At 63.4% G+C, this 57,671-nt stretch carries 48 protein-coding genes and 2 pseudogenes (1 of these 50 only partly in view); 18 read left to right on the forward strand and 32 right to left on the reverse strand.

What is annotated here, in order from left to right; translation table 11 throughout:
* Positions 1-49, forward strand: partial view of a hypothetical protein gene (locus PPGU16_RS10310; protein WP_180719902.1) — the end only. Its footprint begins 413 nt before the window's first position; 49 of the gene's 462 nt are visible here — the last part of the coding sequence; the start codon falls outside the window, past its left edge; its stop codon occupies positions 47-49.
* A gap of 528 nt (positions 50-577) precedes the next feature.
* Entirely contained in the window at positions 578-1,732 is a 1,155-nt protein-coding gene (locus PPGU16_RS10315) for a branched-chain amino acid ABC transporter substrate-binding protein (RefSeq protein WP_180719903.1), read from the forward strand.
* Positions 1,733-2,654: 922 nt separating this feature from the next.
* On the opposite strand, the pseudogene PPGU16_RS10320 reads toward PPGU16_RS10315, so the two are convergent.
* Together PPGU16_RS10320 and PPGU16_RS10325 are read right to left on the reverse strand one after the other, a co-directional pair.
* Positions 2,655-4,548 (reverse strand): annotated as a pseudogene (locus PPGU16_RS10320) (DUF3857 domain-containing transglutaminase family protein).
* Positions 4,545-5,483: a helix-turn-helix transcriptional regulator gene (locus PPGU16_RS10325; protein ID WP_180719904.1), complete on the reverse strand. Its 939-nt coding sequence runs from the start codon at positions 5,481-5,483 to the stop codon at positions 4,545-4,547. The pseudogene PPGU16_RS10320 and the gene PPGU16_RS10325 overlap by 4 nt, the downstream one beginning before the upstream one ends.
* Positions 5,484-5,592: 109 nt before the next feature.
* On the opposite strand from PPGU16_RS10325, the gene PPGU16_RS10330 reads away from it, so the two are divergent.
* A complete protein-coding gene (locus tag PPGU16_RS10330) occupies positions 5,593-6,141 on the forward strand; it encodes a hypothetical protein (protein WP_180719905.1) in 549 nt (182 codons plus the stop codon).
* A gap of 28 nt (positions 6,142-6,169) precedes the next feature.
* Here PPGU16_RS10330 and PPGU16_RS10335 read toward each other — a convergent pair whose 3' ends face one another.
* Positions 6,170-7,558 (reverse strand): DHA2 family efflux MFS transporter permease subunit, encoded by a 1,389-nt coding sequence (locus tag PPGU16_RS10335; protein ID WP_180719906.1) that lies wholly within the window; start codon positions 7,556-7,558, stop codon positions 6,170-6,172.
* Positions 7,559-7,673: 115 nt separating this feature from the next.
* A complete protein-coding gene (locus PPGU16_RS10340; RefSeq protein WP_180719907.1) occupies positions 7,674-8,897 on the reverse strand; it encodes an aspartate aminotransferase type Ic in 1,224 nt (407 codons plus the stop codon).
* 145 nt (positions 8,898-9,042) lie between these two features.
* Here PPGU16_RS10340 and PPGU16_RS10345 point away from each other — a divergent pair, with 145 nt between their 5' ends.
* A complete protein-coding gene (locus PPGU16_RS10345) occupies positions 9,043-9,897 on the forward strand; it encodes a LysR substrate-binding domain-containing protein (protein ID WP_180719908.1) in 855 nt (284 codons plus the stop codon).
* A gap of 24 nt (positions 9,898-9,921) precedes the next feature.
* Here PPGU16_RS10345 and PPGU16_RS10350 read toward each other — a convergent pair whose 3' ends face one another.
* The 3 genes from PPGU16_RS10350 to PPGU16_RS10360 form a co-directional block, all read right to left on the reverse strand.
* Positions 9,922-10,950: an EAL domain-containing protein gene (locus PPGU16_RS10350; RefSeq protein ID WP_243460530.1), complete on the reverse strand. Its 1,029-nt coding sequence runs from the start codon at positions 10,948-10,950 to the stop codon at positions 9,922-9,924.
* A 262-nt stretch (positions 10,951-11,212) separates the two neighbouring features.
* A complete protein-coding gene (locus PPGU16_RS10355) occupies positions 11,213-11,503 on the reverse strand; it encodes a hypothetical protein (protein ID WP_224028005.1) in 291 nt (96 codons plus the stop codon).
* Positions 11,504-11,520: 17 nt separating this feature from the next.
* Positions 11,521-13,215, reverse strand: a complete 1,695-nt coding sequence (locus PPGU16_RS10360; RefSeq protein WP_243460531.1) for a methyl-accepting chemotaxis protein — start codon at positions 13,213-13,215, stop codon at positions 11,521-11,523.
* Positions 13,216-13,797: 582 nt separating this feature from the next.
* Between PPGU16_RS10360 and flhD the strand changes: the two genes are divergently transcribed.
* The 6 genes from flhD to fnr all read left to right on the forward strand — a co-directional run bounded on the left by flhD (position 13,798) and on the right by fnr (position 18,374).
* The gene (gene flhD, locus PPGU16_RS10365; RefSeq protein ID WP_180719911.1) at positions 13,798-14,112 is read left to right on the forward strand and encodes a flagellar transcriptional regulator FlhD; all 315 of its coding nucleotides are present in this window, start codon (positions 13,798-13,800) and stop codon (positions 14,110-14,112) included.
* Positions 14,112-14,687, forward strand: coding sequence for a flagellar transcriptional regulator FlhC (gene flhC / locus PPGU16_RS10370; RefSeq protein WP_180719912.1), 576 nt, complete (start codon positions 14,112-14,114; stop codon positions 14,685-14,687). The genes flhD and flhC overlap by 1 nt, the downstream gene beginning before the upstream one ends.
* 70 nt (positions 14,688-14,757) lie before the next feature.
* Positions 14,758-15,063: a flagellar transcriptional regulator FlhD gene (locus tag PPGU16_RS10375; protein WP_243460532.1), complete on the forward strand. Its 306-nt coding sequence runs from the start codon at positions 14,758-14,760 to the stop codon at positions 15,061-15,063.
* Between the two features lie 332 nt (positions 15,064-15,395).
* On the forward strand, positions 15,396-16,742 hold the full coding sequence (locus PPGU16_RS10380) for a PAS domain-containing sensor histidine kinase (RefSeq protein WP_180719914.1): 1,347 nt from the start codon (positions 15,396-15,398) through the stop codon (positions 16,740-16,742).
* Positions 16,739-17,386, forward strand: coding sequence for a response regulator (locus PPGU16_RS10385; RefSeq protein WP_180719915.1), 648 nt, complete (start codon positions 16,739-16,741; stop codon positions 17,384-17,386). Before PPGU16_RS10380 ends, PPGU16_RS10385 begins: the two co-directional genes overlap by 4 nt.
* Positions 17,387-17,561: 175 nt before the next feature.
* On the forward strand, positions 17,562-18,374 hold the full coding sequence (gene fnr, locus PPGU16_RS10390; RefSeq protein WP_180719916.1) for a fumarate/nitrate reduction transcriptional regulator Fnr: 813 nt from the start codon (positions 17,562-17,564) through the stop codon (positions 18,372-18,374).
* Between the two features lie 52 nt (positions 18,375-18,426).
* Here fnr and PPGU16_RS10395 read toward each other — a convergent pair whose 3' ends face one another.
* From PPGU16_RS10395 to hutH, 8 genes are all read right to left on the reverse strand, one after another.
* Complete coding sequence (locus tag PPGU16_RS10395) at positions 18,427-19,089, reverse strand: hypothetical protein (protein ID WP_180719917.1); 663 nt, start codon at positions 19,087-19,089, stop codon at positions 18,427-18,429.
* 361 nt (positions 19,090-19,450) lie between these two features.
* A complete protein-coding gene (gene hutG / locus PPGU16_RS10400) occupies positions 19,451-20,263 on the reverse strand; it encodes an N-formylglutamate deformylase (RefSeq protein WP_180722599.1) in 813 nt (270 codons plus the stop codon).
* A 31-nt stretch (positions 20,264-20,294) separates the two neighbouring features.
* Complete coding sequence (locus PPGU16_RS10405) at positions 20,295-21,698, reverse strand: formimidoylglutamate deiminase (protein WP_180719918.1); 1,404 nt, start codon at positions 21,696-21,698, stop codon at positions 20,295-20,297.
* Positions 21,699-21,723: 25 nt separating this feature from the next.
* The gene (hutI, locus tag PPGU16_RS10410; RefSeq protein WP_180719919.1) at positions 21,724-22,944 is read right to left on the reverse strand and encodes an imidazolonepropionase; all 1,221 of its coding nucleotides are present in this window, start codon (positions 22,942-22,944) and stop codon (positions 21,724-21,726) included.
* A gap of 30 nt (positions 22,945-22,974) precedes the next feature.
* Positions 22,975-23,592, reverse strand: coding sequence for a HutD/Ves family protein (locus PPGU16_RS10415; protein ID WP_180719920.1), 618 nt, complete (start codon positions 23,590-23,592; stop codon positions 22,975-22,977).
* Positions 23,593-23,594: 2 nt separating this feature from the next.
* Positions 23,595-25,283 carry a urocanate hydratase gene (gene hutU / locus PPGU16_RS10420; RefSeq protein WP_180719921.1) on the reverse strand — a complete coding sequence of 563 codons (1,689 nt, stop codon included), beginning with the start codon at positions 25,281-25,283 and terminating at the stop codon, positions 23,595-23,597.
* A 61-nt stretch (positions 25,284-25,344) separates the two neighbouring features.
* Entirely contained in the window at positions 25,345-26,040 is a 696-nt protein-coding gene (hutC, locus tag PPGU16_RS10425) for a histidine utilization transcriptional repressor HutC (protein WP_054930175.1), read from the reverse strand.
* A gap of 26 nt (positions 26,041-26,066) precedes the next feature.
* Positions 26,067-27,590 carry a histidine ammonia-lyase gene (hutH, locus tag PPGU16_RS10430; protein WP_180719922.1) on the reverse strand — a complete coding sequence of 508 codons (1,524 nt, stop codon included), beginning with the start codon at positions 27,588-27,590 and terminating at the stop codon, positions 26,067-26,069.
* 415 nt (positions 27,591-28,005) lie between these two features.
* Here hutH and PPGU16_RS10435 point away from each other — a divergent pair, with 415 nt between their 5' ends.
* Together PPGU16_RS10435 and PPGU16_RS10440 are read left to right on the forward strand one after the other, a co-directional pair.
* Positions 28,006-28,911, forward strand: a complete 906-nt coding sequence (locus tag PPGU16_RS10435; RefSeq protein WP_180719923.1) for an NAD-dependent epimerase/dehydratase family protein — start codon at positions 28,006-28,008, stop codon at positions 28,909-28,911.
* Between the two features lie 151 nt (positions 28,912-29,062).
* Complete coding sequence (locus PPGU16_RS10440; RefSeq protein WP_180719924.1) at positions 29,063-29,245, forward strand: hypothetical protein; 183 nt, start codon at positions 29,063-29,065, stop codon at positions 29,243-29,245.
* 51 nt (positions 29,246-29,296) lie between these two features.
* Here the strand turns inward: PPGU16_RS10440 and PPGU16_RS10445 are convergent, their stop codons facing one another.
* The 4 genes and pseudogenes from PPGU16_RS10445 to PPGU16_RS10460 all read right to left on the reverse strand — a co-directional run.
* On the reverse strand, positions 29,297-30,076 hold the full coding sequence (locus PPGU16_RS10445; RefSeq protein ID WP_180719925.1) for a DUF899 domain-containing protein: 780 nt from the start codon (positions 30,074-30,076) through the stop codon (positions 29,297-29,299).
* A gap of 52 nt (positions 30,077-30,128) precedes the next feature.
* On the reverse strand, positions 30,129-30,557 hold the full coding sequence (locus tag PPGU16_RS10450) for an SRPBCC family protein (protein ID WP_180719926.1): 429 nt from the start codon (positions 30,555-30,557) through the stop codon (positions 30,129-30,131).
* Complete coding sequence (locus PPGU16_RS10455; protein WP_345961136.1) at positions 30,464-30,970, reverse strand: ArsR/SmtB family transcription factor; 507 nt, start codon at positions 30,968-30,970, stop codon at positions 30,464-30,466. Before PPGU16_RS10455 ends, PPGU16_RS10450 begins: the two co-directional genes overlap by 94 nt.
* A gap of 696 nt (positions 30,971-31,666) precedes the next feature.
* Positions 31,667-32,983 (reverse strand): annotated as a pseudogene (locus PPGU16_RS10460) (NCS2 family permease); the annotation flags it as partial.
* Positions 32,984-33,660: 677 nt separating this feature from the next.
* Here PPGU16_RS10460 and PPGU16_RS10465 point away from each other — a divergent pair.
* Both PPGU16_RS10465 and PPGU16_RS10470 read left to right on the forward strand, forming a co-directional pair.
* Positions 33,661-34,701, forward strand: coding sequence for a PRC-barrel domain containing protein (locus PPGU16_RS10465; protein ID WP_180719928.1), 1,041 nt, complete (start codon positions 33,661-33,663; stop codon positions 34,699-34,701).
* Positions 34,698-35,969, forward strand: a complete 1,272-nt coding sequence (locus PPGU16_RS10470; RefSeq protein WP_180719929.1) for an MFS transporter — start codon at positions 34,698-34,700, stop codon at positions 35,967-35,969. The genes PPGU16_RS10465 and PPGU16_RS10470 overlap by 4 nt, the downstream gene beginning before the upstream one ends.
* A gap of 781 nt (positions 35,970-36,750) precedes the next feature.
* Here PPGU16_RS10470 and PPGU16_RS10475 read toward each other — a convergent pair.
* Together PPGU16_RS10475 and PPGU16_RS10480 are read right to left on the reverse strand one after the other, a co-directional pair.
* Positions 36,751-38,100 carry an MFS transporter gene (locus PPGU16_RS10475; protein WP_180719930.1) on the reverse strand — a complete coding sequence of 450 codons (1,350 nt, stop codon included), beginning with the start codon at positions 38,098-38,100 and terminating at the stop codon, positions 36,751-36,753.
* 18 nt (positions 38,101-38,118) lie between these two features.
* On the reverse strand, positions 38,119-39,291 hold the full coding sequence (locus PPGU16_RS10480; protein ID WP_180719931.1) for a M20 aminoacylase family protein: 1,173 nt from the start codon (positions 39,289-39,291) through the stop codon (positions 38,119-38,121).
* Positions 39,292-39,417: 126 nt separating this feature from the next.
* Between PPGU16_RS10480 and PPGU16_RS10485 the strand changes: the two genes are divergently transcribed.
* Positions 39,418-40,368, forward strand: a complete 951-nt coding sequence (locus tag PPGU16_RS10485; protein WP_180722601.1) for a LysR substrate-binding domain-containing protein — start codon at positions 39,418-39,420, stop codon at positions 40,366-40,368.
* Positions 40,369-40,381: 13 nt separating this feature from the next.
* Here PPGU16_RS10485 and PPGU16_RS10490 read toward each other — a convergent pair whose 3' ends face one another.
* Positions 40,382-41,809: an aldehyde dehydrogenase family protein gene (locus PPGU16_RS10490; RefSeq protein WP_180719932.1), complete on the reverse strand. Its 1,428-nt coding sequence runs from the start codon at positions 41,807-41,809 to the stop codon at positions 40,382-40,384.
* A gap of 150 nt (positions 41,810-41,959) precedes the next feature.
* Here PPGU16_RS10490 and PPGU16_RS10495 point away from each other — a divergent pair, with 150 nt between their 5' ends.
* Positions 41,960-42,331, forward strand: a complete 372-nt coding sequence (locus PPGU16_RS10495; protein ID WP_180719933.1) for a cupin domain-containing protein — start codon at positions 41,960-41,962, stop codon at positions 42,329-42,331.
* A gap of 791 nt (positions 42,332-43,122) precedes the next feature.
* On the opposite strand, the gene PPGU16_RS10500 is transcribed toward PPGU16_RS10495, so the two are convergent.
* The 3 genes from PPGU16_RS10500 to PPGU16_RS10510 form a co-directional block, all read right to left on the reverse strand.
* Positions 43,123-44,514: an NAD(P)/FAD-dependent oxidoreductase gene (locus PPGU16_RS10500; protein WP_180719934.1), complete on the reverse strand. Its 1,392-nt coding sequence runs from the start codon at positions 44,512-44,514 to the stop codon at positions 43,123-43,125.
* A gap of 61 nt (positions 44,515-44,575) precedes the next feature.
* Positions 44,576-46,174, reverse strand: a complete 1,599-nt coding sequence (locus tag PPGU16_RS10505; protein WP_180719935.1) for a purine-cytosine permease family protein — start codon at positions 46,172-46,174, stop codon at positions 44,576-44,578.
* A 259-nt stretch (positions 46,175-46,433) separates the two neighbouring features.
* Positions 46,434-47,387: a LysR family transcriptional regulator gene (locus PPGU16_RS10510; RefSeq protein ID WP_180719936.1), complete on the reverse strand. Its 954-nt coding sequence runs from the start codon at positions 47,385-47,387 to the stop codon at positions 46,434-46,436.
* Between the two features lie 129 nt (positions 47,388-47,516).
* Here PPGU16_RS10510 and PPGU16_RS10515 point away from each other — a divergent pair, with 129 nt between their 5' ends.
* Positions 47,517-48,869 (forward strand): NAD(P)/FAD-dependent oxidoreductase, encoded by a 1,353-nt coding sequence (locus PPGU16_RS10515; protein WP_180719937.1) that lies wholly within the window; start codon positions 47,517-47,519, stop codon positions 48,867-48,869.
* Between the two features lie 38 nt (positions 48,870-48,907).
* Here the strand turns inward: PPGU16_RS10515 and PPGU16_RS10520 are convergent, their stop codons facing one another.
* Positions 48,908-49,801: a LysR family transcriptional regulator ArgP gene (locus PPGU16_RS10520; protein WP_180719938.1), complete on the reverse strand. Its 894-nt coding sequence runs from the start codon at positions 49,799-49,801 to the stop codon at positions 48,908-48,910.
* Positions 49,802-49,897: 96 nt separating this feature from the next.
* On the opposite strand from PPGU16_RS10520, the gene PPGU16_RS10525 reads away from it, so the two are divergent.
* The gene (locus tag PPGU16_RS10525; protein WP_180719939.1) at positions 49,898-50,521 is read left to right on the forward strand and encodes a LysE/ArgO family amino acid transporter; all 624 of its coding nucleotides are present in this window, start codon (positions 49,898-49,900) and stop codon (positions 50,519-50,521) included.
* A 40-nt stretch (positions 50,522-50,561) separates the two neighbouring features.
* Here PPGU16_RS10525 and PPGU16_RS10530 read toward each other — a convergent pair whose 3' ends face one another.
* The 6 genes from PPGU16_RS10530 to PPGU16_RS10555 form a co-directional block, all read right to left on the reverse strand.
* Positions 50,562-51,497, reverse strand: coding sequence for an endo alpha-1,4 polygalactosaminidase (locus PPGU16_RS10530; RefSeq protein ID WP_180719940.1), 936 nt, complete (start codon positions 51,495-51,497; stop codon positions 50,562-50,564).
* A 7-nt stretch (positions 51,498-51,504) separates the two neighbouring features.
* A complete protein-coding gene (pelG, locus tag PPGU16_RS10535) occupies positions 51,505-52,878 on the reverse strand; it encodes an exopolysaccharide Pel transporter PelG (RefSeq protein WP_180719941.1) in 1,374 nt (457 codons plus the stop codon).
* Positions 52,878-54,524, reverse strand: a complete 1,647-nt coding sequence (pelF, locus tag PPGU16_RS10540; RefSeq protein WP_180719942.1) for a GT4 family glycosyltransferase PelF — start codon at positions 54,522-54,524, stop codon at positions 52,878-52,880. Before pelF ends, pelG begins: the two co-directional genes overlap by 1 nt.
* On the reverse strand, positions 54,521-55,573 hold the full coding sequence (locus PPGU16_RS10545) for a tetratricopeptide repeat protein (protein ID WP_180719943.1): 1,053 nt from the start codon (positions 55,571-55,573) through the stop codon (positions 54,521-54,523). Before PPGU16_RS10545 ends, pelF begins: the two co-directional genes overlap by 4 nt.
* Positions 55,566-56,993, reverse strand: coding sequence for a PelD GGDEF domain-containing protein (locus PPGU16_RS10550; RefSeq protein WP_180719944.1), 1,428 nt, complete (start codon positions 56,991-56,993; stop codon positions 55,566-55,568). Before PPGU16_RS10550 ends, PPGU16_RS10545 begins: the two co-directional genes overlap by 8 nt.
* An 88-nt stretch (positions 56,994-57,081) precedes the next feature.
* On the reverse strand, positions 57,082-57,633 hold the full coding sequence (locus tag PPGU16_RS10555) for a penicillin-binding protein activator LpoB (protein WP_180719945.1): 552 nt from the start codon (positions 57,631-57,633) through the stop codon (positions 57,082-57,084).
* Between the last annotated feature and the right edge of the window lie 38 nt (positions 57,634-57,671).

The raw sequence follows: 57,671 nt of genomic DNA on the forward strand, positions 1-57,671 counted from the left end.
GCTGCTGCGTCTGCGCGAAGAACTGTTGCGCCTGCAGGGCGAGCAGTAAGCACGTCGCATTGAACAGCTGCGCGCAGCGCTTCCGGCATCGGGCGCTGCGCGATTCACACGTGCCCGATCGAGCGGCACGGCAAGCACATCACGCGCCCCTCCTCCGCGCGCTCCTGCGCGACATCCCTCTTCCTCTTCGCAGCCGACGCTTAAAAACGCGCGGCGGCGCTGTGCTGAAATGCGCATCCAACATGCCGCGAACTGCCAAGACGCACGCATATTGGCTTTCTATATTCGCGCCACGGATCGGCTGCAGCACGCGGGTTGCGCGACATTCCCGGTCCGTCGGCAGACGGCACGCAGCGGTTTTGGCTTTGGTGTTTTCCAGCATTGCCTTGCACGCTGCATCGTCCGTAATCTCGTCCGTGTTTTGAGTCCGTGCATGTTTGCATACGCATAGAAGGAGACCTGTCGACACACTGCATCGCGCAATCCGACCGGCAGCGCCGCGCTTTCGAATCACACGCGGCGCGCACTGCAAGCCGGCTGTTTTTCCCATCCCTGTCTGCCGATGTAAGGAGAAACCATGAGCTTTTGCAAGACGCTGAACCCGTTTGCCGTGATGTTGGGCGCTGTGCTGTCCATCGCACCGCTCGCCAGTTTCGCCGCCGACGAACTGCCCGTGAAAATCGGCTTTGCCGCGCCGATGACGGGCGCCAACGCGGGCTACGGCAAAGACCTGCAGAACGGCGTGCGGCTTGCCCTCGAGGAAGCCAACGCGCAGAAGATCAAGATTGGCGACAAGGTCGCTCACTTCGAACTCGTGTCCGAGGACGATCAGGCCGACCCGCGCATCGGCGTGCAGGCTGCGCAGAAACTGGTGGACCAGAACGTGTCGGGCATCGTGGGCCATTTCAATTCGGGCACGACGATCCCTGCTTCTCAGATTTATGAGCAGGCTGGCATTCCGATGATCGACCCGGCCGCGACGAACCCGACCATCACGAATCGCGGCTTTGCGAACACCTTCATGGTGATCTCGACCGACGCGCAAAACGCCGGCAACGCGGGCACGTACGCGGTGAAGACCACCAAGGCCAAGCGCATTGCGATCATCGACGACCGCACGGCGTTCGGCCAGGGCGAAGCGGACGAGTTCGAGAAAGCGGTGAAGGCGGCGGGCGGCAACATCGTCGCGCGCGAGTTCACGAGCAACACGGCCGTCGACTTCAGCACGCAGCTCACGAAGATCAAGTCGACCAACGCCGATCTGATTTTCTTCGGCGGGCTCGATACGCAGGCGGCTGCGATTGCGAAGAAGATGAAGCAGCTGGGGATGACGGCGCAATTGCTGGGTGGCGGCGGTGTCGAGGACCCGGAGTTCATCAAGCTTGCGGGCGACGCGGCCGAAGGCGCGATGGCATGGGAATATGGCCGTCCGCTCGCGCAGCTGCCGGGTGGCAAGGACTTCTCGGCGAAGTTCAAGAAGCGGTTTGGCGATGACATTCTGTCGTATGCGCCGTTCGGGTATGACGCGGCGTGGGCCGTGATCAAGGCGATGGAGACGGCGAAGTCGACGGACCCGAAGGTGTATCGCTCCGCGCTGAAGTCGATCAGTTTTGATGGGGTGACGGGGACGATTTCGTTCGATAGCACGGGGGCGTTGAAGAGCGCGGCTTCTACCCTGTATCAGGTTAAGAATGGGGTTTGGGTGCCCGTTGTTACCAAGAGTGGGGTTTAGGGTTTAGGTTGCTTTGCTGGCGGCGCCTGGGGGTGGGTTGCCTGGCGTGCCGCTGGCAGGTGCTTTCTTTTCGCCTGCGCGGCGTGGGTGTTTGTTGGTGGGTGTTTTGGCCTTTGCGCTGGCATCCGCGTTGTCTCTTTGGTCTGCTAGCGTTGCCCCTGTGCGGGGCGGCACCTACTTGTGGGTTGTCTGCGACGCCGGGGTTGTTTGCCTGTGTTTTCGCTGGCATCCGCGCATTGTTAGCGTGCTTCAGGCGTCGCCCCTGTGCGGGGCGGCACCTACTTTTCTTTGCCGCCGCAAAGAAAAGTAGGCAAAAGAAAGCGGCTAACACCGCCAGTTCTTGTTCCTGCCTGAGGGCCCCCACAGGGTCTTACGCTTCACACGGCAACCACGTGACCCACGTTCGTTGCCAGCGCTCTTGCAGTGCGCCTCACCCGCCTCACGCTTCCGCACTACAGCACGCCGTGACAGAAAGTCCACGGCCGCCCAGGTGGCAAACTGTGTGTCGGCCCAGGTACTCCACCCGCCTCACTTCGGACCGATAGCGCACGCGTTCCACGCTGTAAGAGCGCCACGCTATACGACGCGACAACCTACACACCGTTTGCCACCTGGGCGGCACATACCATTCGCTGTCGCTGGTCCGAGTACGGGTATTCGAAGCGGGTGTGGCGCTCATTCGAAGCGCTGGCAACGGGCAACGAACAACGCGTTACCGTGTGACGTGTGGGGACGTTGGGAGCCCGTGGATAAACACACGGGCCGGCGGTGTGAGCCGCTTTCTTTTGCCTACTTTTCTTTGCGGCGGCAAAGAAAAGTAGGTGCCGCCCCGCACAGGGGCGACGCTTGAAGCACGCTAACAAAACGCGGATGCCAGTGCAAAAACAAGCAAACCACCCCGCATCGCAAGACAACAAAAAAACTACCTCGCCTTCACAACAATCTGCGCCAACGCATCCCTCTCAATCCTGACAAGCGAAGCCCGAGCCAGGGCAAACTCCTCGGCACTACACACCTGACGCCCAAACCCGGCATGCAACCGCCGCGAAATCTGCAAAACCCGCGTAGCGGAATCAAACACATACCGAGACTCATAATCAAAAAACCGATCCCGCACAACGACATCCTGCGGCATGTCAGTGACGCGCACACTATCGGGCAACGCAATCTGCGCAACCTCATCGAAATCCCCGCCAAAACAGACCCACGGCTGCGTCCGCTCCGGCTCCGCGAGCCACACCTGCACCTGCGTCGCGATCCCCCCCCGACAAACTCGTCAACGCAGGCAAAGCCGTCGTGCCATCAGGCCACGTGAAATGCTCCAGCGTTCCTTGCATGAAAGTCGTGAACGGCCCCATGGTCGGCGTCACGTCGCCTGGCTGCATCCGCGCAATGCCATGCAACCCCGTCTGCCGCAAGCGATCAGCGGCAATCAGCTGCCAGCGCTGCCGCGTCGCGCGTCGAAACACGTTGCGCTCCAGTTCCGCCGACACCCCCACGTCCTCGACGCGATACGTGAAGGCCGCCGTGCCCGTCCGGTCGATATCGATCTCCAGCCGCACGTTGCGCCCGCGCTCCTGCGTCGCGGGCGTGCGCGCGAGCACGCCATCGTCGACCAGCAGCACCGGCCGGTCCATCGCGCCCGGCGGCAGATAGCCGAAGCCGACACCGCCCGCCGTCGTATCCGCATACAGGCTCAGCGAAGGTATCCACGTGATCGCATGATTGATCGCGCTCGCGCCATAGCCCGGCACATCGGGCAGCGTGTAGACCGGCCCGAGGTTCAGCAGCACAGCCTGACTGTCGATGCCGACGGCCGCGAGCATCGCGCCATACAACGCGACGTGGTCCTTGCAGTCGCCATAGCGGTTGCGCAGGACATCGCTCGCCTTGTGCGGCACGGCCGCCGTCTCGCCAAGAAAAAGCGCGACGTAGCGAATGTTCAGACGCACCCAGTCGTACAGAATCTGCGCCTTCACGCGCGGATCGTCCGTGTGCGCCGTCAGTGCCTGCGCAAGCTGCGCGATGGCAGGATCGCGCCACGTCGGGTCCAGCGCCGCCGTCCGATAGCGTTCGGCAAACGATGCGAAGTCCCGTGTCGTCGAGACCATCAGGCGGTCGCCCCACGTCGCATAGCCGACGGCACCCGACTCGATGGGCGCATACGGCCCATGCCGATACTCGAACGTGTAACGCGTGCGGCCGTTCTCCGTCACGGGCGGCAACGCCACGTAGCCGCGCGCGTCGGCGTACAGCGGGACGTCGGCGGGCAGGTCGAAAATCAGTTGCTGCATGTCGACGGGGCCCCGCGTCGGCTCGACGAAGTAGGCGAACGTGCCGCCTTGCAACGGCAACGCCCGCGTTTTGCGAAACGCCAGATGCACGCGCGAGCCCGGCTCGACGCCCGGAAAGATCACCGTGCGCAATACGCCGTCCTGGAAGGTCGGTGCGCCCGCCGAGCGCGGCTCCTGCACGTCGCGAATGCCGTCAGGGCCAACGGGATGCGTGACGCCATTAGGATCGATCGTCTCCGCCGCGAGCAACTGCACCTGCTCGATATCCTTGTTGAACCACACGTAGCGCTGCGCGATATCGTCGACGCCGCTCGTCGTGTTCGCGCGCAAGACCGTGTCGTCATGTTCCTCGATCGATCCATCCTTTTGCACGACGAACAGATGCACGTCGCGCTCGATCGTCGATGGCGGAATGTCGTCGGCTGCAACGCGCTCCTGTCCGTACACGGCGCCCGCGCCGTACGCGCAGACGATCAGCGGCAATGCGGCCGCCGCGCGCAAGCGGTGCACGCGGCGGCTCATGCCTCGCGCACCATGTGGCGAGGCGCAACAGGAATCGCAGCTGCGCCGCGCTGCATCCGCCACACGCGCGGGCTCATGCCGAATTCGACGCGAAACGCGTGATTGAAATTGGACACGTCGTTGAAGCCGCTATCGAGCGCGATATCGACGATCTTCGTGCTCTCGTCGGCAAGACGCAGTGCCGCATGGCGCAGGCGCGCGCGCAGCACGTATTGATGCGGCGTCACGCCCGTGACGCGCTGGAACGTGCGCAGAAAATAGAAGTCGGATAGTCCGCACATCTGCGCGAGACTCGCGAGCGTATGCGGCGCATCGGGCGTTTCGTCGATCAGGCGCACGGCCTGCGTGACGCGCGACCATGCGGACGCGCTCGTCGTAATAGCACGCCGCTTTGCGTCCGCTTGTGTCGCGCGCAGCGTGGCCCCGGCCAGTTCGACAGCGAGTTCGTTCCATACCGTGCATGACGCGCGTTCCGTCGCCCCGGCACACGCCCGCGCGATCAGGCCGGAAAACGCGCGGAATGGCGGCATCCGTCCATGCCGGAACAATGTATCGGTGCGAGCAAAGCCCGCGTCGGCGGCGAGTTGCTCGAAGTACGCAGGCTGATAGTGAAACGATACGCAGCGGTCGCCGGGCGCATGCCGATGCCCGCATTCGAAGCACTCGCCCGCATTGCCGAGCAGCAGCGAGCCCGGCGTGAGCAGTTCCCGCCCCGCGGCCGACCGGTAGCCGAATGCGCCCGCCGCCACGATCGCGATGCAGACGCCCGCGTGCCGCTCCTCGAACGGCCTGTCACGCGGGCCGAAGGTGCACAGCACGTCCATCACCGACCAGCCGTCGCCCGCGGCCAGCGCGCGCATCTGCGTGCTGCCGGACACGCCGAGCCTGTCGCGGCGTGCGAGCACGGCTTCGAGATCGACGGCAATTTTTCCCAAGATGTCACCTCGGCGGGTCCGTATGCTCGTTTTATCACAACGGCGGCAAGCGAGGCGCCACGCGTTCACCGCCCTTTTCAACCAGGTTCAGCATACGGAGCAACCCGCAATGAATGCATTGGATCACGGTCCCGCTGCCGGGTTTCATGCAGCACTTGCCGCGCCCGGCCGCGCGGCTGACATCGACGACGCCGACGACCTCTACGGCTGGCTCATCGGCAGTTGGGACATGGACGTGCTGCACTATCGCGTCGACGTGCGCGAGCGGCATCTGACGGGCGAGATTCACTTCGGCTGGGCGCTCGAAGGGCGCGCCGTCCAGGATGTCTGGATCATGCCGCGCCGCGCGGATCGCGGCGCGCGAAGCGACGACGGTTTCGACATGTACGGCACGACGCTGCGCGTATGGGACCCCTCGATCGAAGCGTGGCGCGTCACCTACATCAACCCGGGCAAGAACCAGCGCGACGAACTGATCGGCCGCAAGATCGGCCGCGATATCGTGCAGATCGGCACGCATGCGAACGGCACGCCGATCCGCTGGAACTTCACCGACATCACCGACGATTCGTTCCGCTGGACAGGCGTCGCGCTCGCCGCCGATGGTGTGACGTGGAATCTCGAAGGCGAATTCGTCGCGCGACGCAGGCGCGACTAGCGCATTTGCGGCGCCCCGCTCGCGCGAACTAGGCCTGCCGCAGTTCCGCGCCCTCGTCCTTCGACAGCTTCACGAAGAAGAACAACGAGCACAGGACGGCCGCGCCGACGACGAAGAACGCGGGCGAGAAATCGCGCGCGGTGAGATGCGCGGCGCTGCCGCCGTGCAGATGCGCGGTCAGCGCGAGTAATGACGCGCCGAACGCGACGCCGAGGCTCACGGAGAGCTGCTGCGCCATGCCGGAGAGCGCTGTGGCGCGGCTCATTTTCGGCTTCGGCATGTCGGAGTAGCCGAGCGTGTTGAGCGTCACCATCGCGAGCGAATTGAACAGCCCGCCCGCCAGCAGCGTGCAGAAGATCAGCAGATGCGGCGTGCTCGGCTTGAAAAGCCCATAGCACGCATAGAAACAACCCGTCATGCAGGTCGCGACGATCAGCAGCGTGCGAAAGCCGATGCGCTGAATCGCCTTGGTCATCACGCCGCGCACGGCGAGCGAGCCGACCGCCGTCGCGACGCTCAGCGACCCCGACGTGAGCGGCGACAGGCCGAAGCCCAGTTGCAGCATCAATGGCATCAGGAAAGGAGATGCGCCTATGCCGATGCGCAAAGGCATGCCGCCGAGCACGGCCGTCCGGTACGCCTTGTAGCGCAGCAGCAAGGGATCGATGATCGCATCGACGTGACGGCGGCTATATAGCCAGTACAGCAGCATCGACAGCGCGCCCGTACCCGTGAACGCGAAGGTCACCCATTGCGGCACGAGCCCGCGCCCGGCCGTATCCAGCCCGCCGACAAGACCCACGAGGCCCGTCGACAGCAGCACGAAACCGGGCAGATCGAAACGCTCGTCGATGCGCTCATGCGTGTCGTCGATGAACGCGAGCGCGCACAGCACGCCGATCACGCCGAACGGCACGTTCAGCAGGAAGATCCAGCGCCACGACGTGATCGTCACCACCACGCCGCCGAGCAGCGGGCCGGCAAGCCGCCCCACCGCACCCGGCACCGTGAACCACACCATCGCCGCGACCATCCGCGCAGGCGGCACGCTGCGCAGCAGGATCAACCGGCCGACGGGCACCATCATCGCGCCGCCCATGCCCTGCAGCACCCGGAACACGACGAGTTGCGGGAGAGAGGTTGCGATCCCGCACAGCGCCGATGCGACAGAAAACAGCCCGATGGCCGAGCAGAACACGCGGCGCGCGCCGAAGCGGTCGGCGAGCCAGCCGCTCGCCGGCAGAAACACGGCGAGACTGAGCAGATAGGAAGTGATCGCGAGATTCAGATGCAGCGCCTCGACGCCGAGCGAACGCGCGATGGAAGGCAGCGCGGTCGCCATGATCGACGTATCGAGGTTTTGCAGGAACAGCGGACAGGCAACGATCAGCGGAATGATGCGGGCGCGGTCGGTCATCCTGTTCTTTTACCGCAAAACGGCCGCCCATGGCGAGTCCGGCTGCACGCCCGGTGTTACGGTTTGTTGCGCTCGCTACGGCCTGACGAGGCACGTCTTGTGCGCACGGTGCCCTTCAGCGCGCGTCTTCTTCCAGCGCACGCCGCAACGACAGCGCGATGCCGCGCGCGGCGAGCGTCACTTCATCGAGCGAAGGGAACGACGGCGCGATGCGCAGGTGCCGGTCTTCGTCGTCGCGTCCGTAGGGATACGCGGCACCCGCCGGCGTCAGCACCAGACCGGCTTCGGCCGCGAGCGCGACGGTGCGTTTCGCATAACCCTTTGGCACGTACAGGCTGATGAAATAGCCGCCTTCCGGCCGGTTCCACGACACCCCGGGGACATCGGCGAGCAGCGCTTCGAAAGTCGAGACTACGGCGTCGAACTTCGGCCGCAGCAACGCGCGATGCTTCGCCATCAGGCGTTCGAGCCCTGCGCGGTCACGCAGGAAGCGCACGTGCCGCAACTGGTTCAGCTTGTCCGGGCCGATCGTGCGCACGCTCATATGCTTTTGCCACCAGCCGATATTGCGCTGCGACGCCGCAAGAAACGCAATGCCGCCGCCCGCCACTGTGACCTTCGACAGCGATGCGAATACCAGCGCGCGGTCCGCATGCCCCGCCCGCTCGCACAATTCGGCGATGTTGGGCGTGCTATGGGGCGTGTCCGTCAGATGATGGAAACGGTACGCGTCGTCCCAGAAGAGCCGGAAGTCGCTTGCGGCAGCAGGCAGCGCGGCGAGGCGTTCGACCGTTTCGCGCGACCAGATCGCGCCGCTCGGGTTGCTGTAGAGCGGCATGCACCAGATGCCCTTGATCGACGCATCGCCTTTGACGTGCGCTTCCACGGCGTCCATGTCGGGGCCGTCCTGCGTCATCGGCACGGGGATCATGCGGATGCCGAGCGCCTCGCAGATCGCGAAATGACGGTCGTAGCCGGGCACGGGGCACAGGAACGCCACCTCGCCCTGCCTGCTCCACGGCGCCTGCCCCGGCATGCCGTGCAGCATCGCGAAGGCGAGCGCGTCGTGCATCAGTTCCAGGCTCGAATTGCCCGCTGCCACCACCTGTGCCACATCGACATCGAGCAGTTGTGCGCCGAACTCACGCGCCTCGGGCAAGCCCAGCAAGTGCCCGTAGTTGCGGCAGTCGATGCCGTCGCGCGACACATAACCGGCCGTGCCCGCTTCGTCGAGCAGCGCGCGCGACAGGTCGAGTTGCTCGGGCGACGGCTTGCCGCGCGACATGTCGAGCCGCATCGCAAGCTGTCGGAATTCGTCGTAAGTGGAAGGCGTCGCCATGATGTCCCCGGATGAGCACGCTCGCGTCAGGTATCGAGCGCAGTGTATGAAGCGAGTATGCCGCCGTGCCTGAGTTCAGACAAACGCGTTATATTGAACATTTCGATCAATATTTCTGATACGTACTTCAAAGGGGTGCAAGCGGATGAAAGCCCTCGATCTCGATGTGCTCGCGATGTTCGTCGCCATCGCCGACACCGGCAGCTTCGTGCGCGGCGCGGCGCTCGTGCATCGCTCGCAGTCCGCGCTGAGCATGCAGATCCGTTCGCTCGAAACCGCGCTCGGCAAGCCGCTGTTCGTGCGCGGCCCGCGCAGCGTGACGCTCACGCAGGACGGCCAGGTCATGCTCAGCTACGCGCGCCGCATGCTTGCGCTGCGCGACGAAGCATGGGCATCCGTCGTGCATCCTGAGGTGAAAGGCCGCGTGGCGATCGGCGTACCGGACGACTACGCGTCGTCGCTGCTGCCGTCGGTGCTGCGCAACTTCTCGGCGACCTATCCGAAGGTCGAGATCCAGGTGGTCGGCCTGCCGAGCAACGCGCTCGCGCCGCTGCTGAAGGACAACAAGATCGACCTCGCCTGCGTGACCCGCGTGAAGGGCTTCGCGGGCGAGTTCATCCGGCTCGAGCCGATGGTGTGGGCGGGCACGTCCACGGCGGGACGCGAAGTGTGGAAGGAACGCCCGCTGCCTGTCGCGCTGTTCGGCGTGGGCAGCGTCGCGCGCGCGAACGCGATTCAGGCGCTGGAACGCGCGAAGATCACGTATCGCACCTCGTATGAAAGCCCGAGCCTGATGGGCCTGTTCAGCATGGTCGACGCGGGCCTCGCGGTCGCGCCGCTGGCGCGCTGCGCGGTGCCCGAACGCTTCGTCACGCTCGGCCGTCAGCACGGGCTGCCGAAGCTGCCGGAACTGGAGATCATCCTCGCGCGCAGCGCGCGCTCGAACCGGCCGCCGTGCGACTATCTGGCCGAGCAGATCCTCAGCGAACTGCGCGACTGAGCCGCTGCGCGGCGCGCGAGCGCTTTACATCGCCGCGATCAACCGTTGCCGCGCCGCACGATACGCGCCGCTATGCACGCCCGAATGCCGCGCCGCGTCGAGCAAGCTATCGCGAGCCCGTGCGCTGGGGCCAGCGTCGGGATGACGTGAATCGTTGACGATCTGCAAATCAGGCGCTTCCGTGGCGCGCACCGTGCGTAGATGCGCGTCGGCGAGCATGCACTCTTCCCACACCATCAGGTCCGCGAGCCGCGCGTAGCGGTTCGCTCGCGCTGCGCACTGCGGTTCGAAATGCGTCTGCGCGATCCAGTCGGGCAGATCGTCGCCCGGCATCGGACGCGCAATGCCGTAGCCCTGCGCGAGATCGACGCCGAAGATCCGCAGTGCATCGAGCAGCGCCGGATCCTCGACGCCCTCGACCACCACCGCCTTGCCGAGCGCCTGCCCGAGCCGCGTCAGATGATGGATGAACGGCAGCACGTCGGCGGCGTCGTGATCCTGCAGATCCGCGATGCTGCGATCGATCTTCACGCAGTCGAACGGTAGCTCGCGCAGCCGGCTCAGGCTGCTGTGCCCCGTGCCGAGGTCGTCCTGCGCGAGGTCGACGCCGAGCGTCTTGTAGCCCGCGATCCGCTCGTCGAGCTCGACGCCGTACGGCAGCGCGCCGGACTCCAGGATTTCGAGCATCAGTTCGCCCGCCTCGCAGCCGAATTCATCGAACGCAGCGCGCGTCGCGTCGAAGTAGCGCGGATCGCCGAGCGCGGCGGGCGGCAGATTGACGGACACGACGATATCGATGCCGACACGCCGCCACGCGTTGCGCTGCGCCAGCACCTGCGCGAGGCCGCGCATATACAGATCGAGATGGCCGTTGCTGCACAGCGACGGCAGAAACTGGCATGGCGCGATCAGCGCGTCGCCGTCGCGCAGACGGGCGAGCGCTTCGACCTTCGTCACGCGACCGGCGCGCAGGTCGAGCAGCGGCTGATAGTGCATGCACAACGCGCCCGCGCGCAGCATGTCGACCCATCGCCCATGCACTGGGCGGGGCACCGCACTGGAGCCGGTTGACGTTGATCTGCTCATAATGGTCTGGCCGAAATATTGGAGAAGCATGTGTGCACGTCAGCTCGTGCGTGGTGTGGGCCGGCGAGGCGAGTACATCGATATGGAATGCCATGCAATCACGTCTGCCTGTCGACCAATGATTGCGCTAGCTCGCAGACGCTGACCAATATCAATGCCCTCGGCAGACACAGTGCCGACAATCCGTTTATCGGCTAGCTCATAGTCGACGGGGCGAGCGCGCAACATCTCACAGTGCGCCACGTCTCTTCGGGCTCCGCGGTTCCCCGGCTGCGGAGTCCGTTTTTTCCCGCCCTCGAAAGGCGATGCGTGTGCCGAACGCTGTCCTGACGTCGGCACGCATCTCCGGACGCAGACTGACGAGAATCGCCTCCAGCAACTCGCCAACCACGATCAGCCGCGCCCCATACTCGATCAGCCCATCGCTTTGCAGCGACGAAAGCTGCGTGAGCAGATCGACCGACGAGTCTGAGTCTGCGCAATGCCCGTCGCCGCCGCATGCGGCACGGTGAGTTTGCATCGATGGGTCCATGGCGCTCAAAACGACTCCCAGTCGCTATCGGCAGACACGCTCCCTTTTGCCGCCACGGTCTTCGCAGCGGGCTCGACGCGGCGCGCAGCCCGTGCGTGCTTCGCGGCAGCCACGGGTGCGCGCACGGCGCGCGGCAACATCAACGCAGGCGCGGCGCCGGGTGCATCGGCGAGCCTGAAGACGGCGATCGCGCCCGTCATCTGCATGGCCTGCTCTTCGAGCGCCTGCGCCGCTGCCGCCGACTGCTCGACGAGCGCCGCGTTCTGCTGCGTGACCGTGTCGATCTGGCTGATGGCCTGGCTCATCTGCCCGATGCCCTGACTCTGCTCTTCCGACGCCGCCGAAATTTCACCGACGATATCCGACACCTGCTTGATCGCGCGCATCACCTGGCCCATCGTCGCGCCGACTTCGTCGGCCTGGCGCGAGCCGTCCTCGACGAGCGCCGTCGACGATTCGATCAGGTCCTTGATTTCCTTCGCAGCCGACGACGACCGTTGCGCGAGCGAGCGCACCTCGCCCGCGACGACGGCGAAGCCGCGCCCCTGCTCCCCCGCGCGCGCCGCTTCGACGGCCGCGTTCAGCGCGAGGATGTTGGTCTGGAACGCAATGCCTTCTATCAGCGTCGTAATATCGGCGATCTTCGCGGAGCGCTCGCTGATGTTGCCGATCGTGCGCACCATCGCCTGCACGGCATCGTTGCTTGCATCGGCCATCGAGCGTGCGTTCGACGACAGCGAATTGGCCTGGCGTGCGTTGTCGGCGTTCTGCTTCACCGTTTCGGCCAGCTCCGTCATCGTCGCGGCCGTCTCTTCGACGGACGCCGCCTGCTCTTCCGTACGCGACGACAGCTCCATGTTGCCCGCCGCGATCTCGCGCGAGGCCACCGTCACCGAATCGCTCGACGTCTTGATGCGGCACACGGTATCCGCCAGCTGGCCGCTCATGCGCTTCATCGCGTCGAGCAGCGAGCCGAACTCGCCTTTCGCGTCGACGGTGATCGGACGGTCAAGACGGCCGTCCGCGATGTCGTTGGCGATATCGACGGAGCGCTTCAACGGGCGCGTGATCGCCTTCGACAGATATACCGTCGCGCCGAGACACACGAGCGCGCTGGCCGCGAGCATGCCGAGCGCGATCCAGAACATCTGCTTCGACGAGCGCTCGCTATCGCTCGTGAAGTCTCTGGCCTGAGCCTGGTTCAGGTCCATGTCCTGCTGAATCAGCGAATTGAGCGCCTCGGCCACGCGCACCACGCTATTGCGCTGGAACTCGATCGCGCCCGCCACCTCGCCCTTTTCGATCTGCGCGACCTCCTGATCGATCATCGACTTGAAGGTGCTGGCCTCAGCGTGAATCCTGTCGGCGATCGCCTGCTCATCGACGCTGCTGATACCGGCCGAATAATATTGCGCCCAGCATGACTCCATTGCTGCCAGCAGTTCGCGCACCCGCCGCAGGTTGTCCTTGTCCTGCGTCACGAGCGTCTGCCACAGCAGACGGCGGATCTCGATCTCGTGGATGCGAAACAGCGCGAGTTGCGTGACGGGAATCAGATTGCCCGTGTAGGCGGTCTGCATGTTCTCGCTCATCGTTTTGACAGCACGCATGCCGTACAGCGCATTGCCAACCAGTGCCAGAGTAACCACGGCAAACGCCGCGATGATCCTGAAGCGGATCGTTTGAAGAAACTGAGTCATTCCATTTTGCCGGAGGATGGCGCTCGGGCGGCTCACCTGCCACGCCTCGCGATTCAAGAGGAAGACGGCGCGCGCGTATCGCGCTGCCATCGCGGAACGCGTCTTCTCAGGTCGCGTTCTCGTATCGATCGAGCCGCAACGAACGACATGCGTCACTCGGGGCTACAAGTTCACTGCGATCCTAAGGTTCGCCTGGTATGCGGGGCAATGATGGATGTCAACGTCAAGATACGCATAAGAACATCCTTATTCTTAGGATGCCTTCATATTATTATTTAGCATAAACCACCCATCAATCTTAGGACAAGCGATCGGTAGATCGATGAAGTGGTTCAGATCAATGACCACACGCGCAACACGCCGCCCGGAAACCGATCTGTCATCCATTCCCTACACGAGGCTCCCCCGCCCTACGCGCGATTCAACCGAACACCCATTTTATTTTGAGACAGCACCGGCAATACTCTCGATCGGGAAATTGCCGTCAGCGCTACGGTCGCCTCACGCGGGTCGCATTGCGATGCCATCCCGTCCGGATGAACCGGCCGATCGTAGCCACGGCGCCTTGCCTGCGAGGAAATCATGGACGCTGATGATGTTTTTTCGGAGATACGCGACGTCAATCTGGCGTATCTGATGCTGGCTCAAAGCCTCGCACGCAGGAACCCCGTCGAGGCACCCGTGCGCCTCGGGATGTCGACGCAACTGACGGCGATCATCGCCGGCCTGTCCGCCGCGCAGATCGTGCGGCTCGCGGAGTCGGACATGCTGCTGTGCGGTGTCGGTCTGCAGGAGCGATCGGCGCTGAGCGCGCTCAGCGACAGCTTCGGCCGGCACGACATGCAGTCGATGCACGCCGCCATGCTGCTCGCGCAAGTGCCAGCGGGGACTCTGTAATGACCGCGCTTGCTGCGTTGAAGGCCGTCGTCGCGCGTGCAGACCCGGGGCAACGGCGGCTTCTCGACGACGTGAGCGAAACGCTGCTCGCTATCGAACTGTTCGAACTCGGCGCGCGGCTGCAGGTTACGCAAGCCGAAACGACGCTGTCGCGTGATCGCCTGATTCGCCTTTACAAGGAGTTGCACCGCGAGTCGCCGCCGAAAGGCATGTTGCCCTTCTCTGCGGACTGGTACGTGACGTGGTTGCCGAACATCCACGCGTCGCTGTTCCATGCGTTGTACCGATCCATTTCCGCGCAACGCGACATCAGGCGGATCACGGCGATCATCGCGGCGTACCGGCTCTATCTCGAGCACGTGCCGCGAGGCACGGAGCCCGTGTTGAGCTTTACCCGAGCGTGGACACTCGTGAGGTTCGTCGAGCACGACATGCTGCATCTCGGAACGTGCAGTTGCTGCAAGGGAAATTTCCTAGTGCTCGCCTACGAACTGGAACCCGGCTACGTCTGCGGCCTGTGCAAGCCGCCGTCGCGAGCGGGGAAAACAGGCCGCCCGGCCAAAGCCGAACAATAGACTGGCCCCGCACGACGGGACGAGACTCCGCGCGCAAACACACACCGCGCTCGGGGCCTGCTTCTAGTGAATGGAGATTCAAGCGTTGGACCGCATCGAAACACTCAAGGAAATACGGGAAGTCAATCTGTCCTTCCTCTCTCTTGCGCAGCGGCTTGCACGCATCGACAGGACGAGGGCCATGCGTCTGCTCAGAGTCGGCGAGGAATCGGTGGATGAGCTTGCAAGCTTGCCGTCCGAACAGATCGTGAGGCTTGCCGCGACCAACATGCTGTTCTGCCGCTTCGCGCTCGACGACTGCGCGCTGCTGGCGTCCCTCGTTCACAGCGTTCCGCGCGGTGTCGAGCGGCAAACGGACGAGCCGCTCGCGGCGTGAGCAGTTATCCGGATCGCGGCCTGCTCCGCGCATCTAGGCTGCATGAACACAATGCGAATCTGCCGTAGCACGACCCAACATTCTTAGGGCTTTCCAATTTTGAGAACATCGTTTCCAGTCGCGTGCGTTGATAGTTATCCTATTCGACATATGATTGTCACCGAGCATTCGTGAGGATCGTCCGACGCGGCGCAACGGAAACATGCAGCACCCACCACGGCACGTCCCGGAGCGCGTTTCGCCCTCACGGACGCGCCCGCTGACAGCAGCGCCACAAGAGAACATCGCAACATCGAGCCCGCCCGCTGCAACCTGACGATTTAAACCAGCACATGAACACTGTTGCATCGCCATCCGGCCTGAGCCTGCGCACGGCATTGACGACGCTCGCCGTCTTCATGGCGGGCGTGTTCGTGGCCTCCTTCACAGCCTGCCTCACGTTGCGATGGACGACGATCGTCGCGGGCGCGACGGTGCTAGCCTGCGTGGTCGCCTGCATCGTATGGTCGCACCGTCGCGAGCGGCCCGGCCGACTCACCCGCGAGCAACCGTTCGACACCGACGCGCCGGGCGCAGCACCCGTTCAAACGTTCGACGAAGCGCGCCTCACGGCGATCGTCCGCTCGTCACGCGAAGCCATCGTGACGATCGATGCGATGCAGCGCATCGTCCTGATGAACCCGATGGCGGAGGAACTGCTCGGCTGCGATGCCGCAACGGTCATAGGCGGCCCGCTCTCGCGCTTCATCCCCGAACGGTTCCGCGTGGCGCATGCGAAGCATGTCGAGCATTTCGGCGCGACGGGCGGGTCTGACCGGCGCATGGGCAGCCAGCGCGTGCTGTATGCAGTGCGCGCCGACGGTCGCGAGTTCCCGATCGAAGCCTCCATTTCGCAAAGCCAGTACGGCAACGAGAAGCTCTATACCGTGATGCTGCGCGACATCACCGAGCGCATGCGCGCCGAAGAAGCGCTCAGACAGTCGCGCGAGGACCTGCGCGAGCTGTCCGCCAACCTGCAGCGTGTGCGCGAAGAGGAGAAGGCGCACATCGCGCGAGAGCTGCACGACGATCTCGGACAATCGCTGACCGCGCTGAAGATGGATCTCTCCGTGATCGAGCATGCGCTGCACAGCGAGGGCATCGACGACGCCTACGTGCATGAACGGCTCGATGCCATGGCGCGCGTGATCGACGCGACGGTTGCGTCCGTGCGGCGGATCGCGGCCAACCAGCGGCCCGCGATGCTCGACGATCTCGGCCTCGTCGCGGCGATCGACTGGCTCGCCGACGATTTCTCCCAACGCTATGGCATACGCGTCGCCCGCCGGCTCGACGTGGGATCGGCCGCGTTCTCGCATGGCGCGGCGACGGCGATCTTCCGCATCGTCCAGGAAGCGCTGACGAATGTCGCAAAGCATGCGCAAGCGACGCTCGTCACGCTCGAAATACGGGTGAATGGCGAGCACTGCACGCTCGACATCGTCGACGACGGCCGCGGCCTGCCCGCTGTCGAGCGCACGCACGATCCGCGCACCGGCAGAAACTTCGGTCTGCTCGGCATTCGCGAGAGGGTCCATATGCTCGGCGGCACGCTATCGACAGGCGAGCCCGGGCACGGCTTCAACCTGTCCATCACGTTTGCGCTGGACGCATTGCAATCTGAAGAGACCCAGCCATGATCCGCATTCTCATCGCCGACGACCACGCGCTGATACGCGAAGGTCTGCGCCATATCCTGAAGGGCTCACCCGAGTTCGAAGTGGCGGGCGAAGCCGCGGACGCGGCCAGCACGATCGCACTGGTGCGCTCGACGCACGCGCACATCCTGATCCTCGATCTGTCGATGCCGGGGCGCAACGGCGTCGAAATGATCCCGCAGATCAAGGCCAACAACCCTGCCCTCCACATCCTCGTGCTGACGATGCACGGCGAGCATCAGTACGCGGTGCGCGCATTCAAGGCCGGTGCATCCGGCTATCTGACGAAGGAAAGCGCGAGCAGCGAGCTGGTGAGCGCGTTGACGAAGATCGCGGGGGGCGGCGTCTATATGAGCCTTTCGATGGCCGAGCGTTTCGCGCGCAACCTGCACGAGCCGCTCGAGATGCTGCCGCATCAACGGCTGAGCGACCGCGAATTCGACGTGTTCCGACGCATCACGGCGGGCCAGACGATCGGCGAGATCGCCACGCAGTTGTGCGTCAGCACCAAGACGATCAGCACCTACAAGGCACGCATTCTCGACAAGATGGAGATGCCGCACGGCGCGGCGCTGGTGCGCTATGCGATGCGCCACAAGCTGTTCGATGACAGCGAGGAGCCGTGAACGGGCCTCGTGTAGGCGACACCCTACACGCACTCCGATTGGCTGACCGCAGATTCATTCGCCGCTGATTCAATTTTGAGACAGCACCCAACATACTTTCGGCACTGACATTGCGTGCCGTGCTGTCCACCTGCAGCGGGGACGCCGTACGACACCATTTCATTGCGCGTGCACCATGGCCCGCACGCGCGTTCCCGAAAAGGAGGCCACCTTGCTACTCGCCGATGCACCGACGCTCACGCCCTCGCCGTTCACACAGGCAACCGACCTGGTGCGCAAGTTCCAGCCAGGCGGCACGCAGCATGCCGCGCCGCGCTGTTCGCAATGCGCGATCAACCCGATTTGCAATCCGGGCGACCTGAACGCCGAGGAACTCGCGCAAGTCGATTCGCTGGTTCAGGAAGTGCGCACCGTGCAGCGCGGCGCAAGTCTGTATCGCGCGAACGATCCGTTTCACAACGTCTACATTCTGCGCAGTGGCTCGTTCAAGACGGTCGTCATGCATCGCGAAGGACGCGAACAGGTGACGGGCTTCCAGATCGCGGGGGAAATGCTGGGGCTCGACGGGATAGTCGGCGCGCAGCATCTGTGCGGCGCCATTGCGCTCGAACGCAGCACCGTCTGCGTGATTCCATTCGAGCCGCTCGAAGACCTGTGCCGCGCAATCAAGCCGATGCAGCGGCATCTGCACAAGGTGATGAGCCGCGAGATCGTCCGCGAATCGAACATGATCATGCTGCTCGGCACGATGCGCGCCGAGCAGCGCGTCGCGGCGTTCCTGCTGAATCTCGCCGACCGCTACGGCACGCGCGGCTACTCGGCGACGGAATTCAACATGCGCATGACGCGCAGCGAGATCGGCAGCTATCTGGGCATCACGCTCGAAACGGCGAGCCGCATGTTCTCGAGGCTCCACCAGGAAAGACTCGTGCAGGCGCGCGGCAAGCAGATCCGCATTCTGGACAGCGGCGCGCTCGCGCGGCTCTGACACGTCATGCAAGCGATGCTCGCGACGCAATAGCGGCCGCGACGCTGCGCCTTCAACCCTCTTCGCCCAATTGCACTAGCAATGCATGCAACCGTTCGGTGTGACGCAGCAGCATGTGCCGATGCTTGTCGATCTGTTCGAGGCGGCCGGCAAGATCGGCGTGTATGGGGTCGTCGAGCTCGGCGGCCGACAGCACGTCTTCGACTTTGGCGCGCACCGATGCGAACTCGACGGTCGGATGCGTCAGCGAGCGCTCGAAGCGCCGCACTTCCTGCACGGCGAGATCGCGCACCTTGCGAAAATACGCCTGGCGCCGGTGCTGTTCGGCTTCGTGGACTTCGTCTTCCGGACGGCGCTGCGCCTGCTGTCCGAAAATCGGCTCCGGCGGACGCAGCACCGATTTCTTGCGTACCGGATGCGCCGTGCCGCGAAAACGCGCGAGCGGTGTTTCGTTGTCGATCGCTTCGCGCGCATTGTCCGGCACGTCGGCGGGTTCGTGGGGCGCATCCATCCAGCCGGCGGGCAGCCCTGTCACCGATTCGACGCCGCGCACGAATTCCTCGCTGAAGTCGCGCTGGCCGGCGAGCATCAGCTTCAGATACGACGCGGAAAAGGTCATCATCCGCGCAAGACGCGTCACTGCACCAACCTCCCGCGTCAGCAACGCCAGATTGGCCCGCCAGATGGGAAGCAGGGATTCGTCGGAATATTCCATCGCTGGGTCTTCCTTCATCAGTCTTGCTGCTAGGCCTGCGTTGATCGGGCCATACGCACCGCAACGCGCATGCCCATGCGCCGCGTCCGACAACGATAGTCGCATCGCCATGCGGCGCGCAACCGGATTCGCACGGCGGTTGCGGCGCAACGACAACACGGGCGCGCGCCACGGTGCATGGGCGTTTCACTGAGGATTGACCCCGGCGAGCGGGCGGCGTTCCGCACCGAGGCGCGAGGACGGATGAATTTCGCCATGTGGACTTCGCCACGCGGCAAATCAAGGGAGAGCAACGAGGCGTCCGGACGCACGCCTGCGAGGTCGCGGCGCGCGAGGCCCGAAGCCCGCGCGCACGCGTCGTTCAGACTGCCGCGACGTGCGCGAGCGCCGTCTTCACGAGCTTTTCGAGCAGCGGCTCGATTTTGCCGGCGAGCGCTTCGTCGTACGCATACGGCATCTGTTCCTGCATATAGGTGATCTGCGACAGCTCGAGCTGTACCGCATGCACGTTCTGCGCAGGCTGGCCATAGTGGCGCGTGATATAGCCGCCCTTGAAGCGGCCGTTCGCGACGGCCGTATAGCCGCCATGCCCGTCGACGATCTTCGCGAGCGCTTCGGCAAGCCCCGGCGCCGCGCTCGCGCCATTCGACGAGCCGAAGTTGAAGTCAGGCAGCCGGCCGTCGAAGAAACGCGGCACATGCGAGCGGATCGAATGCGCCTCCCACAGCAGCACCTTGCCGTGCTGCGCCTTCAACGCCGCCAGTTCGCCCTGCAAGGCTTCGTGATACGGCTTCCAGTACAGGTCGCGGCGTCGCGCGACTTCGGCGTCGTCGGGCAGGTGGCCGTCGCGATAGAGCGGCTCCTTGTCGAACGTATCGACGGGCAGCAGGCCTGTCGTGTCCTGCCCCGGATAGAGGTTCGCGCCATCGGGCGGACGGTTCAGATCGATCACGTAGCGCGCATACGTCGGCGTCAGGATCGACGCGCCCATGCGTTTTGCGAACGCGTACAGGCGGTCGAGATGCCAGTCGCAATCGTCGGTGCGGGCGGCAACGGGCGTCATCTGCGCGGCGATATCGGCGGGAAGGCGCGTGCCCAGATGCGGAATCGAGATCAGGAACGGCAGGCTTCCCCGATGCAGCGAGAAGACGGGCAAGGTATCGGTGGCGGTCATGTCGTCGGTGCTTCTCAAGGTTGACTCGGGTTCACTTCAGCAGTTCGGCGAGCGCCGCGCGATATTGCGCATACGCGTGTTCTTCATCGCGATGCCGGCGGTTGTCGACGACTTTCGCACCGCCCGCGTACACATCGCGAATGGGTGTCTCGCCATGCTCACAGAATACGACACCCGAAAGCCATGCGTCGTTCGCATGTTCGGCGATGCTCGCGTGGTCTGCATCGAGCACGATGAAGTCGGCGCGCGCGCCCTCGCGCAGCGCGCCCACAACACGGCCCGTCGCGAGCGCGCCGCCTTCCAGCGACGCCGCGTACAGACGGTCCGCGACGCGCGGCATGTCAGCCGACGCGAGCACGTTGCGCTGCCGTCTCGACAGACGTTGACCGTATTCGAGCAGCCGTAGTTCCGAACGCCAGTCGACGCCGATATGGCTGTCGCTGCCGACGCCGATGCGCCCCTTTTGCTCCAGATAATCGTGCGCGGGGAAAATGCCGTCGCCGAGATTCGCTTCCGTTGTCAGGCACAGGCCAGCGATGGCGCCGCTCTTCGCGAGCGCAGCCGTTTCAGTGGCGTCGACATGCGTTGCGTGCACGAGGCACCAGCGCGCGTCGACATCGAAGCGATCGAGCAGCCATTGAACGGGCCGCGCGCCTTCCGTCTCGACGCAGGCGTCCACTTCCGCCGTTTGCTCGGCGATATGGATGTGCACAGGCGCACCGGGCGACATGGCATCGAGTCCGTTCAGCAACTCGCGCAGCGAATCGTTCGACACCGCGCGCAACGAATGCGGCGCGACGCCGTAACGCAGCGCGCCATGTTCGGGACGCGCGCGGCGCAGCGTGTCGAGCAATCCGAGCAGGCTCTCCGGCGTGTTGATGAAGCGGCGCTGGTCATCGCGCGGCGGCTGCGCGCCGAAGCCCGCGTACTGATACAGCACAGGCAGCATCGTCATGCCGATGCCGCTCGTGCCCGCCGCATCGACCACGCGTTGCGCGAGTTCTGCATCGTTCGCGTAGCGCTTGCCGTCCTGCATGTGATGCACGTAATGGAATTCGCAGACGGACGTGTAGCCCGCCTTCAGCATCTCGATGTAAAGCCATTGCGCGATCGATGCGAGCCCTTCCGGCGTGATGCGCGCGGCAAAGCGATACATCAGGTCGCGCCAGCTCCAGAAGTTGTCCGTCGCCGCTGTGCCAAATGAAGCGCGATATTCGGTGAGGCCCGCCATCGCGCGCTGGAACGCGTGCGAATGCAGGTTCGGCATGCCGGGCAACACGGGACCGCTGGCTTTGGCGACGCCTGCGGGTGCTTGCGCATCGGGTGTCACCGAGATCAGCGCGCCTTGCGCGTCCCATTGCAGCAGCACGTTGCGCCGCCAGCCTTCGGGCAGATACGCGTGATCGGCAAAAAGCGATTGAGTGGCTTGAGTCATGTTCGATCCCATTCTCGCATCGGGCTCAAAGAGGGCGACGCGTATAGACGGTGTCGCCACCGCGCACGACGCGCTCGCAAAGCGGTCGTCCAATCCAGTAAGCGAGTTCCGCGAGCGACTGCACCGACCACACCGCGAAATCGGCCACGCGGCCAACTGCCAGCACGCCATGCGTGTCCGCCTTGCCGAGCGCCTGCGCCGCGTGGTGCGTCACGCCTTGCAGCACCTCGGGGACGGTCATGCGGAACAGCGTCGTCGCCATGTTCATCATCAGCGGCAACGAAGTCGTAGGCGATGTGCCCGGATTGCTGTCCGTCGAAATTGCAATCGGCACGTCATAGCGGCGCAACAGTTCGAGCGGCGGCAACTGCGTTTCGCGGATGAAGTAGAACGCGCCAGGCAGCAGCACGGCGACCGTGCCCGCTTCCTTCATCGCGGCGACGCCTGCCTCATCGAGAAACTCCAGGTGATCCGCCGACAATGCGCGATGCCGCGCGGCGAGCGCCGTGCCGCCGCCGTTCGACAACTGCTCCGCATGCATCTTGACGGGCAGCCCGCGACGCGCAGCCGCATTGAACACGCGCTCGCTCTGTTCAAGCGAAAAGCCGATGCGCTCGCAGAACACATCGACGGCATCGACGAGACCTTCGTCGGCCAGCGCGGGCAGCATGCGTTCGCAGACTTCGTCGATGTAATCGTCGGCGCGGCCCGCGAATTCCGGCGGCAACGCATGCGCGCCGAGAAACGTCGTGTAAACCGTCACGGGATAACGCTCGCCGAGTTGACGCGCGACGCGCAACATCTTGCGCTCGCTTGGCAGATCGAGCCCGTAGCCGGATTTGATTTCGACGGCGGTGAGGCCTTCGGCAATCATCGGCTCGAGACGCGCGGCCGACTGCGCGAACAGCGACGCTTCATCGGCGGCACGCGTGGCGCGCACTGTCGACACGATGCCGCCGCCCTGCTTCGCGATGGCTTCGTAGCTGACGCCCGCGAGCCGCTGCGCAAATTCGTCGGCGCGCTGGCCGCCGTACACGAGATGCGTATGGCAATCGACAAGGCCTGGCGTGACCCATGCGCCGCCCAGGTCTTCGCGCGGCCACGCGGTATATTGCGCGGGCAACTCGTGCGCAACGCCGAGCCACACGATGCGGCCGTTCTCGACGGCGATCGCGGCATCGTCGATCGTTTGATTGGGATCGCCCTGCGGACAGAGCTTCAGATGGTTCCAGACGGTTTGCTTCATGGCAGGGCTGTCTGTGAGGTGTGCAAGCGCTCAGGCTTGTGATGTGTCGGTGTAACGGATGCTGACGGCGAGCAGCGCGCCCTTCCCTTTGACGTCGCAGGACAGCGCGCGGGCGTTGTCGATGCGCAAGGTGTCGTTAGCGACGAGCGTCGTCGTATTCGCAGCGCTTTCGGTCGTGACGTGCAACTCGCCTTGTGCGCAGAACAGCAGCACGACGTCGGCATCGAGTTGCGCGCGCGTCTCATCGCGCCACACGGCAACGTCGCCCGTTGCTGCGCCACGCCGCACCATCAGGTTGAAGTCGCGCGTCGCGCCGTTGACGAGACGCGCGTCGATGGCCGTTTCGCCTTCGAAGCGCGCGATGTCGAGCGGTTCGCGCAGCGCGTGCGTCACCCCGCCAGCTTCGTCGAGCAACATGCCCGCGCCAGACAACAGCGCAAGCGTCCGGTCGATTCCCGCGAAACGCGAGAACGGACCGGCTTGCGCAACGTCGGCAACGCTCACGCGCCATACGAACGAATCGAGCGCCGCGCCCTCGGGGAACGCGGCGACTTCGCGCGTGACGCCGCCGCCGTTCTTCCACGGCGACGCCACGAGGTCCGCGCCGCGAATCAGCGACACGCTTGCAGACGATCGCGTCGCGGACACGATCAGCGGCCCAGCATCGGCAGCTTGAGACCGGCTTCGCGCGCCGTTTCCTGCGCGAGTTCGTAGCCGGCGTCCGCGTGACGCATCACGCCCGTTGCCGGATCGTTGAACAACACGCGGCCGAGACGTTCACGCGCTTCATCTGTGCCATCGGCGACGATCACGACGCCCGAGTGCTGGCTGAAGCCCATGCCGACACCGCCGCCATGATGCAGCGAGACCCACGATGCGCCGCCTGCCGTGTTCAGCAGTGCGTTGAGCAGCGGCCAGTCGCTGACGGCATCCGAGCCGTCCTTCATCGATTCCGTTTCGCGGTTCGGGCTCGCGACGGAACCCGTATCCAGGTGATCGCGGCCGATGACGATCGGCGCCTTCAGTTCGCCGTTCTTGACCATTTCGTTGAACGCCTGGCCCAGACGATAGCGATCCTTCACGCCCACCCAGCAGATACGCGCCGGCAAGCCCTGGAACGCGATACGTTCACGCGCCATGTCGAGCCAGTTGTGCAGATGCGGATCATCGGGGATCAGTTCCTTGACCTTCTGGTCCGTCTTGTAGATATCTTCCGGATCACCCGACAGCGCAACCCAGCGGAACGGGCCCTTGCCTTCGCAGAACAGCGGACGGATATACGCGGGCACGAAGCCGGGGAAATCGAACGCGTTCTGCACGCCCATTTCCAGCGCCATCTGACGGATGTTGTTGCCGTAGTCGAGCGTCGCCGCGCCGCGTTCCTGCAGCGTCAGCATGGCTTGCACCTGCTTGGCCATCGACTGTTTGGCGGGCGTCACGATGCTCTGCGGGTCCGTCTTCATGCGCTCGCGCCAGTCTTCGATCTTCCAGCCTTGCGGCAGATAGCCGTGAATCGGGTCGTGCGCGCTGGTCTGGTCGGTCACGCAGTCCGGCGTGATGTTGCGCTTCACGAGTTCGGCGAACACGTCGGCGGCGTTGCCGAGCAAGCCGATCGATACGGGCGTACCCGTCTTCTTCGCTTCTTCGATCATTGCGAGCGCTTCGTCGAGCGTCATCGCCTTCTTGTCGACGTAACGCGTCTTCAGACGGAAGTCGATGCGCGACTCATCGCATTCGACGGCGATCATCGAGAAGCCTGCCATCGTCGCTGCGAGCGGCTGCGCGCCGCCCATGCCGCCGAGGCCGCCCGTCAGGATCCAGCGGCCCTTCGGGTCGCCGTTGAAGTGCTGGTTCGCCACCGAGAAGAACGTCTCGTACGTGCCCTGCACGATGCCCTGGCTACCGATATAGATCCAGCTGCCCGCCGTCATCTGGCCGTACATCATCAGGCCCTTGCGGTCGAGTTCGTGGAAGTGATCCCAGTTCGCCCAGTGCGGCACGAGGTTCGAGTTCGCGAGCAGCACGCGCGGCGCGTCGGCATGCGTGCGGAACACGCCAACAGGCTTGCCCGATTGAATCAGCAGCGTCTCGTTCTCTTCGAGGTCCTTCAGCGACGTGAGGATCTGATCGAAGCAATCCCAGTTGCGCGCAGCACGGCCGATACCGCCATACACGACGAGCGCATGCGGATGCTCGGCCACTTCCGGGTCCAGATTGTTCTGGATCATCCGGTACGCGGCTTCCGCGATCCAGGTCTTGCAGGTTTTCTCGCTGCCGCGCGGCGCGCGGATCGTGCGGGTCGGGTCGAGACGCGGGTCGATGTGTTTCGGGTTGTTCATGATGCCCTCGGAAGCGCTGATAACTCGGTAACGGAGTCGAAGATTGAACGGAAACTGGAATCTAAAAGTGGCCGGTGAACCGATAGCGGTTGCCGGGGTGCCACAGGTTGGCCACCGAAGCGACCACACCCTGCGACCACGTGCGCCTGTGCAGCACGAGGCAAGGTTCGGCGTCGTCCATCGTCAGATGCCGGCGGGTGTCGGCATCCGGCGCGGCGGCTTCGATGCGGTACTCGACGCGCTGCAGCGGCGCGACGCGCACGAGATACTGGTTAGGCGTCGTGTTCGTGAAGTCCTGCAACGCGTATTCGGGCGCGACAGCCGGATTCACCCAACGCTCTTCGAGCTGGACGGGCTCGTCGTTCTCGAAGTGCAGCACACGCGAATGAAAAATCGGGTTGCCCGCGCTCACCTGCATTTCGGCGGCGAGTTCTTCGTCGGCGATCGCGGCGCCCACGTGCAGCACCTTCGCGTGATAACGATGACCGCGCGCGACGATCTCGTCGGAGATGCTGCGGATCGCCACCAGCGTCGATTCATACTTCGGCCGCGCGACGAACGTACCCGAGCCCTGAACGCGCGTGAGCACCTGATCGGCCGTCAGCTCGCGCAGCGCGCGGTTGACTGTCATGCGCGCGACGTTGAATTCGCGCGCAAGCTCGTTCTCCGATGGAACCTGATGGCCTTCGCTCCATTCGCCCGCGTGAATGCGGGCGAGGATGAAGTCCTTGATTCCCTGGTAGGCCGGTGCGTTCATGCCGGGCGTCTCGCTATGCGAATGAATTAACGTTGCTCGGAGACGAACGAGAACGGGCTGTGCGACGCGATCGTGCCTTCCTGTACGAGCTTCGTGCATGCAGCGATGTCAGGCGCGAAGTAGTGATCGAGTTCGTAGTGCGCGACCTGAGCACGGATCGTGTCCATCACCTTCTGCAGCGACGGGCTGGTCTTGTGCGGCGCGCGCAGATCGACGCCTTGCGCGGCGGCGAGCAGTTCGATCGACAGGATGTTCGCGGTGTTCTCGGCGATGTCGGCAAGCTTGCGCGCGGCGAAGGTCGCCATCGACACGTGATCTTCCTGGTTCGCGGACGTAGGCAGTGAATCGACGGAAGCCGGATGAGCCAGCGTCTTGTTCTCCGACGCGAGCGCGGCAGCCGTGACGTGCGCGATCATGAAGCCCGAGTTCACGCCACCATCCCTGACGAGGAACGGCGGCAGGCCCGACAGCGTCGCGTCGATCAGCAGCGCGATGCGGCGCTCAGCGAGCGCGCCGATTTCCGAAGCGGCGAGCGCGAGGTTGTCGGCGGCGAACGCGACAGGTTCAGCGTGGAAGTTGCCGCCCGACAGCACTTCGCCCGTATCCGGGAAGATCAGCGGGTTGTCCGACACGGCGTTCGCTTCGACGAGCAGCACTCGCGCAGCGGCGCGCATCTGGTCGAGGCACGCGCCCATGACTTGCGGCTGGCAGCGCAGGCTGTACGGGTCTTGCACCTTGTCGCAGTCGGCGTGCGAAACGTTGATGGCCGAGCCGTCGAGCAGCGTGCGATACGCCGCCGCCGCGTCGATCTGGCCTTGATGGCCGCGCAGCGCATGAATGCGGTGATCGAACGGCTTGACGGAGCCCATCGCCGCGTCCACCGACAGCGCGCCCGCCACCAGCCCCGTGCGGAACAGGTCTTCGATCGCGAACATGTTGTACAGCGCGAGCGCCGTCGATGCCTGCGTGCCGTTCAGCAGCGCAAGGCCTTCCTTTGCTTGCAGCGTCAGCGGCTTCAGGCCGACGAGGCGCAGACCTTCCGTCGCCGGGACGCGCTCGCCCTTCGCGAACACTTCACCGACGCCGAGCAGCACGGCGGACATATGCGCGAGCGGGGCGAGGTCGCCCGATGCGCCCACCGAACCCTTCACGGGAATCACGGGCAGCACGTCGGCGTTGAACAGCTTGATGAGCGCTTCCATCACTTCGCGACGGATGCCCGAATGGCCACGGCCGAGGCTCGACAGCTTGAGCGCCATCAGCAGGCGCACGACGGGCTGTGACATCGGCTCGCCCACGCCGACGGCATGCGAGAGCACCAGATTGCGCTGCAACAGTTCGAGCTGGTCGTGCGGAATATGCGTGCTCGCCAGACGGCCGAAGCCCGTATTGATGCCGTACGCCGGCTCGCCCTTCGCGGCGATGTCCGCGACGGCTTGAGCGCATGCGTCGATCGCGGCGAAGCTCGCGGGATCGAGTTCCAGAGAGACCTGCTCACGCGCGATCTGGCGCAGTTGGGGCAAAGTCAGGGAGCCGGGCGTAAGGATCATGATGTGAATTCCTGTCTATACAAATTTTGAGAAAGTGTAGCGGCGTCAGCTTGTATATACAACTCAAATTTTTGGGGTTTGGGATAGGGAGTTTCCATTAGGCGCAGCGGGTTGGCTGGCATGGTTCTGGCAGTTGCGGCGCCGCCCTCTTTTGCCTCGGCGCACGCGGCTCGGGAAGCCTCTCGCCGGGAAATGCCCGATAACTTGTATATACACGTCCAATTTTCGGGTTGGCAAGCGGACAAAAAACGGTGCTCGCCCCGCTCCGCCGTCCATCGCGCGTGCCCGCTTCACGTTCCATCGACAGCGATTCTTGACTCCAGATCAAGATTGATTTGAGACTGACGCGCTTTTTGCAAAACTCGCCCGCCCCCATACTGAAGTCATTCCCAGCTTTCTCTCGAAGGAGAACGTCTTGAACATCTTCATCACTGGCGCAAGCGGTTTTATCGGCGGTTCGATCGCGGCGGGTCTCGTGCGCGCGGGCCATCGCGTAACGGGCCTGATCCGCAATCCGGAGCATGCGGCCGAACTGAAACGCCTTGGCATCGAGCCCATCGTCGGCACGCTCGACGACCGCGATCTGCTGATCGCGCAAGCCAAAGCCGCCGACGCCGTCATCAACGCGGCGAGCAGCGACCATCGCGGCGCAGTGGAAGCGTTGATCGAAGGACTCGACGGCTCGGGCAAGCCGTTTCTGCATACGAGCGGTTCGAGCATCGTCGGCGATGCGTCGGGCGGCGAGCGCGGCGAGGCGAAGATCTACACGGAAGACGCGCTACCCGAGCCGACGGCCGACAAGGCGCCGCGCGTCGCAATCGACAATCTCGTGCTCGACGCGGCAAAACGTGGCGTTCGCTCGTCGGTGTTGTGCAACACGCTGATCTACGGGCATGGCGCCGTCAAAGGCAGCGCGAGCGTGCAACTGCCGCGCCTCGTGCGTCAGGCGCAAAAGAGCGGCATCGTGCGGCACGTGGGCAGTGGCGGCAATATCTGGTCGAATGTTTTCATCGACGACGTGGTCGAACTGTATCGCCTTGCGCTCGACAAGAGCCCGGCGGGCACGTTCTATTTCGTCGAAAGCGGTGAGGCGTCGTTCCGCGAGATGACGGATGCGATCGCCAAAGCGATGCGTCTCGGCCCGGCACAGGACTGGCCGCTCGATCAGGCGATTGGCGAATGGGGCTATGAAATGGCGTCGTATGGTCTCGGCTCGAACAGCCGCGTACGCGGCACTCGCGCACGCAAACTGCTCGACTGGCAGCCGACGCATACATCGGTCATCAAGTGGATCGAGAACGACATGATGAAAGACGCGTAAAACACGCGTCGAAACCGCGCATGGAAGGTTGGCCAGCGCACACGTTGTAAGCCAGGCTGTTGCGTATCCGTAAGCTCGCATCGCTAGAATCGGCGATGTTCGATCAGGTTGATGACAACCTCGATCTTTCGGCTCGAGCCCGGATCATTCAATGTTGCTTGCACTTAATTTCGACTGGCTGACCAACCTGCTCGCGATTCTGTTTATCGTCGCGTGCCTGTACGACTCGCGTTACGACGAGTACGGCACGCTGACGCTTGCGTCGGGCGCGATGGGCCTGGTCGTGATGGCCATCCAGGAGTTTCTCAGGCCCGCATTCGAAATGTCGCTGTGAATGCAGACCCGTGTCGCGTCGGCTTAGTGCCTTTCGCCGCCTGAGAGCACATCAGTTCTTGTGCGCCGCCTCATGACAACAGGCGCCCGCCCTCTGCTTTTCCTGCGCTAGCGTCTTCCCCGTCACGCCGTCTTCGTAACTGTCGTGACGGCGCAGCCAGCCCATCATCTTGTTTTCGTCTTCATCGCGGCCCTTCGGCACGAAATCGAGCAGCGTATAGGTGCCGATCAGCGGCTCGCCGCCGCGGCCATACGACGAGAACGTGCGAAAGATCTCGCCCTTGTCGTTCCGGTAAAACACGCTCATGCCGGGCAGTTCGTCGCACGCATAGTCCTGCGTCTCGAAGTTGTAGACGACCTTGCCTTGCGTCTCCTGCTCCGGCGTGAACGACACGTCGAAGTCGTAATTGAAGTCGCCGCCGAACGACGACACCCAGGGGAACTGCCATCCCATGCGGGTTTTGTATGCATCGATTTTCTCGAGCGGCGCGCGCGACACAGCCACATACGTAACATCGCGATGCGCGAGATGCACGAGCGCGCCGTCGATGTGATCGGAGAGGAACGAGCAGCCGGGACAGCCCTGCTCCCAATCCGGCCCGAGCATGAAGTGATAGACGATCAGCTGGCTATGACCCGCGAACAGATCGGCGAGCGTCTTCGTGCCGTCGCGTGTATCGAAGGTATAGGTCTTGTCGATCTTCATCCACGGCAGTGCCTGACGCTTTTTCACGAGCGCATCGCGGGCGCGCGTGAACGCCTTCTCCTCCGCGAGATGCGCTTGTTGCGCGGCCAGCCATGCTTCGCGTGAAACGATGTTGTGCTCTTCCATCTGCTCCTCCAGTTGGGCGGCTGGATCGCGCTTTCGCAAGCGGTCGCAACCTTCACGAGAAATAGCGTTCGAGTCCGTCGAGTGCTTCCGTCCATCCGCCGCGATGCGCGTCGCGCGCGGCTTCGTCGAAGAACTGTTCATGCGTGAGCGTGAGCCACGTGCCTTCGCCATCGGCTTTCAGCGAAAACGTGACGACTGACTCACGTTCGGGCGTCGAGCGAAATGCCCAGCTATAGACGAGCTTTTCGTTGATCGCGACTTCGCGGAACACGCCGCTCACGTCGTGCTCTTCACCGTCGGGCGCGCGCATGACCATATGGAAACGGCCGCCCACCTTCAACTCCATCTCCGAGAGAACTACGTCACAGCCGCCGGGATGCAGCCACTTCACGATCTGCTGCGGGTCGGTCCACGCGTTGAAGACTTTTTCCGGGGGCGCCTTGATGTGTCGCTGGAGCGTGAGACTGGGGCGGGCGGACATGACGGCTCCTCCACATAGGTGGCCAGTTGATCGAGTGCTTCGGACCAGAACTGCTGATAGCGTTGTAGCCATGACATGGCCTGCTCCATCGGCGCGGCGGACAGCCGGCACGCGACTGTGCGGCCCGTTTTGGTGCGCGTGATGAGGCCCGCGTCGGCCAGCACGTCGAGGTGTTTCATCACAGCTGGAAGGGACATCGCAAATGGTTCTGCGAGTTCGGAGACTGATACGTCTCCCCTCTCCAACAGGCGCGCAAGCAGCGCGCGGCGGGTCGGGTCCGCTAGCGCAGCGAAAGTGCGATCAAGGTCTTGTAACTTAACCATGAGGTTAAGTGTAGGACACGGGGGCGGTGTGTCAAGGGGTTGGTCGTTTGGGCGTTCGCTGGCATCCGCGGTTTGGCTTTTTGCTGGCATCCGCGTTTTGTTATTGGTGCTTCAAGCGTCGCCCCTGTGCGGGGCGGCACCTACTTTTCTTTGCCGCCGCAAAGAAAAGTAGGCAAAAGAAAGCGGCTAACACCGCCAGCACGTGTGCCTATCCACGGGCTCCCAACGTCCCCATCCTTCACACGGCAACACCTTTGTTTGCGTGCATTGCCAACGCTCTAAATGAGCGCCTCACCCGCTTCGAATTCCAGTAGTTGGGCCAGCGGCAGCGAATGGTATGTGCCGCTCAGGTGGCAAACTGTGTGTAGGTTGTCGCGTCGTATAGCGTGGCGCTCTTATAGCCTGGAACGCGTGCGCTATCGGTCCGGAGTGAGGCACGTGAGGTACTTCGGCCGACACACCGTTTGCCACCTGGGCGGCGGTGGAATACCTGGTAGTGCGTGCCGCGATGTGGGCACATGAAGCGGGTGAGGCGCACTGCAAGAGCGCTGGCAACGAAATTGAATCGAGAAGTTGCCGCGTGAAGTAAGGGACCGGTTGGGGTCCCTCAGGCAGGAAGAAACGTTGGCGGTGTTAGCCGCTTTCTTTTGCCTACTTTTCTTTGCGGCGGCAAAGAAAAGTAGGTGCCGCCCCGCACAGGGGCAACGCTAGCAAACCAGAGACACAACGCGGATGCCAGCAAAAAAAACCAGCAAACCACCCCGCATCGCAAGACAACAGAAAACGTCAGATCGCCCATCCACCAAGATAAAACACAGCAAGCACAACAGCAATCGCAACGGTCCCAACATTCAGCTTGCGCCATTCCCCGCTAACGACACGCCCAATCACCAGCGTACAAAACCCAAGCATGATGCCCGTCACGATATTAGCCGTGAGCACGATAAAAACGGCACACACGAGCCCCGACATCGAATCGACCATATCGTCCATATGCAGCTTGCTCACGCTGGAGAGCATCAGCAGCCCGACATACATCAAGGCAGGCGCAGTCGCATAAGAAGGCACAAGCGCGGCAAGCGGCGAAAAGAACATCACGACGAGAAACAGCAGACCCACGACAGCAGCAGCCAGTCCCGTCTTCGCGCCCGCAGCAACCCCAACCGTCGATTCGATATAGGCAGCAGCCGGCGCACCGCCCATAAACCCCGAGAAGATCGAGCTAAGCGAATCAGCCGTCAACGCGCGGCCACCGTTGATGATGCGGCCATTCTCGTCGAGTTGCCCGGCCTGTCCGGCGACAGCGCGGATCGTCCCCGTCGCATCGAACACCGCCGTCATCACCAGCGCAAGCACGCTAGGCAGCACAGCAAGCGACAACGCACCCTTGATATCCATCGCCCCGATCAGCGACGCATGACCCGGCGCGCTCAGCGAAGGCAGCGCAAACACACCATGAAACGCCACAGCAGGATCGAGCAGCAACGCCAGCGCCGAGATCGCGACGATCACGATCAGGATCGAACCCGGCACGCGGCGGCGCACCAGACCGAAGATCGCGGCGAGCCCGCCCACCGACATCAGCACGGGCAACGACGTGATATGCCCCAGCGAAACAGGCAGCCCCGGCCCAGGATTCTTCACGACGAGGCCGACATCGTTCGCGGCGATCAGCAGCAGAAAGAGACCAATACCGATGCCCGTCCCATGCGCGACGCCCGCAGGCAGATTGCGCAGAATCCACGAGCGCACGCCCGTCACCGAGATCCCGGTGAATACGAGGCCCATCAGGAACACCGCGCCGAGCGCGACATTCGGCTGCAAGCCCTTGCCGAGCACGAGGCCGAACGCAGTGAACGCCGTCAGCGAAATCGCGCAGCCGATCGCAATGGGCAGGCGCGCCCAGATGCCCATCAGCAGCGAGCCGAATGCCGTCGTCAGGCACACGGCGACGAACACCGCGCTGGTGTCGAAGCCCGCCTTGCCGAACATGCCCGGCACGACGAACACGGAATAGACCATCGCCAGAAACGTCGTGATGCCGGCGACGATTTCCTGGCGTCCCGTGCTGCCGCGCGCGGTGATGTCGAAATAGCGGTCAATGAACGCCGCCGGCTGGTCGCGAGAGTCGTCGAACGGCTCGCTCCCGGCTTCCGCGATGCTCTGGGCCTGGGGTTCCATCATGATGAGTGCCTCCTTTATCAGCATGCCGAAACGGCTGCCGTCGCGGGCTCGCCGTCATCAGGTTCGTCTCGTTGAGTAGTAGATGTAGTGCGTGTTGCGCTTTCCGCATGGCGCGCAGGTGCGCATCGTCCTCGTTACGGCAGGTAATCCGTCGTTGGACGATCGATTGACGTCGCGTTCCGTTTTCACCAGTCCACGACCCACTTCACGCCGTTCTTTTTATGCTGAAGCGAAGGTTAGGCGAATCCCAATATATCTCCCATCGCAATAAAAACATGCCGCGCATGTCGCAACGCGTATATCGCCTGACACACGGCAATGCGGGCCGGGTACCCGGGTGTTAACACCTACGGTTGCAGCCCGCCTGACGCGGGGCGCGAAGCCCTGTTGAAAGGGCTTTGAAGCCTGCTGCGAGGCCAGTCCAACGCAGACAAAACAAGGGCCTATCGACGTCACGGGTTAAACTCTCGGCAAACCATGCCTTTAACGCATTGCCGGCGAGGCTTTCGATGCCTGCATGAATCGCTGGATCGTCTCTTGCGACAGCACCTGCACACCTGCATCGGCCCGCCGCCCTGGCCACGGAGTCCCACTTGATGATTGGCGGTTTCCTACGTCCAGCCTTCCGTCTTTTGCTGTTGGCCGTTTTTGCGGCCTTTGCCGCCATGATGTCGGGCTGCAGCCTGTTCGGACCCACCGAGCAGCCGCCTGCGCCCATCACCGAAGCCACGGTGACGCCGCTCGTCGTTCCCGCCCTCGAACCTGCCTCCGAGCCGGACCAGGCCGAGGCGCCCGAACCCAAGGAACCGAAGAAGCCGCGCCCGCCCGTCGTGCGCCCGCACAAGCCGGAGCCGCCGCCGCCCGTCGTCGCGCCCGCGCCGCCGCCTCCGCCGCCCGCTCCCGCGCCGATCATCGTGACCCGCACGCTCGATCGCAACACGACGCATGGCCTGCTCGACAGCGAAGTGCAGAAGCTGGACGGCAAGGTGCTCGGCCGCGCCATCGACATGACGGCTGACGGGAGCGGCACGCCGCGCCAGATGATCGTCAACCTGCAGGGCTTTCTCGGCATTGGCGACCGCAAGGTCGGCTTTCCGTGGACTGCGTTCCGCTTCACGCCGAACGCGAAAGGCGCGCCCATCACGATCACGACCCCACCGAACCAGCTGGCTGCGACCAACCGGCCGAAGCCGTCGGCTTCGCTCGCGACGCCGCTGGCGGCCGTGACGGCCGCGCCTGCGGTGCCGCCGGGGCAAATGGAACTGATGGATGCGGACGTCGAGCGTCCGAACGGCGGCAAGGTGGGCCGCGTGATCGACGTGCTGATCGATGTGAACGCGCAGCCGCAGGCCGTCGTGCTCGACGTGAGCGGCATCATCAGTCCCGATCGCCGCGCGATTGCCGCGAACTGGTCGGCGCTGCGCTTCATCGCGAAGGACAAGACGCTGCGTCCGTTGATGGATCTCAATGACGCGCAGATCAAGGCGTCGCCCACTTACGAGGCAGATAAACCGATCCGGGCGGTCTCGCCCGCCCCTCCTCCATCTCCCGTTCCCGCGTCCGCTCCTGCGCCCGCTACAACGGCTGGCCCTTCATCGTCCGCCGCGGCGGCCTCAACCGCACGCACTTCACGATGACGAGCCGTCTCATGGTCAACGCACGCAGTCTCCGCGCCCTCGACTGGCTCAACTTCTTCGTCGCCAACGTGCAGACGGGATTCGGGCCGTTCATCGCTTCGTACCTCGCGTCGCACAAGTGGACGCAGGGCGAGATCGGACTCGCGCTTTCGGTCGGCACGATCAGCGCGATGGTGAGCCAGGTGCCCGGCGGCGCGGCCGTCGATGCGCTGCGCAACAAGAAAGCCGCTGCTGCCTGGGCGATCATCGCGATCATTCTCAGCGCCGTGCTGCTTGCGGCGAGTCCGACCGTGCTGCCTGTGATGGCCGCCGAGGTCTTTCACGGTTTTGCGAGCTGCATGCTCGTGCCGGCGATGGCGGCCATCTCGTTCGCGCTCGTCGGCCGGCACGATCTGGGCGACCGGCTTGGGCGCAATGCGCGCTGGGCATCGATTGGCAGCGCTGTCGCTGCGGGCCTGATGGGTCTGTTCGGCGAATACTTCTCGGCGCGCGCGGTGTTCTGGCTGACTGCCGTGCTCGCGGCGCCTGCGCTGTTTGCGCTGTCGATGATCACGATGCCGCAGCATCATCCTGTGCCGGCGCATCAACCTGTGAAGAAGGAACACGACGACGCCGACGAAAAGGAATCGATCTTCGAGTTGCTGCGCGACAAGCGGATGTTGATCTTTGCCGCCTGCGTGGTGCTGTTCCATCTGTCGAATGCGGCGATGCTCAATCTCGCGGCGGGTGAAGTGACGGCGGGCATGGGCGATAACGTGCAGCTGGTGATTGCTGCGTGCATCATCGTGCCGCAGGCGATCGTGGCGATGTTGTCGCCTTGGGTTGGGCGCACTGCCGAGCGTTGGGGGCGGCGGCCGATCTTGTTGCTAGGGTTCTCTGCGCTGCCGGTGCGGGCTTTGCTGTTTGCTGGCGTTAGCAGCCCTTACCTGCTCGTGCCTGTGCAGATGCTGGATGGCATTAGCGCCGCGGTGTTCGGTGTCATGTTGCCGCTGATCGCTGCCGATGTTGCCGGCGGCAAGGGGCGGTATAACCTCACGATTGGGCTTTTTGGCCTTGCGGCTGGCATTGGGGCGACGCTTTCTACTGCCGTTGCTGGGTTTATTGCTGATCGCTTTGGTAACGCTGTTAGTTTCTTTGGGCTCGCTGGTGCGGGGGCGCTTGCTGTGTTGCTCGTGTGGGCGGCTATGCCTGAGACGCGTGATGCGAATGGGGATTTGCAGGGGGGCCCTGCACCCGCGGAGAATGGGCCCTTGAAGCGGGCTAAATGAAGCGGTTTTTTGTCTGTGCGACGCTGGTGTTGGTTTGCTGGTGTTTTGCGCTGGCATCCGTGGTGTTTGCTCTCGCGCTGGCATCCGCGTTTTGCTTTCGTGCTTCACGCGTCGCCCCTGTGCGGGGCGGCACCTACTTTTCTTTGCCGCCGCAAAGAAAAGTAGGCAAAAGAAAGCGGCTAACACCGCCAGCACGTGTGCCTATCCACGGGCTCCCAACGTCCCCACCCTTCACACCTCAGTGCCCTCGTTGGTGCTCGTTGCCAACGCTTCGAATGAACGCCTCACCCGCTTCGAATACCCGCATCAAGGCCGGCGGCAACGAATGGTCTGCGCCGCCCAGGTGGCAAACGGTGTGTAGGTTGTCGCGTCTTATGGCGTGGCGCTCTTACAGCGTGGAACGCGTGCGCTATCGGTCTGGAGTGAGGCGTGTGAGGTACTGTGGCCTACACACAGTTTGCCACCTGGGCGGCCGTGGAATGTCTGGCACGGCGTGCTGTAGCGAGGGAGCGTGAAGCGGGTGAGGCGCACTGCAAGAGCGCTGGCAACGAATGTGGGTCACGTGGTTGCCGTGTGAAGCGTAAGGCCCTTTGGGGGCCCTCAGGCAATAACCAGAACTGGCGGTGTGAGCCGCTTTCTTTTGCCTACTTTTCTTTGCGGCGGCAAAGAAAAGTAGGTGCCGCCCCGCACAGGGGCGACGCCTGAAGCACCAATAACAAACCGCGGATGCCAGCAAAAAAACCAGCAAACCAACACCAACGTCGCATGACCAAAAACACGATCAATCTATTGCCCGCCCAGCAGTCTCACGAACAAACGGCAACGCCAGTAAAGAAACCAAACCACATCCAATCAGATACCAGGCCGGCGCAAGCGTATTCCCCGACAACTGAATAAGCCACGTAGCGAAGAACTGCGCGAAACCACCAAAAATCGACACACCGAGACAATAAACAATCGACATCCCAGTAGCGCGAATCTCGCGCGGAAACATCTCGGGCAACATGACGATATTAGGCACAGCCGTAAACGCAACGAGCACACCCAGCACAGCAACAACCAAAAGCAGCACCGGCACAGTCGGCACGGCATTGATCACCATAAACGCCGGATACACAGCCGCGATCAACAGCACACGCGACACCCCGAGCACCCGCTTGCGCCCATACCGATCCGACAACGACCCGGCAAACGGCGAGCAGATCACCGTAACGAAAGCAGCCGTCCACGAAGCCCACAACGCCAGCGACATCGGCAGATGCAGGATCTTGATCGCGTAAGTCGACAGATAAAACAGCACGATATAGTTCGCCGCCGTGCCGCCAATCGTCGTCACGACGCCCGCTGCAATGGACCCCCTATGCGTGCGGAAGATCTCCCGCACCGGCTTTGCAATCGTCGCAGCGTCGACAGCAGGCGCATCGCCGGAAGACACGGGCATCGGCAACGTCTCATCGAGATGCCGCCGGATATACACGCCAATCGGCCCCATCGCCATGCCGATCACAAACGGTACCCGCCAGCCCCAGCTTTCGAGCGCATGCGTCGACAGCAGCGCGGCCAACGCGACGCCAAGCAGCGAGCCGACCACCGTGTTCAAACCCTGGCTCACGAACTGCCAGCTGCCATAAAAACCGCGCGTACGGTCGCTGCCGTACTCCATCAGGAGCGACGTCGACGCACCAATCTCTCCGCCCAGCGCAAAGCCCTGAACCAGCCGCGCAACGATCACGAGCACAGGCGCAGCAAGGCCAATCGATGCATACGTCGGCGCGAACGCGATGATCGCCGAGCCGAGCGTCATCAGCCACAGCGTCAGGCTCATCGCCGCCTTGCGGCCCGCGCGGTCCGCATACGCGCCAAGTACCACGCCGCCCACCGGCCGCATGATGAACCCGACGCCGAACGTGCCGACCGCGAGCATCAGTTGCGCAAGCTGTCCTTCGACGGGAAAGTACAGCTTGCCGATGATCGTCGCGAAGAAGCTGTAAATCGTGAAGTCGAAGAATTCGAGGCCGTTGCCGAGCGTGATCGCGGCGATCGCTTTCGCATGGCTCACGCGCTGCGGTTGCGCGTCGCTCGTCGATGCGTCGTCGTTCGGTGTAGAGGCCGATGCGGCTGAGTAAGTCATATCCGTCTCCCGGATGCGTCAGACGAGAAATGATTGCGCGAGTCGCACCCAATAAGCAGCGCCCGTCGCGAGGCAATCGTCGTTGAAGTCGTAGCCCGGGTTGTGCACCATGCAGCCGCCCTCGCCGTCCCCGTTGCCGATGATCAGATACGCGCCCGCGCATTTTTCGAGCATGAACGCGAAGTCCTCACTGCCCGTCAGCGGTTGCATGTTCGCGATCAGGCCAGCGTCGCCGACCCAGTCGCGCGCGACCTGCGTCGCGAAGGCCGTCATCTCGGCATCATTGACGAGCACGGGATAGCGGCGCTGATAGTCGACCTCGGCGCGCGCGTTGTACACCGACGCCTGTCCGTGCACGACTTCCAGAATGCGCGTCTCCAGATAGTCGCGGACCTCGGGCTTCAGTGCGCGCACGGAGAGGCGCATCTCGGCCGTTTCAGGAATCACGTTGGACGCTTCGCCCGCGTGAATCGCGCCGACCGTGATGATCGCCATATCGAGCGGCGCGACGTTGCGCGACACGATGGTCTGCAACGCCAGCACGATCTGCGCGCACACGACAACGGGATCGACGGCCTTGTGCGGCACCGCGCCGTGGCCGCCGCGCCCCGTCACCTTGATGATGACGGTATCCGACGACGCCATGAACGAACCCGGCAGAAAGCCGAACTTGCCCGTCGGATGACCCGGCATGTTGTGCATCGCGAACACGGCGTCGCACGAGAAGCGCTCGAACAGCCCGTCTTCGATCATCTTCTTCGCGCCGGCAAGACCCTCTTCGGCGGGCTGGAAAATCAGGTTCAGCGTGCCGTCGAACGAACGTTCCTGCGCAAGATGCTTCGCGGCGGCGAGCAGCATCGCCGTGTGGCCGTCGTGGCCGCACGCGTGCATCTTGCCAGGCAGCTTGCTCGCGTACGGCAGGCCCGTCTGCTCGTGGATGGGCAGCGCGTCCATGTCCGCGCGCAGGCCGAGCTTGCGCGTACCGCTGCCCACTTTCAGTTGCCCGACGACACCCGTTCTGCCCAGCCCGCGTGTCACCGTATAGCCCCACTCGGCGAGCTTTTCGGCGACCAGATCGCCTGTCACGTGTTCTTCGTACGCAAGCTCGGGATGCGCGTGAATGCGGCGGCGCAGCGCAATCATTTCTGCTTCGAGATCGGCGATGCCGGCGGGGATGACCATGGTGTTCACGCTGCTGTCTCCATCGAGTGTCTGTGAACCCAGCATAGCCGCCCGTTTTTTTGACGGGCAGGCGGGAAACGGTTACGGTGGCAACCAATGGTTGTCACCCACGATGCCACCTTTCATCCGCCCGACATGAAACTGCATCAACTCAGCACCCTCGCCGCCATCGCGGAGACGGGCAGCATCCGCGCCGCGGCGCGGCAACTGGGGCTGTCGCCCGCGGCCGTCACCAAGTCCGTGCGCGAACTCGAAGCGGACCTGCGCGCGCCACTGGTGATACGCGGCACATCGGGCGTCGCGTTCACCGAATACGGACGTGCGCTCGTCGTCCATGCGCGGCTCGTGCTCGGTCAGCTCGCGCGCGCCGAGGCCGAACTCGAAGCAATGCGCGGTGCTTCGGCGGGGAAACTCTCGGTCGGTGTGACGCCGTGGCTCGCCTTGACGTTTCTGCCGGAGACGGTCAACCGCTTCAAGCAGAAAATGCCCGACGTGCAGCTGGAATTCTTCGAAGGATTATTGGCTGTCGTGCAGCCGCGTCTGCGCGACGGCAGCCTCGACTTTTCGATCGGGCGGCCGCCGCCTGCGTCGCCGCAATCGGAGTTTCACAACGTGCCGCTTTTTTCGACGCATTCGGCCGTCGTCGCGCGACGTGGGCATCCGCTGGGCGAATGCCGCACGCTGCACGAACTGCAAGACGCCGAATGGGTGTTGAACTGGGACCCGGCGAGCCGGGAGTCGATGGCCGACAATCTGTTCCGCAAGCGCGGCATGAGGGTGCCGCACACGATCCATCTCGCGCATTCATTTGCCATCGTGCTGGGCCTGCTTCAACAGACGGATTTCCTGAGCATCTTTCCGTGGCCGCTCGTCGAGGTGAGCATCGCGAAGGAGAATCTTCGCGCGTTGCCGTTGCGAGAAGTGGTCGATGAGACGATCGTCAGCATCACATCGCGGCGCGGCGTGCCTGTCAGTCCCGCGGGTGCGTGTTTTATCGAATGCCTGCGCGACGTGATCGATGAAGGCGCGCGGTCGCAGGATGCGGACCGCCGCCGTCTGTTTCATTCGATCGAACTGCTTTTTTAAGGCTTATTTGTGGCTATTTTCCGTACCCGACGACGCCCTTGATCTCCAGGAAGTCTTCGAGTCCGAACTCGCCGTACTCGCGCCCATTCCCCGACTGACGATAGCCGCCAAACGGCGCTTCGGGCGAGTACTCCGCGTAGTTCAGATAGATCGTGCCTGTGCGCAGCCGCTTCGCGACGGCGCGAGCGCGTTCGAGCGACGCCGACTGAATATAGCCCGCGAGACCGTAGATGCTGTCGTTGGCCATCGCGACGGCTTCGTCTTCCGTGTCGTAGCCGAGAATCGACAGCACGGGTCCGAAGATTTCTTCGCGTGCGATCGTCATGTCGTGCTTCACGTGACCGAACACGGTCGGGCGCACGTAGTAGCCGTCGCCGAGACCTGCCGGGCGTCCCGGTCCGCCCGCTGCAAGCACCGCGCCTTCACGCACGCCGGCTTCGATCATCGACTGGATCTTGTCGAACTGCTGCTGGCTGATGACAGGCCCCATATCGCTCGACGGCGCATCCGCCGCACCGACGACGAGCGCGTCCGCCACTTCCTTCGCATAGGTCAACGCTTCGTCCATCCGCGCGCGCGGCACGAACATGCGGGTGGGCGCGTCACACGACTGGCCGCTATTGTCGAAACATGCCCGCGCGCCACGCGTGACGGCGTCGCGCAGATCTGCGTCTTCGAGAATCAGGTTGGCGGACTTGCCGCCCAGTTCCTGATGGACGCGCTTGACGGTATCGGCGGCGGCCTTCGCGACTTGCACGCCTGCGCGCGTCGAGCCTGTGAACGACATCATGTCGATGTCCTTGTGGCGCGACATGGCATCGCCCACCACCTGCCCTTCGCCGTTGACGAGATTGAACACGCCCGCGGGCACGCCTGCTTCGTGCAGGATTTCCGCGTAGAGCATCGCGCTCATCGGTGCGAGTTCCGACGGCTTGAGTACCATCGTGCAGCCTGCTGCGAGCGCCGGTGCGACCTTCGTCGTGATCTGCAACGCGGGCCAGTTCCACGGTGTGATTAGACCGCATACGCCGACGGCTTCCTTGCGGATCAGCATGCTGCCTTTCATCTGCTCGAACTCGAAGTGCTGCAGCGTGCGGATCATCGTTTCGAGATGCGCGGTGCCCGTCCACGCCTGCGCGTCGTGTGCGAACTGCTTCGGCGCACCCATTTCGCGGCTGATCGCGTCGACCATGTCGTCGTAGCGCTTGCGATAGACCTCGAGGATCGCCTGCAGCAGGTCGATGCGTTCTTGCACCGTGGTTTCCGAATACGAAGCGAACGCGGCTTTCGCGGCTGCGACCGCGCGATCGACGTCGCCTGCACTGCCGAGCGAAATCGTTGCGAACGGTTTAGCCGTGGACGGGTCGATGACGTCGAGCGTTTTGGGCTCGATCGGGTCGATCCATTTGCCGTCGATATAGAACTGCGTGGCTTGCTGCATGATGTTTCCTCTCATTGGTCCGATGCGTTACATCGACTGTTCTCGAACTACATGTCTTCAAATCGAAATTCATTGGCGAGCGTGTTTGGCTCAGACTCGCGTTTCCCAATCAACCCGCTTTGAATTGCGATTCATTCTGGAGACTTTGACATGAGCAACATTACCTTTACCCGTATCGATGTGAAGGGCCCTGGCGCTACTGGCCTGCAGCCGGCTTTGCATGATCCTGCTGATGTGATTCTCGATGGCGCTAAAGCGCCGCATGCGGCGACGGCTTTTTCTGATGCTGACAATGTGCTCACGGCTGGGGTGTGGCAGTGCGATGCCGGTACGCTCAAGTTGTCTGATCTGCCGATTCATGAAGTGTGCGTGCTCATCGAAGGTGAAGTCGTGATCACCAGCGATGATGGGCGTTCGGATCACTATAAGGCCGGTGATGCGTTCATTTTGCACAAGGGCTTCTCGGGTACGTGGCATATGCCTGTTGCTACTAAGAAGTACAGTGTTGTGTATTGTGGGTGAAGGTTTTAAGGTTCTGGCCTGAGCCGGCCGCGCGGTTTGTGCGCGGTTTTTTTTTCGCCTTTTGCGATGGGGTCCGCGGATTGCGTTTTTGAGGGCATCCGCGTTTTGTTACTGGTGCTTCAGGCGTCGCCCCTGTGCGGGGCGGCACCTACTTTTCTTTGCCGCCGCAAAGAAAAGTAGGCAAAAGAAAGCGGCTAACACCGCCAATCCTTGTGTTTGCCTGAGGGCCCCCAAAGGTTCTTACGCTTCACACGGCAGCCACGTGACCCACGTTCGTTGCCAGCGCGCTTGCAGTGCGCCTCACCCGCTTCACGCTCCCGCTTTACAGCATGCCGCGCCAGATAGTCCGTGGCCGCCCAGGTGGCAAACTGTGTGTCGGCCCGCGTGCTCCACACGCCTCACTTCGGACCGATAGCACACGCGTCCCACCTGTAAGAGCGCTTACTTACACGACGCGACAACCTACACAGAGTTTGCCACCTGGGCGGCACATACCATTCGCTGCCGCGCACCGTTGTACGGGTGCCTGAAGCGGGTGATGCGATTGTTCGAAGCGCTGGCAACGAGCATCGGCGAGGGCACTGCCGTGTGAAGCGCGGGGACGTTGGGGGCCCGTGGATAAGAACATGGGCTGGCGGTGTGAGCCGCTTTCTTTTGCCTACTTTTCTTTGCGGCGGCAAAGAAAAGTAGGTGCCGCCCCGCACAGGGGCAACGCTTGCGAACCAATAACATCACGCGGATGCCAGCGCAAAACAAAAGCAAACCACCCCAGCGTCGCAGACAAAAAAAACCTACATCGGAAACCCAAGCGCCTTAATGGAATTAATCCACCACCGCCTCCATCCACCCCGATCATCCGCCCCATCAAAGGCATTAAAAGTAATCTTCGCAGCGATCCACCGCACAGGTTCAGGCGGAATATAAGAAGGCCCTTTCCGCGAGATATCGAGCGAAGTGATCAACGTATCGCGATTCCAGAGCATCTCGAGCCCCATCCTCGCACCGAAGCGACTCCCGGCAACGCCAAACCCGGTGTACCCGGCAACGAACACCGTCTTCCCACCGTGGTACTTACGCGCAAACACGGCACCGCGAGAACAGTAATCAATCGGCCCACCCCACGCATGCGTGAACTTCACATCATCCAGCTGCGGGAACGTCCGATAAAAAGCCTCTGCGAGCTTGTAGTAAGTCCGCTCATCGCGATCCTGAGCGGGATTGTTCTCCCCACCAAAGTGATAACTGACACGCCCGCCAAAAATGATCCGATTGTCCTTCGTGAGACGGAAGTAATTGAGCTGCGTCCGGGTGTCATACACACCCTGCCGGTTCTTCCAGCCAATCCGCGACATCTGCTCTTCCGTCAGCGGACTCGTCGCGATGATGTGATCGCGCACCTGCATCACACGCCGGTTGATATCCGACACACCGACATTCGCAGTACCCGTGCCGAGCAACACACGCGGTGTATCGATCCGTCCCGCCTGCGTATGCACGATCATCTTCTTGCCCGCGTCTTCCAGACGCGTCAGCGGCGAATGCTCGTATAACCGCACGCCGAGTTTCAAGGCAGCTGCCTTGAGCCCCCAGGCAAGCTTCGCCGGATGAATCGTCCCGCTGCGATTACGCGACCACATCGCACCTGCAAACAACGGCGAATCCAGTTGCTCACGAGCCTTCTCGCTATCGAGCAATACCACGTCATGCCCATGCGACACATGCAGTTCGAAGTCGTTCTGCAAATGGTCCAGATGCTTTTCGTCGACGGCCACCGTCATTTCGCCGTTCCATTCGACGTCCGCTTCGATGCCATAGCGCACCAGCGATTCCTTGAAGCCGTCGAGATTCTCCTGCCCCAGACGCTCCAGTACATCGAGATCTTTCGGGAACACACGCGTCGCATTCGGCAGACCATGCATCACGGACGTCGAAATAATCCCGCCCGGACGGCCCGATGCACCATAGGCAACCTTGCCTGCTTCGATCAGCACCACGTCCAGACGAGGATCGTTTTCCTTCGCCTGAATGGCTGCCCACAAGCCCGTAAAGCCGCCGCCGACGATCACGAGATCGGCCGTGGTCGGCCCGATCAGTTCGCGTTCGACGGCAGGCGCCGCCGGATTGTCCAGCCAGAACGGAAACAGCTTGACACCTTCGAATGCGCGTTTGACCGACTCGCTCATCTTCTCACCTGCTCAATTCCAATCTTTGATAATGATGCCACTAGCGGCATGCTCTCTTTTATTACGCGGCGTCCTGCGTGTCGAATACTTCTTCGCGCGGCGCCGTCATCCTGTTGCCTCGCATGCCTTCCGCCGTGCGCGGCTCGACCACCTTGATGTGCGCATGCGTGGCCTTGTGGCTGCCGCGCAGCCATCGTCGGCCTTGCGGACCATACACGCCGTCCGGCTCAGGGAAACATTGCAGCAGCGCCACGTACAACGTGCAAGCCATCGTCAGCGCGACCGGCAAGCTGATGTCGAGGCCGCCTGCGAGTTCACCGAGCGGGCCGACGAACTGATCCGGCAGATTGACGAAGCACAGGCCCGTCAGCGCGCTCGGCACCCACGCGCCCATCGCGCGCCAGTTCCAGCCGTGTGTGAACCAGTAGTGGCCGCCGCGTCCGCCGCGATTGAACACCTGCAGGTCGTCGGACAGATAGAAGCCGCGACGCGTCACGTAGCCGATGATCATGATCACCATCCACGGGCAGCTGCATGTATTGATCAGCACCGAGAACGTCGACACGCTTTCCACGAGGTTGAACACGAAACGCCCGAGAAAGATGAAGCCGATCGCAGCACAGCCGATCAGGAACGTCGCACGTACACGGTTGAGCAGCTTCGGGAACATGCTCGACATGTCGAGGCCCGTACCGTACAGCGCTGTCGTGCCCGTCGACATGCCGCCGATGATCGCAATCAGACACACCGGCAGAAAGAACCAGTTCGGCGAGATCGCCAGCAGTCCGCCGACATAGTTGTTCGACGCAATGAAGTCGGGCGCCTTCTGCGCGATGATCGTCGCCGTCGCGAGACCGAAGAAGAACGGCACGAAGGTCGCGATCTGCGCAATGATCACGGCGAGCATCGTGCGATGCTTCGGCGTGTTCTGCGGAATGTAGCGCGCCCAGTCGCCCATCGTCGAAGCAAACGAAACGGGATTGCTCAGCGCGACGAGCACCGCACTCACGAACGCCGGCCAGAAACCCACCGCGCCCATCGCAAACTTGCCCGCGTAGTGGCTGTCGAACGGTCCGGCAAACGCGAAGATACCCGCGACGAACAACAGGCTCGCCGTCCATACGGCAATCTTGTTGACCCACAGCATGAAGCGAAAGCCGTAGATACACACCGTCAGCACGAGCACCGCGAAGATGCCGTACGCGGCGCTCAGCGTGAAGCCGTTCACAGGCAAGCCGAGCAGATGATTCGCGCCGCCAACGAGCGCGTCGCCTGAACTCCATACCGCGAGCGAAAAGAACGCGACGGACGTCAGCAGTGCGAGAAACGAACCGACGATCCGCCCATGAATACCGAAGTGCGCGCCAGACGAAACGGGATCGTTCGTGCCGTTGCGCATGCCGAACAGACTCATCGGCGCAAGAATGCACGAGCCGACCAGCACGCCGATCACGATCGACGCGACGCCCGCCCAGAACGACAGACCGAGCAGCACAGGAAAGCTGCCGAGCACGGAAGTGGAAAACGTATTGCACCCGCCGAACAGCAGGCGGAACAGATCGATTGGCCGCGCATAGCGGGACGCGTCGGGAATGCGTTCGAAACCGAAGGTCTCGACGGTCGTGATACTGGTGTTGTTGCTCTCGGTGGGGCTGCTCATGTCTCCGACTCCTCTGACGGCCAGGGAAATCACACGGCTCGCTACTGGCTGGCGGCGTCCGCTTTTTAACAAATGTCTGGCCGCCACTGTAAAGAGAAACAATTCGGGCAAAAATATCGTCGGCGCAACCTTTACTTCGATATCAGTCGATGTAAGCGGAAAACCTTGCCCACCAAGGCTTTGCAGGCTGATAGCCGGGTTGCTGAAAGTCTCGAAAGCGGCGTGCGAGGCGTAAAACGTCGAAAAGAATCGGCAGATTTCAGGTGCGGCGGCGCTTCCTTGCGGCCGCAACGGCCGGCATCGGAATCGGTACGCTGCCTTTCGCGCCCTCTTCGATCAGGAAGTCGCGAAACAGACTCGCGACGTGCGGCAGACGCTTGTCCGACACATGCATCACGTACCAGTCGCGCTCGATCGGGTTATCGGGCAGCGGCAGCAGCGCGAGCAGCCCCGCCTGAAATTCCAGCGAGCACGCGTGCAGCGACAGAAACGAAATGCCGAGCCCCGCTTCCACCAGTTGCTTGATCGCCTCGTTGCTCGACAGTTCGGAGCCGATGTGGATCTTGTGGCCCGCCTGCCTGAACAGGTTTTCGACCGTCGAACGCGTGCCCGAGCCGCGCTCGCGCACGAACAGGTTCGCCGATTCCAGATCGCCGAGCGTGAGACGCTTCTTTTTCATCAGCGCATGCGAAGGTGACGCGACGAACGCCATCGGATGCTTCGCGAACGCGGTGGCGACCGTGCGCAATTCACGCGGCGGGCTGCCCATCACGGCGAGATCGATTTCATGCGTCGCCAGCATGCGGATGATGTCCGCGCGATTGCCCACCTTGAATTGCACCTTCACTTGCGGACGCGCTTCCGTGAAGCGCACCAGATAAGGCGGGATCAGATACTCGGCCGTCGTGATCGCGCCGATGCGCAGCGTGCCGCCCTGCTCGCCGTGCAATGCGGCGAGGTCGTCGGCGGCACCGTTCCACAGGTCGAGAATCTCGAGCGCATAGCGCGCGAGGATTTCCCCCGCCGCTGTCAGTTGTACGCCACGACCCACGCGCTGCAAAAGCGGCGCGCCCGCCGCATCTTCCAGCAGGCGGATCTGCAACGACACGGCGGGCTGCGTCAACCGCAATTCCTCCGCCGCGCCCGACACGCTGCCGAGCTTCGCCACCGTATGAAGCGTCTTCAATTGACGAAACGTCGCTGCCTTTAACATAAGTAAAAACCTATATGTTCGGTACAAACATTAAATTGTGCTGCGGTTTCGCCCAATTCTATACTCGACCTCACTGATGATGTTCACGCATCAATCCGCATTGAAAAACGTTTCAGGAGAGTACGCATCATGGCCTCGATCGATCGACACACCGCAAGTAGCACACGAACTGCGCCGCACCGAATCGTCGTCGTTGGCGGCGGCGTCGGTGGACTGGGACTCGCAACGCGTCTTGGCGAATCGCTGGGCAAGAGCGGGCACGCGCAAGTCGTGCTCGTCGACCGCTCGCCGACGCACTTCTGGAAGCCGTTGCTGCACGAGGCCGCGTCCGGCCAGATCGACCCCGCCACGCATCAGTTGCAATTCGCGGTACAGGCGCGGCGTCACGGCTTCGAGTTCGAACAGGGTGCGCTGCAATCGCTCGATCGCGCGCAGCGTCACATCACGATCAGCGCAACGCGCGACGACAATGGCCGCGAAGTGCTGCCCGCGCGTCATATCGCGTTCGATACGCTCGTGCTCGCGCTCGGCAGCGTGACCAACTACTTCGGCGTGAAGGGCGCGGAGCAACACGCGCTGCCGCTGGAATCGGTCACGCATGCGGAATCGTTCCGCCGCAAGCTGCTCGATGCCTGCACGCGTGCTAACCATGTGCGGCGCGTGAGCGGCGCGCAGCAGGTGCAGCCGGTATCGATCAATATCGTCGGCGCGGGCGCAACGGGCGTCGAGCTTGCCGCGGCGTTGCGCGACAGCATCCGTTTGATGCATCGCTACAGCCTGTTCGCACTCGACCCGGAACGCGACTTTCGTATTCGGTTGATCGAAGGCACGGAGCGTGTGTTGCCCGCGCTGTCGCAACGTATTTCAGCGCGGGCGCAGCGGATACTCGGCGGGCTCGGCGTCGAAGTGCTGACGACTACGCGTGTGACGGAAGTGCGCGCGGATGCCGTGCTCACGCACGACGGCCAGCACCTGCCGAGCGATATCGCGATCTGGACGGCGGGCATCGCCGGACCGCCCGTGTTGCGCGTGCTCGACGGCATCGACGTGAACCGCAACGCGCAAGTGCTCGTGACGCGCACGCTGCAGGCCACGAACGACACGAACGTCTTCGCGCTCGGCGATTGCGCGGCCTGCCCTTCGCATGCGGACGGCTTTCTCGCGCCGCGCGCACAGGTCGCGCATCAGCAGGCGATGTTTCTGGCGCGCGCGCTGAAGTGCCGCGTCGGCGGCGAAGCGCTGCCCGAGTTCACGTATCGCGATGCGGGCACGCTGGTCGGCTTCGGCGATGTGGGGACGATCGGCAGCCTGAGCGGCCTGCGCGAGCGGCCGATGTTCGTCGACGGCTGGCTCGCCACCGTCGTGTACCGGCTGATTTATCGCCGGCACGTGATGACGGTCACCGGCTTCGCACGCATGGCGCTCGATACGGCGAGCCATTGGCTGCGGCGCCGCGTGCATCCCGTGATCCGGCTGCATTGAGACGCGCATCACCCAGTCATGCACAGAAAGGCAGGCGGTCAGTCGAGAAACTCGGCGGACCGCTTGCGCAACGCGGCCCCAAAGTCGTCGAGCCAGCCGATCGACAACCGCCAGCTCTGCCAATACAGATCGACGTCGAGATGCTTGCCCGGCGCCATGTCGATCAGTTCGCCGCTTTCGAGTTGCGCGGCGATCATCCGCTCCGGGCACATTCCCCAACCCATCCCCGTCCCGCACGCGCGCAAGAAACCGGATACGTGTGGAATCCAGTGCGTCGGCGCATCGATTTCGCCACGCGTGATCTTGTGCACGAAGCGCTTTTGCAACTGATCCTTCGGATTGAAGTCGACGCATGGCGCGCCGCGCAGCGTGTCGCGACTGACGCCTTCACTGAAATAGCGCTCGTAAAACGCCGGCGTGCAGACGGCGCGATAACGCATACGCCCCAGACGCGTCGAGCGGCAGCCCTGCACCGGCTCCGATTGCGTCGTCACCGCCCCTTGCACGCTGCCGTCGCGAATCCGCTGGGCGGTATGGTCCTGATCGTCGATCACCAGATCGAGCAACATGCCGCGCTCCGCGCAAAAATCCGCGACCGCGTCGATGAACCATGTGCCTACGCTGTCGTCGTTCACCGCGACGCGCAGGGTCGGCCACGGTTCGAGCAGCGCACCGGGCAGTTCGGGCATGCGGCCATTGAGTTCCGCTTCCAGCAATTGCACGCGCTCCGTGTGGCGACACAACAGTGCCCCCGAACGCGTCGCTGTACACGGCTGCCCGCGTTTGACGAGCACGCTGCCGACGCGCTCCTCCAGCAGTTTCACCCGTTGCGACACCGCGGAAGGCGTCACGTTCAGCGCGGTGGCCGCGCGGTCGAACGAGCCGTGGCGCACGACGGCCGCAAGCGCATCCAGCAAAGCATAGTCGAGCATTAGCGTTCCTTAAGCGGCGTTACGGAAATTAGCTTCTCTTATTCTAACGACGACGGCACACTCACGCCATCCGATTCCTTCTTTCCTGCAAACCCTATGAACTGGCTGGCTTTTTCGCATGGCGCCGCGTTGTGCGCCTCGTTGATCGTCACTATCGGCGCGCAAAACGCGTTCGTGCTCCGTCAAGGCATCATGCGCTCGCATATCGGCAAGATCGTGCTGCTGTGCACGCTGTCGGACTTCCTGCTGATTGGCGCGGGCGTGGGTGGCGCGTCGGTGCTCGTCGAGCGTTACCCGACCTTCATCCATTCGCTGCTATATGTGGGCCTCGCCTATCTCGCGTGGTTCGGCATCAGCGCACTGGTGCGCGCGGTGCGGCCCGGCCATGCCACCCTCGATACCGACGCGAAAACCGACACCGCGCCGCCCGCGCAACGCGCGTTGCCCATCGTGCTGATGACGCTCGCGTTCACGTGGCTCAATCCTCACGTGTATCTGGATACGTTTCTGTTGATCGGCACGGCGGGGGCACGGGAAGCGCAAGGCTCGCGTGCCGCGTTCGCGGTCGGCGCGATGGCCGTCAGCGCGATCTGGTTCGTTGCACTGGGCTATGGTGCGCGTGCGCTCGCGCCGCTGTTCAAGCGCGCTACGGCCTGGCGCGTGCTGGATGGTGCGATCGGCAGCATGGTGTTGCTGCTGGCCGTCACGCAGTTGCGCTGAATCGTTGATACACGGATACGCGGACACGCGGGTCCGCTGATCAGCGCCTGAGCGAAACCTTCGTCAGCGGTTCGGCGTCTTTGATGATCGAATGGCTCATGCCGATGGTCTGCAACCCGCCGTCCGCCACATACGGCACGATGCCGAGCGCACTGATCTTCTGCACGATGTCACGGCGGCATGCTTCGTCTTCCGGCGGGCAATAGTCGATTGAAATGACGGGCAGGCTGTAGCGCTCGTGTATCTCGCGCGCCTTGCCGAGCAGCCATTCGCGGTCGTTGCCGGGCACTTCGTCGTAGCGCTGATTTGCCTGGTCCCACCGGCCGAACAACGATTCGAACGCAACGGCCGCAACCTGATCGTGCACCTGCGGCAGAATTTCAAAACCCCGGTTCAGTATCAACCGCGCTTGCGGATAGCGCACCTTCAATTCGCGCAGCACCGCGCCAATACCCGCCTGCTGCTGCATCCGTTCGGCGTCCGTCTTCGCGACGAGCTGATATGAATCCAGCGTGTCGAGAAAAAAGCCGCGATAGCCGCGTTCCCACAGGGGTTTGATGATCTGGTCGACGAAAAACGCGGGCCATCCCGAAGCGCTCTGATCGACGACCGTCGACGCCCACGCCGCATTGCTGCCCGCAAACCACGTCTTCGGCATCTTCGCGTAGTACGCGCGCTCTTTCGTCACTTCGCCGACGCTCACATAGGCGTACCAGTTCGGGCAATGCGCCATATGCGCGCGCGGATCGAAACCGCTGTCGGGTTCGATCACCACGGTATCGAACGGTTCGAAGCGCTCGGCCTGCACGTTCGCGCCGTAGAAGAACGCCACCGCCCCGATTCCCGTCGACGAAGCCCGCTTGCAGGCGGCCAGCGCGGGCCGCACCCACGCAACCGACAGCAACAGGATCACCACCGCCGCGCAAGCGACGACGATCCACGAAACGCCGAGACGGGCGAGCGAACTGGCTGTCATAAACCGTTCAGTTGCGCAGCATGTAAGTTTCGTATTCGAGCTTGCTGAACTTGCGATCCAGGAGTTGCACGGCGGCAGCGACGAGAATCAGCAGCGTCAGCGCGAAGCCATAACCATAATAGTCCGGCTGCATGTACAGCGTCATACCCGTCAGGATACCGTTCAACAACACGAATGCAAGACACAGGCGCAACACCGTGCGCCGCGCGTCGAGATAGAAGAACACGTTCAGCAGACCGAGCAGCAACACCTGCAGGCTCGCGGCAATGACGTCGACCATCATCAGCGGCATATACAGCGACGAAATGCCGAGCGCATCGAGCACCAGATGGCCGAACGCGAGGATCAGCAGCAGCACCACCGCCTGAATCTTCACGATCTCGTACAGGCCCGCGCGCACGCTGCCGACCATCATGTCGCGCATGTCGTTGATATGGCGCAGCGTCGCGCCGCTGCGCACGGCGTCGTAGAAGCGGTCGTAGTATTCGACGAAATCCGCTTCGATTCGCACGAGGAACGTCGCCATGCCCGGCATCACGCACACGTAGGCGATAAAAACGGGAATGTCGTAAATGACGGACGCATGCAGCGGCCCGATCACTTTCGATCCCGTGCCGGGCGCATACCAGAACATGAACTTGTCGAGCCACACGCCGAGGTTGAACAGGAAGCCCACCATCGCGAGACTCGGGTAGGCGAAGCGTTTCTGGAACACCTCGAACGAGATGAAGCGCGGGCTGCGATAGTTGCGATAGATCAGCCCCGACAGACCCGCGAGCAGCACGACATGCCCGGCGACGAAGCCGCCGAGCAAGCCCGACAGTCCGTGTGTATTGAGCATCAGCGCGAACGCGACGGTGCAGCCGTAGCCGATCGCGAACACAAATAGAATCTGCCGGTACTGCTTGACGCTCGACAGAAAGATCACCGCGATCCAGATGTTGCTGACGACGACGAAGCCCGCCACCATCAGCAGCCGGTACATCAGCGGCTCGCCTTGAAAGCCGAGCGCGACGGCAATGACGCCGAGCACCCCCGATGCCGCCGTCGAAACCAGCACGACGCCGTTGTAGTTCGACAGCACGAGGTCGTCGCGTTTCTCGAAGATCCGGTCCGAGATGAAGCGCGTGAAAGACAGTTGCAGCGGCCCGGTAAGGATCAGACTGCACGCAATCAGATACGTCACCGACACCTGGAACTGCACGATCGCGTACTTCGGTATCACGAACGCGAGGCTCATCACGCCGATGACCAGAATGCCGAAGATCGACAGGATCAGCGGACCGGAACTGATCAGCCCTGCGTACGCGTAAGCGCGCGCGACGCCGAACAGCGTCTGGTGCTTCAGGATCTTGCGAAGCTCGAAACCAATGCCAGCCATCAGCGCACCCCTTCCGTCTGTGCCGGTTGTGCAGGTTGCGTCGACTGTGCCGCTGCCGCCCTGCCCGCATGCATCGGGCAACCACCGCCCTGCTTGCCTTCAGCGGATTTATCTTGCGAAGGCGCCGCCATCAAACGCTGATACAGCACACGATATTGATCGATCATCTGCGCCTTCGTATAGAAACGCCGCACGCGCGCCAGTCCCGCCTGTTGTGCAGCCAGCCAGCGCGGCTCGTCGCCGAGCAGATCGAGCACGGCCTGCGCGAACGCAGCGGGATTGGCGATCGGCACCACGCTGCCCGCCGCGCCCAATGCGCGGTCCTCGTCGCCATAGCCTTCGATCAGCTGGCGGCACGAACCCACGTCCGTGGTGATCGACGGGATGCCCGCCGCGAAGCCTTCCAGCACGACGAGCGGCAAGGCCTCGCTGATCGATGTCAGCGCGATCACGTCGACCTTCGGCAGAATCTCGTCGATACGCTGGAAGCCGAGAAACTTCACGTTGTTCGCGAGACCCAGACTCTCCGCCAGCGCGCGGCATTCCTGCGCGTACGACGGGTCTTCTTCCTCGGGCCCGACGATCCACCCTTCGATATCGGGCATCGCGCGCGACGCGATGAAGAGCGCGCGAATGAAAGTCTTGATGTCCTTGATCGGCACCACGCGGCCGATCAGCGCGACCACGTTGCGCGGCCGTACCGCACGCTTGTCGACGAGCGGCGCAAGACCGTCGACGTCCACGCCGTTCGGAATGTTGCGCGTGCGCGCGGCTTGCGCGCCATCGGTGATCTGCCGCTGACGGTTCGCTTCGTACAGCGCGACGATATCGTCGGCGGCGTCATAGGCGAGCTTGCCGAGCGCCTCGAAGAACCGCACCCACAGTTCGCGGAAATAGCTGATCTTCGAAATGTCGCGCTCGAACGCGCCGCGGTTGTCGCGGATCCATTGGCTTTGCAGCAGATCGATCTTGCGCTCTTTCGTATAGATGCCGTGCTCGGACACGAGCAGCGGCCGCCCCGTCCGATAGTGCAGCAACGCGCCCAGAAAGCCCGCATAACCCGTCGATACCGTGTGATAGACCTTCGCGGGCGGCAACTGCTCGGCGACGCGCGCGAGCTGCCACAGCGGCTTGTGCATGATGCGCACGGTCCAGAAGTAATCGGTGAACGACGGGTCGGTGCAATAGCGGTGATACTGATCGACGATGAAGTCCCACGCCGCGCGGCTCGTCAGGAACTGTTCCTCGCTGAGCGGCGCCTTGTCGCCGATCAGTTGCACCATGCCGGCCATCATCGCGCCGGCATCGACTTCGCCGCCGTTGCGCCAGGCCTCGTGCAGCGCCGCCGATTGCGCAAACGCCTGCGCATCGCCGGGAATTTCGCGCGCTGCCTGATCATCGGCAGCGGCGTTCTCGTACAGATAGTGCGCTTCGAAGTGCACGACGTTATCGGGCAGCGGATAGGCCGCCGCCTTGTAGTCCTCTTCACGGCTGCCGATGAACGCAATCGCAAAGCGGATCTCCGGGTACGAGCGGAGCATTTCGTTGACCCAGCTCGACACGCCGCCGCGCACATACGGGAACGTGCCTTCGAGCAGCAGGCAGACATCGGCGTCCGCAGCGCGGCGCATCAGTGACGGTTTCATGTGGACCAGTAACGCGCAACAGGTTTGAGCATCGGCAGCGCCGCGGCATTGCCGAGCGACGCAAGCAGTTCGGACACGCGCGCATAGTCGCCGCGCAGATATTCGACTTCGGCGAGCCACGGCACCAGACGCTCGCGCGGAAAACCGAGCGATTGCGCGCGGTCCATGTATTGCGCGGCTTCGTCGGCGGCGCCGTTGGTCAGCGCGAGGCGGCCGCGAATCATCCACAGCGCCGCGTCGCCTGCGTCGATCTCGAGCGCGGCGCGCGCATGGCGGTCGGCCTGTTCGAGCGTGTGGCGATAGACGACGCCCTGCACGAGGTTTTGATAGATCAGTTCGAAGTAAAGCTCGGCGAGTTGCCGGTTGATCGCATGACGATCCCCTTCCGACTGCGCCGTCTCCAGCGTCTTCGTCGCATGGAAGATGCGCTGCATCACGTCGTTTTCGGCCTGATCTAGCGTGCCGTATGCGATCAGGCGCACGTCTTCGACCGGGTCCGCGAGCAGATCGCGCAGCAGCGTGCCCGTCGTGCGGGTCGGCATATTCTGGATCGCGACGAGCGCCGACAGGCGATCAGCTGCCGCGACCTTCGTGTTCACGAGCCGCGCCTGCAGGCGCGCACCGCCGCCGTGCGAAACACGCGACATCAGATACGTGACGAACTCGGGCGCGGGCACGTCGCCCATCTCGTCGTCCGCATGCGAGGCCGGATAGCAGGCCGCCCAGATGCAGCTCACCAGCACGACGAGGCCGCCGAGCAGCGGCACGAAGGTGCACGCAAGACCAAGCAGCAGCAGGCTCCACGCACGCGGCTCGCGATAACGCAGCGGCAGCAGCAGACGGAACAGCAGCGCCTGCAGCACCCCGCACACCAGATTGAACGCAACGGCGGGCAGCAGCGGATCGTACGCGGCAGGCGTATTCGCGAAGTACACGATGCCCACGCACTGAATGCCGGCAACGATGACGATGCCGAGCACCGCGAGCACGGCGACCAGTGCGGCAACGAAGCCGCTGCCGCTGGAGCGGTTTGCGGTGGCCTTATCCATCGATGCCACTACGCAGAAGAAGGCGCTTCATCGCCGGGCCCGGCTCGTCGCCGCCCAGATGCAGCGTGTGCACGCCGATGCGCGCGCCTTCGAGGTCGAGATTGAACTGCGCGCGCAGGCTCGATTCGATCCGCGCGAGGTAGCCGTCGACGCCCGTCGCATCGGTTGCGGGCATCAGGTTCAGCAGCACCGATTGCCCCGCCGATTTCACCGGCCACATCAGGTCGAGCGAACGACGACGGCGCATCACGTGCTCGAAGAACGAATCGCCGGCATCGTCATGCGGGAACACGAGCGCCACCAGCGACGAAGTAATGCCCGCCGAGCGTTCGAGGCGCGTGAGCCGGCTCACGTCGAGCGCGAATTCGTACGGGCAATCGGGCACGGCTTGCAGGATATCGCGCACCTGCTGCGAGTGCTCGACACCGTCCGCGTAATAGCCGAGCAGCACGAGCAGCAGTTGCAGATTGTCGAAATTCAGCGACAGGAACGGCATGCGGCGGATGGCGAGCATCGCGAGCATGCTGCCATCGGCGGAAATCAGCGGCGCGCACACCAGCAGATGCGTGTTCGTCACTGGCCGCTCTTCGCTCTTCAGATGCGCGACGGCATGGGTTTCGAGCGCGCGCTGCACGAGTTCGTCGCGCGGATCGAAGTCGAACGTATCGCCGATATGCGCGAGCGCGTCGCGCCCGACCTTTCCATCATGCACGGGATACAGCGCGGCCACTTCGATCTGACAGGCCTGCGCGACGAATTCGAGCAGCTCGCGCGTGCCGGGCATATCGGCCGACGCGCGCGGCTTCGTGTCGAGACCATGCGCGACGGAAATGCGGCGCAACTCGGTGATCGAGTCGCGCAGCGTGGTCGGCTTCGTCAACAGGTCCTTTTCGAGGCGCTCGTGCGACAGGCGCATCAGATAGTGACTGTTCGTGATCGCGACGAGCCGGTCGTTCAGATAGTCGTTGATCGCGTTCGCGCGCTGCGCGCGGCTGCCCCACGTATCGCCGAAGTGGCCCGCGACGATGGTCTGCAGCACGCCGCCCGTGAAGAACAGCGTCGGCCACGCGGCCGTGCTGCCCGGCATCAGCACCTGCGTGAACAGCTGGTAGGCGCCGATCAGCATCGCGCAGCCGAGCAGGCCGAGCAGCGTGCCGTAACGCAGCGCGACGACGAGCGGCGCGAACCACAGCCACGGGAAGCCCGTGTGCAGCAGGAACGGATCGTTGCGATCGAGCGCGTACGAGACCGCGAAGACCACGCCGATGAACACGACCGTCTCCACGATGGAAAACGGCCGCGACACCGCGGGCGCGACGAGACGCCGCCACGCGCTCAGGTTGCCGAACGGGTTCGATTGGCGCGGCTTGGCCGCACCATTGGCGGCACTGGCGGCGCTTTGCGCGCTGACGGTATTCACAGCCGACTCCTCATCACGTGTCGAATTGCTCTGGTGTTGCAGATTGCCGCGCGCGTGTCAGAAACCACGCGACCGACGCGCGACGCCATCAGCCGCGCGTGCGCAGCGGCGACAGCAGGCTGCCGATCAGCGACGAAGCGACGCTCGACAGGCTCGAACGCGTCCAGCCGCTCCTCGAACCCGTCGCGCTCCACACCACCTGACCCGACGCCACGTCGATCAGTTCGAACGTCACGCCCGCGACGGGCTCGCCGTCCACGCCGACCTTGTAGCGCCACTCTTCCACGGCGCCCGTCAGCACGTACTTCACGCGCTGCTCACGGGCCCATGCGAGCTTCTTCTCGCCGATATCGCGCTGCGCGGTGTCGAACATCGCGTTCGCCGACGCATCGACGGGCGCCATGCGCACATCCGCAAAACCGTTCTGACGCAAGGCATTCGCCGCAATTGCGGCGGCGCTGCTGCCCGCTGCCGGCGTTTCCGTGAAGTTCGCCATCGTCACCACGGCGACGGAGTCCTTCGATTCGATTGCGGGCGAACCCGCCTGGCGAATCGAACCGCACGCGCCCAGCACCAGCGCCGATGCGGCCGCTGCCGCCACCCACTTGATCAAACGTGTCCAGCCGTTGATGTTGCTCATCGAACCACTCCTCAGAAATGTCGTTATCGTTTCAATTC

The organism is Paraburkholderia largidicola, assembly GCF_013426895.1.
GTDB classification, from domain to species: domain Bacteria; phylum Pseudomonadota; class Gammaproteobacteria; order Burkholderiales; family Burkholderiaceae; genus Paraburkholderia; species Paraburkholderia largidicola.

Coding starts and splice junctions, on each gene's coding strand:
- PPGU16_RS10315 (WP_180719903.1), top strand. CDS start 578: ATGAGCTTTTGCAAGACGCTGAACCCGTTTGCCGTGATGTTGGGCGCT.
- PPGU16_RS10330 (WP_180719905.1), top strand. CDS start 5,593: ATGAATGCATTGGATCACGGTCCCGCTGCCGGGTTTCATGCAGCACTT.
- PPGU16_RS10335 (WP_180719906.1), bottom strand. CDS start 7,558: ATGACCGACCGCGCCCGCATCATTCCGCTGATCGTTGCCTGTCCGCTG.
- PPGU16_RS10340 (WP_180719907.1), bottom strand. CDS start 8,897: ATGGCGACGCCTTCCACTTACGACGAATTCCGACAGCTTGCGATGCGG.
- PPGU16_RS10345 (WP_180719908.1), top strand. CDS start 9,043: ATGAAAGCCCTCGATCTCGATGTGCTCGCGATGTTCGTCGCCATCGCC.
- PPGU16_RS10355 (WP_224028005.1), bottom strand. CDS start 11,503: ATGCAAACTCACCGTGCCGCATGCGGCGGCGACGGGCATTGCGCAGAC.
- PPGU16_RS10360 (WP_243460531.1), bottom strand. CDS start 13,215: ATGACTCAGTTTCTTCAAACGATCCGCTTCAGGATCATCGCGGCGTTT.
- flhD (WP_180719911.1), top strand. CDS start 13,798: ATGGACGCTGATGATGTTTTTTCGGAGATACGCGACGTCAATCTGGCG.
- flhC (WP_180719912.1), top strand. CDS start 14,112: ATGACCGCGCTTGCTGCGTTGAAGGCCGTCGTCGCGCGTGCAGACCCG.
- PPGU16_RS10375 (WP_243460532.1), top strand. CDS start 14,758: ATGGAGATTCAAGCGTTGGACCGCATCGAAACACTCAAGGAAATACGG.
- PPGU16_RS10380 (WP_180719914.1), top strand. CDS start 15,396: ATGAACACTGTTGCATCGCCATCCGGCCTGAGCCTGCGCACGGCATTG.
- PPGU16_RS10385 (WP_180719915.1), top strand. CDS start 16,739: ATGATCCGCATTCTCATCGCCGACGACCACGCGCTGATACGCGAAGGT.
- fnr (WP_180719916.1), top strand. CDS start 17,562: ATGGCCCGCACGCGCGTTCCCGAAAAGGAGGCCACCTTGCTACTCGCC.
- PPGU16_RS10395 (WP_180719917.1), bottom strand. CDS start 19,089: ATGGAATATTCCGACGAATCCCTGCTTCCCATCTGGCGGGCCAATCTG.
- hutG (WP_180722599.1), bottom strand. CDS start 20,263: ATGACCGCCACCGATACCTTGCCCGTCTTCTCGCTGCATCGGGGAAGC.
- PPGU16_RS10405 (WP_180719918.1), bottom strand. CDS start 21,698: ATGACTCAAGCCACTCAATCGCTTTTTGCCGATCACGCGTATCTGCCC.
- hutI (WP_180719919.1), bottom strand. CDS start 22,944: ATGAAGCAAACCGTCTGGAACCATCTGAAGCTCTGTCCGCAGGGCGAT.
- hutU (WP_180719921.1), bottom strand. CDS start 25,283: ATGAACAACCCGAAACACATCGACCCGCGTCTCGACCCGACCCGCACG.
- hutC (WP_054930175.1), bottom strand. CDS start 26,040: ATGAACGCACCGGCCTACCAGGGAATCAAGGACTTCATCCTCGCCCGC.
- hutH (WP_180719922.1), bottom strand. CDS start 27,590: ATGATCCTTACGCCCGGCTCCCTGACTTTGCCCCAACTGCGCCAGATC.
- PPGU16_RS10440 (WP_180719924.1), top strand. CDS start 29,063: ATGTTGCTTGCACTTAATTTCGACTGGCTGACCAACCTGCTCGCGATT.
- PPGU16_RS10445 (WP_180719925.1), bottom strand. CDS start 30,076: ATGGAAGAGCACAACATCGTTTCACGCGAAGCATGGCTGGCCGCGCAA.
- PPGU16_RS10450 (WP_180719926.1), bottom strand. CDS start 30,557: ATGTCCGCCCGCCCCAGTCTCACGCTCCAGCGACACATCAAGGCGCCC.
- PPGU16_RS10455 (WP_345961136.1), bottom strand. CDS start 30,970: ATGCCAGCAAAAAGCCAAACCGCGGATGCCAGCGAACGCCCAAACGAC.
- PPGU16_RS10465 (WP_180719928.1), top strand. CDS start 33,661: ATGATTGGCGGTTTCCTACGTCCAGCCTTCCGTCTTTTGCTGTTGGCC.
- PPGU16_RS10470 (WP_180719929.1), top strand. CDS start 34,698: ATGACGAGCCGTCTCATGGTCAACGCACGCAGTCTCCGCGCCCTCGAC.
- PPGU16_RS10475 (WP_180719930.1), bottom strand. CDS start 38,100: ATGACTTACTCAGCCGCATCGGCCTCTACACCGAACGACGACGCATCG.
- PPGU16_RS10485 (WP_180722601.1), top strand. CDS start 39,418: ATGAAACTGCATCAACTCAGCACCCTCGCCGCCATCGCGGAGACGGGC.
- PPGU16_RS10490 (WP_180719932.1), bottom strand. CDS start 41,809: ATGCAGCAAGCCACGCAGTTCTATATCGACGGCAAATGGATCGACCCG.
- PPGU16_RS10495 (WP_180719933.1), top strand. CDS start 41,960: ATGAGCAACATTACCTTTACCCGTATCGATGTGAAGGGCCCTGGCGCT.
- PPGU16_RS10500 (WP_180719934.1), bottom strand. CDS start 44,514: ATGAGCGAGTCGGTCAAACGCGCATTCGAAGGTGTCAAGCTGTTTCCG.
- PPGU16_RS10505 (WP_180719935.1), bottom strand. CDS start 46,174: ATGAGCAGCCCCACCGAGAGCAACAACACCAGTATCACGACCGTCGAG.
- PPGU16_RS10510 (WP_180719936.1), bottom strand. CDS start 47,387: ATGTTAAAGGCAGCGACGTTTCGTCAATTGAAGACGCTTCATACGGTG.
- PPGU16_RS10515 (WP_180719937.1), top strand. CDS start 47,517: ATGGCCTCGATCGATCGACACACCGCAAGTAGCACACGAACTGCGCCG.
- PPGU16_RS10520 (WP_180719938.1), bottom strand. CDS start 49,801: ATGCTCGACTATGCTTTGCTGGATGCGCTTGCGGCCGTCGTGCGCCAC.
- PPGU16_RS10525 (WP_180719939.1), top strand. CDS start 49,898: ATGAACTGGCTGGCTTTTTCGCATGGCGCCGCGTTGTGCGCCTCGTTG.
- PPGU16_RS10530 (WP_180719940.1), bottom strand. CDS start 51,497: ATGACAGCCAGTTCGCTCGCCCGTCTCGGCGTTTCGTGGATCGTCGTC.
- pelG (WP_180719941.1), bottom strand. CDS start 52,878: ATGGCTGGCATTGGTTTCGAGCTTCGCAAGATCCTGAAGCACCAGACG.
- pelF (WP_180719942.1), bottom strand. CDS start 54,524: ATGAAACCGTCACTGATGCGCCGCGCTGCGGACGCCGATGTCTGCCTG.
- PPGU16_RS10545 (WP_180719943.1), bottom strand. CDS start 55,573: ATGGATAAGGCCACCGCAAACCGCTCCAGCGGCAGCGGCTTCGTTGCC.
- PPGU16_RS10555 (WP_180719945.1), bottom strand. CDS start 57,633: ATGAGCAACATCAACGGCTGGACACGTTTGATCAAGTGGGTGGCGGCA.